The sequence below is a fragment of the Evansella halocellulosilytica genome (assembly GCF_002335745.1).
In the GTDB taxonomy this organism is placed as follows: Bacteria; Bacillota; Bacilli; order Bacillales; family Salisediminibacteriaceae; genus Bacillus_CA; species Bacillus_CA halocellulosilytica.
In genome coordinates, this window is the sequence record NZ_NIST01000001.1 from 327,170 (window position 1) to 384,840 (window position 57,671).

At 40.0% G+C, this 57,671-nt stretch carries 50 protein-coding genes and 1 pseudogene (2 of these 51 running past the window's edge); 7 read left to right on the top strand and 44 right to left on the bottom strand.

Annotated features, from left to right (window positions below; genetic code table 11):
- The 18 genes from atpB to prfA form a co-directional block, all read right to left on the bottom strand.
- Positions 1-374, bottom strand: the 5' portion of a protein-coding gene (gene atpB, locus CD001_RS01480) for a F0F1 ATP synthase subunit A (protein WP_096185875.1). 349 nt of this gene lie to the left of the window's left edge; 374 of the gene's 723 nt are visible here — the first part of the coding sequence; the start codon lies at positions 372-374; its stop codon lies off the left edge, out of view.
- Positions 375-443: 69 nt separating this feature from the next.
- Positions 444-812: an ATP synthase subunit I gene (locus CD001_RS01485; protein ID WP_096185876.1), complete on the bottom strand. Its 369-nt coding sequence runs from the start codon at positions 810-812 to the stop codon at positions 444-446.
- Positions 812-1,048, bottom strand: a complete 237-nt coding sequence (locus CD001_RS01490; protein ID WP_096185877.1) for an AtpZ/AtpI family protein — start codon at positions 1,046-1,048, stop codon at positions 812-814. The genes CD001_RS01485 and CD001_RS01490 overlap by 1 nt, the downstream gene beginning before the upstream one ends.
- A 309-nt stretch (positions 1,049-1,357) precedes the next feature.
- Positions 1,358-3,721: a S8 family serine peptidase gene (locus CD001_RS01495; RefSeq protein WP_306454053.1), complete on the bottom strand. Its 2,364-nt coding sequence runs from the start codon at positions 3,719-3,721 to the stop codon at positions 1,358-1,360.
- Between the two features lie 361 nt (positions 3,722-4,082).
- Positions 4,083-4,217, bottom strand: a complete 135-nt coding sequence (locus CD001_RS26760; protein WP_257009679.1) for a hypothetical protein — start codon at positions 4,215-4,217, stop codon at positions 4,083-4,085.
- A complete protein-coding gene (locus tag CD001_RS26205; protein ID WP_179298568.1) occupies positions 4,217-4,372 on the bottom strand; it encodes a hypothetical protein in 156 nt (51 codons plus the stop codon). Before CD001_RS26205 ends, CD001_RS26760 begins: the two co-directional genes overlap by 1 nt.
- Positions 4,373-4,515: 143 nt before the next feature.
- A complete protein-coding gene (gene upp, locus CD001_RS01500) occupies positions 4,516-5,145 on the bottom strand; it encodes a uracil phosphoribosyltransferase (protein ID WP_096185878.1) in 630 nt (209 codons plus the stop codon).
- 233 nt (positions 5,146-5,378) lie between these two features.
- Positions 5,379-6,578: a serine hydroxymethyltransferase gene (locus CD001_RS01505; RefSeq protein WP_407081132.1), complete on the bottom strand. Its 1,200-nt coding sequence runs from the start codon at positions 6,576-6,578 to the stop codon at positions 5,379-5,381.
- A 162-nt stretch (positions 6,579-6,740) separates the two neighbouring features.
- Complete coding sequence (locus CD001_RS01510; RefSeq protein ID WP_096185880.1) at positions 6,741-7,316, bottom strand: TIGR01440 family protein; 576 nt, start codon at positions 7,314-7,316, stop codon at positions 6,741-6,743.
- A gap of 555 nt (positions 7,317-7,871) precedes the next feature.
- Positions 7,872-8,309: a ribose 5-phosphate isomerase B gene (rpiB, locus tag CD001_RS01515; RefSeq protein ID WP_096185881.1), complete on the bottom strand. Its 438-nt coding sequence runs from the start codon at positions 8,307-8,309 to the stop codon at positions 7,872-7,874.
- A 460-nt stretch (positions 8,310-8,769) separates the two neighbouring features.
- Positions 8,770-10,062: a methyl-accepting chemotaxis protein gene (locus CD001_RS01520; protein ID WP_096185882.1), complete on the bottom strand. Its 1,293-nt coding sequence runs from the start codon at positions 10,060-10,062 to the stop codon at positions 8,770-8,772.
- A gap of 33 nt (positions 10,063-10,095) precedes the next feature.
- A complete protein-coding gene (locus CD001_RS01525) occupies positions 10,096-10,755 on the bottom strand; it encodes a low molecular weight protein arginine phosphatase (RefSeq protein ID WP_096185883.1) in 660 nt (219 codons plus the stop codon).
- A 188-nt stretch (positions 10,756-10,943) separates the two neighbouring features.
- Positions 10,944-11,477 carry a manganese efflux pump MntP gene (locus CD001_RS01530; RefSeq protein ID WP_096190451.1) on the bottom strand — a complete coding sequence of 178 codons (534 nt, stop codon included), beginning with the start codon at positions 11,475-11,477 and terminating at the stop codon, positions 10,944-10,946.
- A gap of 70 nt (positions 11,478-11,547) precedes the next feature.
- Entirely contained in the window at positions 11,548-12,609 is a 1,062-nt protein-coding gene (locus CD001_RS01535; RefSeq protein ID WP_096185884.1) for an L-threonylcarbamoyladenylate synthase, read from the bottom strand.
- Between the two features lie 244 nt (positions 12,610-12,853).
- The gene (locus CD001_RS01540) at positions 12,854-13,297 is read right to left on the bottom strand and encodes a GNAT family N-acetyltransferase (protein WP_096185885.1); all 444 of its coding nucleotides are present in this window, start codon (positions 13,295-13,297) and stop codon (positions 12,854-12,856) included.
- A gap of 178 nt (positions 13,298-13,475) precedes the next feature.
- A complete protein-coding gene (gene spoIIR, locus CD001_RS01545) occupies positions 13,476-14,105 on the bottom strand; it encodes a stage II sporulation protein R (RefSeq protein ID WP_096185886.1) in 630 nt (209 codons plus the stop codon).
- Positions 14,106-14,707: 602 nt separating this feature from the next.
- Complete coding sequence (gene prmC, locus CD001_RS01550) at positions 14,708-15,577, bottom strand: peptide chain release factor N(5)-glutamine methyltransferase (RefSeq protein ID WP_096185887.1); 870 nt, start codon at positions 15,575-15,577, stop codon at positions 14,708-14,710.
- Positions 15,577-16,647, bottom strand: coding sequence for a peptide chain release factor 1 (gene prfA / locus CD001_RS01555; RefSeq protein ID WP_096185888.1), 1,071 nt, complete (start codon positions 16,645-16,647; stop codon positions 15,577-15,579). Before prfA ends, prmC begins: the two co-directional genes overlap by 1 nt.
- A 320-nt stretch (positions 16,648-16,967) precedes the next feature.
- Between prfA and CD001_RS01565 the strand changes: the two genes are divergently transcribed.
- Positions 16,968-18,296: a CoA-disulfide reductase gene (locus CD001_RS01565; RefSeq protein ID WP_096185890.1), complete on the top strand. Its 1,329-nt coding sequence runs from the start codon at positions 16,968-16,970 to the stop codon at positions 18,294-18,296.
- A gap of 70 nt (positions 18,297-18,366) precedes the next feature.
- On the opposite strand, the gene CD001_RS01570 is transcribed toward CD001_RS01565, so the two are convergent.
- The 10 genes from CD001_RS01570 to CD001_RS01610 form a co-directional block, all read right to left on the bottom strand.
- A complete protein-coding gene (locus tag CD001_RS01570) occupies positions 18,367-18,843 on the bottom strand; it encodes a hypothetical protein (RefSeq protein ID WP_096185891.1) in 477 nt (158 codons plus the stop codon).
- Between the two features lie 229 nt (positions 18,844-19,072).
- Positions 19,073-19,372, bottom strand: a complete 300-nt coding sequence (locus tag CD001_RS25870) for a hypothetical protein (RefSeq protein WP_142303533.1) — start codon at positions 19,370-19,372, stop codon at positions 19,073-19,075.
- Between the two features lie 226 nt (positions 19,373-19,598).
- Positions 19,599-20,228, bottom strand: coding sequence for a thymidine kinase (locus CD001_RS01575; RefSeq protein ID WP_096185892.1), 630 nt, complete (start codon positions 20,226-20,228; stop codon positions 19,599-19,601).
- Between the two features lie 288 nt (positions 20,229-20,516).
- Positions 20,517-20,762 (bottom strand): type B 50S ribosomal protein L31, encoded by a 246-nt coding sequence (locus CD001_RS01580; protein ID WP_096185893.1) that lies wholly within the window; start codon positions 20,760-20,762, stop codon positions 20,517-20,519.
- A gap of 304 nt (positions 20,763-21,066) precedes the next feature.
- Positions 21,067-22,341 (bottom strand): transcription termination factor Rho, encoded by a 1,275-nt coding sequence (gene rho, locus CD001_RS01585; RefSeq protein ID WP_096185894.1) that lies wholly within the window; start codon positions 22,339-22,341, stop codon positions 21,067-21,069.
- 590 nt (positions 22,342-22,931) lie between these two features.
- Complete coding sequence (gene glpX, locus CD001_RS01590; RefSeq protein ID WP_096185895.1) at positions 22,932-23,897, bottom strand: class II fructose-bisphosphatase; 966 nt, start codon at positions 23,895-23,897, stop codon at positions 22,932-22,934.
- 66 nt (positions 23,898-23,963) lie between these two features.
- Positions 23,964-25,253, bottom strand: coding sequence for a UDP-N-acetylglucosamine 1-carboxyvinyltransferase (locus CD001_RS01595; protein WP_096185896.1), 1,290 nt, complete (start codon positions 25,251-25,253; stop codon positions 23,964-23,966).
- A gap of 372 nt (positions 25,254-25,625) precedes the next feature.
- Positions 25,626-26,273 (bottom strand): fructose-6-phosphate aldolase, encoded by a 648-nt coding sequence (gene fsa / locus CD001_RS01600; protein ID WP_096185897.1) that lies wholly within the window; start codon positions 26,271-26,273, stop codon positions 25,626-25,628.
- Between the two features lie 146 nt (positions 26,274-26,419).
- Positions 26,420-27,283, bottom strand: coding sequence for a class II fructose-1,6-bisphosphate aldolase (gene fba, locus CD001_RS01605; RefSeq protein WP_096185898.1), 864 nt, complete (start codon positions 27,281-27,283; stop codon positions 26,420-26,422).
- 503 nt (positions 27,284-27,786) lie between these two features.
- Complete coding sequence (locus CD001_RS01610) at positions 27,787-28,149, bottom strand: response regulator (protein WP_096185899.1); 363 nt, start codon at positions 28,147-28,149, stop codon at positions 27,787-27,789.
- A gap of 362 nt (positions 28,150-28,511) precedes the next feature.
- Here CD001_RS01610 and CD001_RS01615 point away from each other — a divergent pair, with 362 nt between their 5' ends.
- A complete protein-coding gene (locus tag CD001_RS01615) occupies positions 28,512-29,042 on the top strand; it encodes a DUF2529 family protein (RefSeq protein WP_096185900.1) in 531 nt (176 codons plus the stop codon).
- 86 nt (positions 29,043-29,128) lie between these two features.
- On the opposite strand, the gene CD001_RS01620 is transcribed toward CD001_RS01615, so the two are convergent.
- Complete coding sequence (locus CD001_RS01620) at positions 29,129-30,727, bottom strand: CTP synthase (RefSeq protein ID WP_096185901.1); 1,599 nt, start codon at positions 30,725-30,727, stop codon at positions 29,129-29,131.
- Between the two features lie 450 nt (positions 30,728-31,177).
- The gene (gene rpoE, locus CD001_RS01625) at positions 31,178-31,654 is read right to left on the bottom strand and encodes a DNA-directed RNA polymerase subunit delta (protein ID WP_096185902.1); all 477 of its coding nucleotides are present in this window, start codon (positions 31,652-31,654) and stop codon (positions 31,178-31,180) included.
- A gap of 668 nt (positions 31,655-32,322) precedes the next feature.
- Between rpoE and CD001_RS01630 the strand changes: the two are divergent.
- Positions 32,323-33,665: pseudogene (locus CD001_RS01630) on the top strand (IS1380 family transposase).
- Between the two features lie 519 nt (positions 33,666-34,184).
- Here CD001_RS01630 and icmF read toward each other — a convergent pair.
- From icmF to CD001_RS01670, 8 genes are all read right to left on the bottom strand, one after another.
- On the bottom strand, positions 34,185-37,436 hold the full coding sequence (gene icmF / locus CD001_RS01635; protein ID WP_096185903.1) for a fused isobutyryl-CoA mutase/GTPase IcmF: 3,252 nt from the start codon (positions 37,434-37,436) through the stop codon (positions 34,185-34,187).
- A complete protein-coding gene (locus CD001_RS01640) occupies positions 37,433-38,113 on the bottom strand; it encodes a TetR/AcrR family transcriptional regulator (protein ID WP_096185904.1) in 681 nt (226 codons plus the stop codon). Before CD001_RS01640 ends, icmF begins: the two co-directional genes overlap by 4 nt.
- The gene (gene meaB / locus CD001_RS01645) at positions 38,110-39,060 is read right to left on the bottom strand and encodes a methylmalonyl Co-A mutase-associated GTPase MeaB (protein ID WP_179298569.1); all 951 of its coding nucleotides are present in this window, start codon (positions 39,058-39,060) and stop codon (positions 38,110-38,112) included. The genes CD001_RS01640 and meaB overlap by 4 nt, the downstream gene beginning before the upstream one ends.
- 120 nt (positions 39,061-39,180) lie before the next feature.
- Positions 39,181-40,323: an acyl-CoA dehydrogenase gene (locus CD001_RS01650; protein WP_096185906.1), complete on the bottom strand. Its 1,143-nt coding sequence runs from the start codon at positions 40,321-40,323 to the stop codon at positions 39,181-39,183.
- A gap of 150 nt (positions 40,324-40,473) precedes the next feature.
- The gene (locus tag CD001_RS01655) at positions 40,474-41,613 is read right to left on the bottom strand and encodes an acyl-CoA dehydrogenase (RefSeq protein WP_096185907.1); all 1,140 of its coding nucleotides are present in this window, start codon (positions 41,611-41,613) and stop codon (positions 40,474-40,476) included.
- Between the two features lie 95 nt (positions 41,614-41,708).
- The gene (locus CD001_RS01660) at positions 41,709-42,560 is read right to left on the bottom strand and encodes a 3-hydroxybutyryl-CoA dehydrogenase (protein ID WP_096185908.1); all 852 of its coding nucleotides are present in this window, start codon (positions 42,558-42,560) and stop codon (positions 41,709-41,711) included.
- 202 nt (positions 42,561-42,762) lie between these two features.
- Positions 42,763-43,941 carry an acetyl-CoA C-acetyltransferase gene (locus CD001_RS01665; protein WP_096185909.1) on the bottom strand — a complete coding sequence of 393 codons (1,179 nt, stop codon included), beginning with the start codon at positions 43,939-43,941 and terminating at the stop codon, positions 42,763-42,765.
- A 237-nt stretch (positions 43,942-44,178) separates the two neighbouring features.
- On the bottom strand, positions 44,179-46,278 hold the full coding sequence (locus CD001_RS01670; protein WP_096185910.1) for a (Fe-S)-binding protein: 2,100 nt from the start codon (positions 46,276-46,278) through the stop codon (positions 44,179-44,181).
- 320 nt (positions 46,279-46,598) lie between these two features.
- On the opposite strand from CD001_RS01670, the gene cls reads away from it, so the two are divergent.
- Together cls and CD001_RS01680 are read left to right on the top strand one after the other, a co-directional pair.
- Positions 46,599-47,804, top strand: a complete 1,206-nt coding sequence (cls, locus tag CD001_RS01675) for a cardiolipin synthase (RefSeq protein ID WP_257009680.1) — start codon at positions 46,599-46,601, stop codon at positions 47,802-47,804.
- Positions 47,805-48,314: 510 nt separating this feature from the next.
- Positions 48,315-50,204, top strand: a complete 1,890-nt coding sequence (locus CD001_RS01680; protein ID WP_096185911.1) for a heavy metal translocating P-type ATPase — start codon at positions 48,315-48,317, stop codon at positions 50,202-50,204.
- 47 nt (positions 50,205-50,251) lie between these two features.
- On the opposite strand, the gene CD001_RS01685 is transcribed toward CD001_RS01680, so the two are convergent.
- A complete protein-coding gene (locus CD001_RS01685; protein ID WP_096185912.1) occupies positions 50,252-51,043 on the bottom strand; it encodes an alpha/beta fold hydrolase in 792 nt (263 codons plus the stop codon).
- A gap of 330 nt (positions 51,044-51,373) precedes the next feature.
- Here CD001_RS01685 and CD001_RS27205 point away from each other — a divergent pair, with 330 nt between their 5' ends.
- Positions 51,374-51,505, top strand: a complete 132-nt coding sequence (locus CD001_RS27205; protein ID WP_407081133.1) for a DUF3953 domain-containing protein — start codon at positions 51,374-51,376, stop codon at positions 51,503-51,505.
- A gap of 196 nt (positions 51,506-51,701) precedes the next feature.
- On the opposite strand, the gene CD001_RS01695 is transcribed toward CD001_RS27205, so the two are convergent.
- The 5 genes from CD001_RS01695 to speE form a co-directional block, all read right to left on the bottom strand.
- Positions 51,702-51,869 carry a XapX domain-containing protein gene (locus tag CD001_RS01695; RefSeq protein WP_096185914.1) on the bottom strand — a complete coding sequence of 56 codons (168 nt, stop codon included), beginning with the start codon at positions 51,867-51,869 and terminating at the stop codon, positions 51,702-51,704.
- A 350-nt stretch (positions 51,870-52,219) separates the two neighbouring features.
- Positions 52,220-53,890: an arginine--tRNA ligase gene (gene argS / locus CD001_RS01700; protein ID WP_096185915.1), complete on the bottom strand. Its 1,671-nt coding sequence runs from the start codon at positions 53,888-53,890 to the stop codon at positions 52,220-52,222.
- Positions 53,887-54,336 (bottom strand): DUF1934 domain-containing protein, encoded by a 450-nt coding sequence (locus CD001_RS01705; protein WP_096185916.1) that lies wholly within the window; start codon positions 54,334-54,336, stop codon positions 53,887-53,889. Before CD001_RS01705 ends, argS begins: the two co-directional genes overlap by 4 nt.
- Positions 54,337-55,017: 681 nt before the next feature.
- Positions 55,018-55,893, bottom strand: a complete 876-nt coding sequence (speB, locus tag CD001_RS01710) for an agmatinase (protein WP_096185917.1) — start codon at positions 55,891-55,893, stop codon at positions 55,018-55,020.
- A gap of 13 nt (positions 55,894-55,906) precedes the next feature.
- On the bottom strand, positions 55,907-56,734 hold the full coding sequence (gene speE / locus CD001_RS01715) for a spermidine synthase (protein ID WP_096185918.1): 828 nt from the start codon (positions 56,732-56,734) through the stop codon (positions 55,907-55,909).
- Positions 56,735-56,956: 222 nt separating this feature from the next.
- On the opposite strand from speE, the gene CD001_RS01720 reads away from it, so the two are divergent.
- Positions 56,957-57,671: the beginning of a transglycosylase domain-containing protein gene (locus CD001_RS01720; RefSeq protein WP_257009958.1), read on the top strand. Its footprint extends 1,364 nt past the window's final position; 715 of the gene's 2,079 nt are visible here — the first part of the coding sequence; it begins with the start codon at positions 56,957-56,959; its stop codon lies beyond the right edge, outside the window.

Genomic DNA, 57,671 nt, shown 5'->3' on the forward strand with positions numbered 1-57,671 from the left:
AAGGCTAACGATAACGTTAAAATCGGGTCAGATGTCGGTGATTTCCACCAGACTACATGATCTTTAGTTGCCAGCTCAAAAGGAATACCTGCCATATTCGCCACAAAGACGTAAAGAATAATTGTAATTCCTAACATAATGAAATGTTTCCCTTGTTTCCAGTCCATGTTACTTGAAATAATGTTTTTAATAAACTGGATAAGATACTCCAAAGCATTTTGTGCACCTGTCGGATACATTTTCACCTTTCTTGCCATAAAGAAGGAGACAAAGAAGATGATTGTACATGTTGCAGTAATCATCAAAATGTTAGACAGATTAACTGCAAATGCGGGATTATCAAACAGGTGGATGATCGGAAAATAGTGATCCATATGTTCTCACCTCTTTCTTGTAATGCTCTCTCGCTGTCCACTGCTCCCACACATAAATACAGCGGCTAGTTATTTAAATTGCTTCATCTGAATGATAGGTCCGAACATCACCAAAAGATAGGTGACGGCTAAACCTATGATCACACCGACTAAGTCAAAGGTGTCCGGGAATTCTAGGGCAATGATGAACGCTACAACGACTGTGAACAACCTTGTTACCGTTCCGAATGAGAACCTGTATTTCCTTTCAGTCATTACTTGTCCAAGTCGTTTCACTTGCAAATATGTACTTAGAAAATTCACAAGACTGAAGCTCGCCCCTAATGCGAGCCCAAGGAAAAATGACGTTTCGCTCATAAAAAAAGCGGCAACAAGGAAGACAGAAATAGCTGTCAATGTAAAGAATGTGTAACGTTTTGCGATAGTCGTATAATCCATTAAGATGACTCTTCCCTTAGAAATTGTCGGATGACGATAAAAATACCAGATACAGCTGCTCCGATGCCCAGCACTAATCCGATTATGAGGAACAACCCATTTCCATGTAACCTTTCATCTACCCATCTTCCGCCTAATAAACCAATGACGATCGATCCAATGACGTAAGAACTAAGGGTTGTCATAATCGTCAACGCTTTCATCGTCTGACGAATCTTGGAAGGTTGTTCTGGCATTTCCCTCACCTTTTTTGTGAGACGTCGATTCCCCTAAAAAATGGAGGAATATCCTTTGTAATCGTACACTAGCGGTGGGTATCTGTCAATGAATATCCTATTAAAAAAGCGCTTCCAATGGTATCCAATCAACAGATCATATCCATAAAAATTCATACCTCTTATTATACATAAATTAGTGGTGCGTGTCTTTGCAATTTTGGGAAAAATTAAAGTTTGAAAATTCTCATAACTATTGTTTGAAATCGAGTTTTAAAAGGGGAAATAACGAGGACTGGCTTCAGCAACATCGTTGCGAAGCCAGTATGTTTATTCTTTCCATTCACCAATGTACACGTCTCTTTCAATCGTATCTTCTTGACCGTCCTGTTCTGCAAAAATGAGCGCTTTGTACAAGCCAGGTGGAACCCCTTCAATTTTCAGCCTATGTTCATACATCCCTCTTTCCAAATCTTCCTGAACGTCAATATAATCAATAAAACGGAACGTATCTGGATCGTAAAGGGCGATACCGAACGTTTCTGCCCCTCCTGGGAAATAGACTTCATATTGATACATATTTTTTTCTGTCGTTTGCTCTAACATAAATGCCATTAATCTAGGATAATCAGGCTCCTCAACGAAAAACACATACGGAACCTGTATCGACTCATCCTCACTCTTCACTACAATGACATCGTGATAGATCCCTTCTTCAAATACAGAAGGCAAAACGTCCATTGTCACGGTCACCGTTCTTTTCTCACCTGGTATTAAATAAAGTGAGAAAGGCACCTTCCATTGTACACCGTCAGGCACTTCAAATGGCGGTTCGATCGTGTAACGCTTTCTTTCGTCAGATATATTTTCGATCGTAATGTCAACGGATTTTTCTAACCTTCTATCGTCTCTTGACCATTTCCCAAATGAAACAGCCCCTGGATATACAAGAGATTCTACTGTTAATGCACGGTCTATTTGAATCCTCCCTGTTCCTTGTACGTGTGGAGGATACAGGTTTTCATCTTGATCGACGATTGGTTTTGCTGTATTCATTAACGCTGCTTTTACTTGGTCCGGTGTCCAATCAGGGTATTTCTGTTTAAGTAACGCTGCAGCCCCTGCTACGTGAGGAGCTGACATACTCGTACCGTTCAAATCTAAATAACCTCTTGGAACCGTACTATCAATCGCTACACCCGGTGCAACTAAATCCGGTTTTATTGACCAAGTATGTGTTACGGGACCTCTAGAGCTAAAAGGTGCCATCAAATCTTCTTCTTCACGATAAATCGTTCTTATATAGACGTCTTCTTTTTCGAGCTTGCTTTTCAAGTGATTACCGACTTCTTTCGAGACACTGACTACAGGAATATCAACAGGCTCTTCAAGCATGCCGGAAAACTCGCCGTCTACGTGATTATATACAATTAACGCTTCTGCACCTGCTTGCTTTGCAAGCTTCGCTTTGTACGTAAAAGAGATTTGTCCGCGTTCTGCAATGACGATTTTCCCCCGAACATCGGCATTGTGATAGTCTTCTTCTTTCCCTAAACCGACATCGTAAGCAGGAAATTCCCTTTTTAACTCCCACGGCTCTGATTGCTGCATTGGTATAACTGGAATTTCAACGTCACTGTTACGTTCAGTCGTTAAATAAGGTATTTTCATCGGTGGTGTCGATGCGCCTACTGAAATTGCTTTTGATGAAGTCCCTGGTGATCCGACCGTCCACAAATTTGGTCCGCTGTTCCCATTAGATGTTACGGCTACTACCCCTTCTTCCACAGCTTTATCAAGAGCAATACTCGTCGGCCAATCTGGACCATTTACGGTGTTTCCTAACGAAAGATTAATGACATCAACGCCATCTTCAACTGCTTTTTCGATTGCTTCAATGACTTGTTCTGTCGTTCCCATACCGGTTGGTCCGAGCGCTCGGTAAGCATATATTTCAGCGTCAGGAGCCACCCCTTGTAACCGCCCGTTTGCTGCAATAATTCCAGCTACGTGCGTTCCGTGAAAGGTCGGCATTCCTTCCCCTTTTTGTGTTTCCATTGGATCTGTGTCTTCATCTATCACATCGTATCCACCGCGGAAGTTATTTTTTAGATCAGGGTGATGATAATCAATCCCGGTATCAATGACCGCTACTTTTACTCCTTTACCGGTTATTTCTTCACCATTACGAGCAAATTTATTTCGCAAATTCTCATTACGAATAAAAGGAATGCTTTCATCTAGTGTCGGTTCATAATAAGCAACCTCATCGACACGAGTTATTCCTTCTGTTTGCCTTAACTCGTCCGCAACTTTTCTAGACGTTTTAATTGAAAATCCGTTGTACAGCTTCGTAAACGTTTTTCTCTTTTCAATAGTAGGGAAGCTCTCCATTACTGCTTCTAACGTTTCATGTGGACATTGTTCAGCCTCGATAATAAAGATGGCTTGTTCATCTTCATTTGTAGGCGGCTTTGGTCTTTCAGGGAAAAATACAGTAGATGTCTCAGAATCCATTTGATCCTCACTATAAACGAGGTTCGGTCCAGCTGCCATCATCATGATCATAATGATGACGACGACTTTTATTGGTAAAGTGAAGGTTTTTTTGTGACAGCCTTTATGTATAAAGTTTTGAAAAAGCATATGAAATAAGGGTTTACTATGATCATTAAATAACGTTACATTTTTCATTTATTTCTCATCCCTTCTCCCTCGTCCAACTACGGTAGTAAGCTGATTTTCATATCATATTTACTATCAACCTGAAAAACGGGGAGCGAATGAAGTAACCTTTCTATCACCTGCTCATCCCGTCTTCCATCTACATTCTCTCGATTATTCGTTCCCTTATCATGCCAAAAAAATAAACATTTCATTCAACGAAAAAAGTTCGGGGACCTGGTCCCCGAACTTTTTTAAAATTGGCAGGATTTTAATTATTCTATGTTGAATGGAGACAGGTTGAGCGTTCATTCGACTATGAAAGAAAAACAAAACTCTTATGCTTTCGTCGTGCAAGTCTTAATGTTAATCGCGGCATCCTTAGTTGCACTTATACGATCGTCATTCGTTTTTTGAATTCTAATAGAACTAAGAAAAGCGCTGTTGCCTCTTCCTCTTCTAGCATCGCTCTGTTGTTATATCCGTCAACCCGGCAATACGCCACGTCCTGTGGCATGCCCGGCATTAGGACGTCCTGTCCGTCGAGACACCTCGTAGCCTGTTTGGACGCAACTTCTCTCCAGTTTGACGCAACTTCTCTCCAGTTTGACGCAACTTCTCTTCAGTTTGGCGCAACTTCTCTCCAGTTTGACGCAACTTCTCTTCAGTTTGGCGCAACAACTCTTTACTCGTGTAGTAAACGCTCGTGCCTGAAGCTAGACAGCAATCGAGAGATTGATAATTTATACTTACTTAACCTTTAAAAATAGATGCGAACCTATTTAGATTCGCACCTTTATGCATATACTCGCTATCAAATTTGATTACTTCGTACCAAATAGTCTATCCCCAGCATCGCCTAATCCAGGAACAATGTATCCTTTTTCATTTAACTTCTCATCCATAGCTGCAAGGTAAATATCGATATCCGGATGTTCCTTTTGAACAACCTCTACCCCTTCTGGTGCAGCAACGAGACACATTAATTTTATATTTTTTGCCCCTCTTTTTTTAATCGAGTTAATTGCTTCAACTGCAGATCCACCTGTTGCAAGCATCGGATCAATGACAATTAGTTCACGCTCTTCAATATCATTTGGAAGCTTTACGTAATATTCAACAGGCTTCAACGTTTCCGGATCACGGTACAAGCCAACATGACCTACCTTTGCCGCAGGAATCAATGTTAAAATGCCATCAACCATTCCTAATCCTGCTCTTAAAATCGGTATCAAGCCAAGCTTTTTACCAGCAATCAATTGACTTTTCGCTGGCCCAACCGGAGTTTCTATTTCCACGTCTTCAAGCGGCAAATGCCTCGTAATTTCAAAAGCCATTAAACTTGCCACTTCATCGACAAGCTCACGAAACTCTTTCGTTCCTGTGTTTTTATCTCTTATGTAAGTTAGCTTATGCTGAATTAATGGATGGTCTAAAACGTACACATTACTCATCGTACCACTCCTATTTTTTATATGGAATATTTGTTGTTGAAGCGCTTTGAAATAACGAAACGAGACTGCTACATAAGGTTTTATTCAAGCTAAAATCCCATCTCTTTCTTACACTCTTTGCAAATTTTACATAAAAAGCTCTGTCGATTCAAGCTGTTTTTTTACGGAGAATAGGATGATCTCCATACGAATGGGCAGGCTATATCGTTCAGCCCGCCCAAAATGATCGTTTCTTATAGGTTCTCATACAAAGGATACTGTGCTGTCAGCTTTTCTACTTCTTCCTTTGCTGCACGCAACACTTCTTCTTTATCGATTCCTTTTAAAACATCAGCCATGATTTTTCCGACGCTGATCATGTCTTCTTCTTTAAAACCTCTCGATGTTACCGCAGCTGTACCAAGGCGTAATCCACTAGTAACAAAAGGACTTTCAGGATCGAACGGAATCGTATTTTTATTCGTTGTAATACCTACTCGATCTAACGTTTCTTCTGCTACCTTACCTGTTATGTTTAAATTGCGTAAATCGAGAAGGACTAAATGATTATCAGTTCCGCCAGATACGAGATCGACTCCTTCATTTTTCAAAGAATCTGCCAACGCACTTGCATTATTCTTCACTTGCTCGGCATATGCTTTAAATTCAGCAGTCATTACTTCCCCTAATGCGACTGCTTTTGCCGCGATTACGTGCATTAATGGGCCTCCTTGAAGACCAGGGAAGATCGCTTTATCAATCTTCTTAGCAAATTCTTCTTTACATAAAATCATCCCGCCGCGTGGTCCGCGCAATGTTTTATGTGTCGTCGTTGTAACGAAATCTGCATACGGAACCGGGTTCGGATGAAGGTTCGCAGCAACAAGGCCGGCAATATGAGCCATATCTACCATTAAATAAGCACCGACTTCATCAGCAATTTCTCTGAACTTTTGAAAGTCAATCTCTCTCGAATAGGCACTTGCTCCCGCAACGATTAACTTAGGTTGATGTGTCACCGCTTTTTCACGAACATCTTCATACACAATTTGTCCTGTTTTTTCATCGACACCATAATCGACGAATTCGTATTGCTTACCACTAAAGTTCACAGGACTTCCATGTGTTAAGTGCCCGCCGTGTGACAAGTTCATCCCTAAAACGGTGTCACCTTGTTCAAGAATCGTAAAATAAACAGCCATGTTTGCTTGTGCACCTGAATGTGGTTGTACATTGGCATGGTCAGCACCAAAGATTTTCTTTGCTCGATCTCTTGCGATGTTTTCCGCTACATCGACATGCTCACATCCGCCATAGTAACGTTTACTCGGATACCCTTCTGCGTATTTGTTCGTTAGAACTGAGCCTTGTGCTTCCATAACTGCTTTTGACACAAAATTTTCCGATGCAATCAATTCAATATTAGACTGCTGCCTTTTTAATTCTGCATCCATTGCTGCAAATAGTTCTGCATCTTGTGTTCTTATTTCACTTAATGGTTCCACTTTCGTTGTTGTCATCCGTATTGCCTCCTTTATTTCGTTTACAGGGTATTTACTAAATGATCGATTTAAGCATCCTCTCAATATTATATGAATGATTTTGCTTGAGGGCTATCAATCACAAGTCTCATTATTTGTCGAAAAGTGATAAATTGCCCGCTCTCCGCCAATTAGCTTCGGACGTGTTCTTGCATAAGTGATATTCGCTTCTCCTATGCGTTTAACTGACGTCCTTACTGGAACAGCAACTCGTTTTAAGTGCATCCCGATAAATGTATCCCCAATGTCAATCCCGGCATCTGCTTGGATTTCTTCGAGTAACACTGGCTCTTCAAACTGCTTAAAAGCATAGGCAGCCATTGATCCTCCAGCTTTTGGAGCTGGGATCGCGTGAACAGTTTCACTTTTCATCTTAATAGCTAATTGCTTTTCAACGACGAGAGCACGATTTAAATGCTCACAACATTGAAAAGCAAGGTTTATGTCTGTTTCTTCTTGGAATGTTCGTAATGCCTTCCAAATCGCTGAAGCAACCTCCACTGTACCAGCTTTACCAATATGTTTTCCAGTTACTTCACTTGTACTCGTTCCAACGACAAATGTTTGATCAGCACTTAAACCGGATGCAAGCTGAAACTCTCGTAACCCTTTCAACAAGCTTTGTTCTACTTGTTCTCCATTGACATCCATGTTTCGTCCCCCTTTGAAAGAGTCATTAGAGGTTTACAAAGGCTCTTTTTCTACACTTTCATACTCATTTATGAATCCGACCGTATACTTTTCACGAATGTATTCTGAATCTTAAGTCCTTGCAGGAGCTACGAGTATGTATACTACAAGACGAGCATTCATCTTTTTAATTTTATTAAAAGTGTTTATGCTATTGAGTTGAATCATCCATACGATCGTTCCAATCTGTTACTAGCGGACGCTTTCACTCCAGAGCACAAATGCGACACCTACTCTTGCTACACTTCGTTTGTATCTGTAGTGTCTTCGTTGCAGCAACAGGTAGATAATTCGTGAAGAAAACGCTAATCGCTGGGGTAGCCGCCTTTCACTTCTTCGAATTTTCAATAAATCAACAGTCTATGCGAAAGAGACTGAAAAAAGTATCATTTTTTTACAAATAAGCTGCCTCAATAGTAAAGTGCAAGGCATTCCAACTTTCACTACTTAAAAATCGTTCCTTTTTCAACGATATTCTTCAGCGGCTGGATAGCCAAGCACAATTGAGACAGCCCGTTAGTTTTCGTATTGCGTAATCTTATTTACCCGTGTTTCGTGTCTGCCACCTTCAAATTCTGTACTTAACCAAACTCTAGCAATTTCAGTAGCAAGGCCAGGTCCTATGACACGTTCCCCCATCGCTAAAACATTTGTATCGTTATGCTCTCTCGTCACTTTTGCAGTAAATAAATCATGGACGAGTGCACAGCGAACACCCTTTACTTTGTTTGCTGCGATAGACATGCCAATCCCTGTACCACAAATGACAATTCCTCGGTCTACTTCTCCAGCTGCGACCTTTTCAGCAACAGGAATACCATAATCAGGATAGTCGACCGAATCCGAACAATCACAACCGATATCCACATAGTCAATATTCATATCGTTTAATAACGATTTTATTTCTTCTTTTAAATTGTACCCGCCATGATCTGAACCAATTGCAACTTTCATAATATCCTCCTTTTATGTTGAAGGCGATGATGACCTTTGTTGTTTTCTTTCATATTTTATAGTAAAACAGTGTGAAAGTACACGTCCACCAAAATCAAAAATGTCACGATCACCAAAATTGAATATATAGCTATATTCAACTTTTTGTTAAAACGTTTTTAGCAAACGAATTTCATGCTTAGTCAGTCGTAGTGGCGAATTCCTTCGTTTACGTTATATGATCGTCCATAGCTTTGATATATGCGATTGTCCCCACTGTTTTTAGCTACACCAAGATTGAAAAACAAAGTCTTACACTCATTTATAGAGGATGTTCAAAAAGTCCGGGAAAAATAGATTTCGTATCTCTGCGTTAACTCGTTTTTCCGTTACTCTCGTATTAACACCATACGCTCCGTGACTCAAAATTTCGTCGCATTGATCTACTTGGCTCTTTTTGTCCTCCTTTTTGAACACTCATTTATACTGTAAATTTATTAATTGTAAGCTTTAATTTCTCCGCTTGATCACCTAACAATTCAGCTGATGCTGCAATTTCTTCCATCACTGCTGTTTGCTCCTGTGTTGAGGATGTAACATCTGCAGCCCCTGCAGATGTTTGTTCGGCAACTGCCGCAACATCTTGTGACTCTCGAGCTGTTCCTTCAATCGAAGTCATTTGCCTATCTACTAGTTGTAAAATCTCATGAATGGACTCGGCAACTTCGTTTACAGAATCCGTCATTTCGACAATCGCTTCATTCGTCTTTGTCCCTTTTTCTGCTTCACTATTTGCAGCAGTCACTTGCTCTGTAATTTGCTCTACAACGTTTTTTACCTCTTGCTGAATGTTTTGAATGAGATCAGAAATTCCTTGTACGGCAGTTCCACTCTCATCTGCAAGCTTTCTTACTTCATCTGCAACGACAGCAAACCCTCTCCCATGTTCTCCAGCTCGTGCTGCTTCAATCGAAGCGTTCAATGCAAGCAAATTCGTTTGTTCAGCAATGTCTCCTACAAGAGAGATAATTTCTCCAACTTTTTTTGCATGCATTTCTAATCTGTGTACAGCTGTTAACGATGATTGATTATCATGGGCTAATTGTTGAATGCCTTTTATGAGAGATTGAATAACTGCTTTGCTCTCACTTAATGTATTTACCATATCATTCGAAAGTTTATTCGAATTCTTGGCATGATCTTGCACATTCGCTGCAATATCTGTGACTTCATCAATTGATGTGACTGTATTTTGCATAGCATGTGCCGACGTATCTGCTCCAGAAGCAATTTCCTCCACTGTTCTTGAAATATTTTCAGCCTGTTCAGCAGCAGCGGTTGAAGCATCCTTAATTTCAAGAACTTTATCGTTCGTTTGTTGAAAATTTTCATCAATGTCACGAACCATTCCTCTTAAATTGTGAACCATATGATTATAAGCTAACGCGAGTGCCCGAAGCTCATCGTCGGATTTCGGCACTTCTACATCTTCAGTGATGTTCCCTTCTGCAACCTTTCGGGCTGATTTTTCTAATTGATTAAGTGGTCGGACGATTAGCGTTGCCCCAATAAACCCTAATATCCCACACCATAAAACGCCTAAAAATAATGTCAGTAATGTAAAGACAGTCCCAGTAACACCTAAAAGATCCCCTAAATATTCGTTTAAGTAAAAAAGGAAAATTCCACTCGTTACATACGTAATTGCAGCAACAGTACAAATTCCAATAACCATTTTTTTCCTTAAGCTAAATTGATACTTCGTTCCCTCCATCGCTGTGTTTCCTCCCTCAAACTCCCCTGCTGACTAGTCTCTGTTGTTCTCTAGTTTTTTAAATAGTTTTTTGATTGCTTCTTCTATTTCATACATTGTTTGCTCATATGTTTGAATGTCCGCTCCATAAGGATCTGCAATATCAAAGGAAGGTAGTTTTGCTGCTATCTGTTCGATCGCATCATGGTGCGGTTTTAAAACATCAAGTAATTGCTGTTCAATATCTTCTTGATGATCTATTTCTTTCGCTTCGTTATATTCTGCTATTTTATCTTGGTTTTCCGTAATAAATTTCGCCCGTTTCAGCTCTAGCTGTGCTTGATGATTTTTTAGCTCATCGATTAGCTGCCGTGTTTCTTCGTCATCATGGATAAATTCTTTTAATGAAAAAATGAGGTCTACTTTGTCCGGAAACTGTTCAATTAAGCTTCGTTTATGATTTTCCGTCATCGTCAAAATGACATCTGCCCAAGTTAAAAGCGATGCATCGACGACTTTAGCCGTATGATCGGAATCAATTCCTCTATTTTTAAGAGCTTTCTTCGAGTTTTCCGAGATTGGCATTCCTTCCATTGCATAAATTCCTGCAGACTTTGCTTGAAATTCACTACTCGTTTTTTTATCTTCGAAGATGGCCTCTGCTAAAGGACTTCGGCACGTATTCCCTGTACAAATAAATAACACTTTTTTCATTTATACATCCCCTTTCTGTTCATCACCCTAAAGTCCTATTGGATGATTCCTTCTCAAGGTGCCTGTAAATAGGATTTAACACTATCTTCTCCATGTCGACATAATCTTACAATTCCTACTTTTATTTTATCACAAATAGGTGAAAAATCCTCCTTAATTGGAAAATCTTTCACCCATGTTTTTGTCACTTATTGAATCGATAAAATAATTTTAATACCAAATGAGATGAGAATACAACCGCCTAACCATTCGCTATATCCCCCCATCCAATGGCTTGCTTTTTTACCAATCAACAAGCCAAAACATGTCAGAATCCCGCTCATTATTCCAAAACTGATGAGCGTCACCAACGTTTTTGCCCCAATCATACCGAGACTCAACCCGGCAGAAAAACTGTCAAGACTTACACTAATTGCAAAAAGCAACACTCCCCAGCCGTTAGGAGTTAAAACTGTATTTTTTTCATGTTGAAAAGTCGAAAAAATCATTTGGGCACCGAGGATGACGAGTAAGCTCCCGCCAACGACAAATGCAAAAATTCCAATATATTGGGACAATATTTTGCCAAGAACGAGTCCGATGAGGGGCATCCAAACGTGGAAGATTCCAACAACGGATCCGATTATAACGATATTACGGTATCTCAAACCGAGTAATCCCATTCCAATTGAAAGGGAAAAGGCATCCATGCTAAGTGCAAAAGCCATAATCCCGATTGTCATTAACTCTCCGACCACGTAATCACCCCTTGGACTAGCTATTCTAATCTATGCACGTCCAAAGGGTTTTATTTTAAAAATTATTCATTTCATCTGTTTCTTTAATAATGACACCACCAGAAGCTTTCCTAAGTCTGTTCATAATGGCTGAACCAATTTCATTCTCTGAATAAATTTCAGCAAAAATAATATCGAGCTCACAATCATCAAATGCCCTTAGAGAGCGGTATAATGAATGTGCAACTGACGATAGATCTTTTCTAGACCCCGTAATCACTTCATAATCTGCTTGAGAGAGCCCTTGCGATTCTTCGGTAATCATCGCGCCTACTTTTTTCCCTTCTCTTTTTGCATCATTGACCTTTTTTGTAAAAAATGTTTGTGATCCTTCCACTAAAACGAGAGGTGACGAAGGTGCATAATGAGTATATTTCATCCCAGGCGAACGAGGGGCAGTCTCTTGATCAAACAAAGCAGGGTCGACTTTCACAGGACCAATGACTTCTTCAATCTGCTCTTTTGTCACTCCTCCAGGTCTTAAAATAACGACTTCATCGTTCGAGCAGTCAACAACTGTTGATTCTAGACCAACTCCTGTTTCCCCACCATCAACGATGCCAGAAATTTTGCCATTTAAATCTTTTTCTACATGATTTGCCGAGGTAGGGCTTGGCTTCCCAGATGTATTTGCGCTTGGTGCAGCTAGTGGGAGTCCGGCTGCTTCAATTAAGGCTAGCGCAACAGGGTGATCAGGCATGCGAATCCCGACAGTCGGTAAATTAGCTGTAACCTTTGTGGATAACTTTTTTGAATGTTGTAATACAACCGTTATCGGTCCTGGCCAGAATGCTTCTATTAACTTTTCAGCACGTTCTGGTACTTTATCCACATACTCGATCAGTTGTTCACGATTAGAAATGTGAACGATTAGCGGATTATCTGACGGTCTACCTTTTGCTTGAAAAATATGGTCTATCGCTATATCTGACAAGGCATTCCCCCCAAGTCCATAAACTGTTTCAGTAGGAAATGCGACCACTTCATTACGTTTTAATGCTTGTGCAGCTTGTTGAATTTGTCTGCTTTCGCTTAAGTTTTCCACATTTTTATCCACAGTCCAAATATTTGTGTTCATTATACCACTCTATTTCATTCATATTTTTAATCGTCTACGATAAGAACAGTCATCACCAATTCAATTTACAAACTTTATTAATGTTATATATTTTGCTTTGATCTTAGAAGAAAGTCAATGCCCTCATCAAAGTGCCGGTCAAAGTGCCAGGCACTTGTCGAATCTTCTTTGAAAAAAACAAGGTTATCCACAATAAAATGTGAATAACCCTGCTTTAGCTGTGAGTAAGTTGTGAATATGTCCTTTAATGAAAGTGATGAACGTACATTGGACGATCATTTTCGATATGTTCAATCATATCGTCATGTAATTCGAGTTCATTTGGTAGTTCTTTCCCATGGCACCTCGTAAATCCTAGCTGCTCGAGAAAACTAGCTTGTTTGGCAGCTAATAAGTAAACCGATTTCAGCTCTTTCTCTTTTGCGTACTGTAATGCAGCTTCCACAAACTCGACTATAAAGAACGTTGTCACTTTATTCGTATCAACGATTAATTTTCTTAGCAGACCGTTTCTTTCCCCAACTTCTTCAACTGCCACGATGGCTACACAATCTTCCTCTTCATTTTCTGCCATTAAAAACGAACCCCATTCAATTGGTTCTGTCAGCTTGTCCACACTTGCCTTCGCAATAAAATGTTGGATCGTGAGTGCATCTTCCTCACTCGCCTGTCTTACGTAAAAACTCATCCCTTTCACCCTTTCCCTCGCATTCTAGTAAATTGTATGCAAAGAGCAAAAGAGATATGTTGATAAATTCATAGATTTCTTTGTGAGATGATTAAACATTCTTCACAACTATGGATACTGCTTTTCATAGGCATTTCCAAGTTTATATCATGATGATTCTTCATATATATGAATGCAATTATGACCAAATTTTATCCCATAAATTAGAGATAACTTCAACAACAAAGAATGAGACTTCTACATCTTCCTCTTCCTCATGTTCAGCATGCTCGTCATGTTCGGCAGCTTCTTCTGCTTCATGGGCTGTAGCATCACCATTTGAAAAGTCAAGAAAACATAATGGAGGGAATAATACACACCACCAGTTATCACCAAGACCATCTCCGAGCGTTATTAAAACAGCTTCATATTCTCCAGCTGGATAGAGCCGGTCGCCGTAAAGCTTTGTTGGAAATGACGTTTCTTCCAATCCTACTTCGAATGGAACGTGATGACCTAGTTTTTCTAATTCATGTTCGATCGTATCTTCCAGTTGGTCAATATTTCGATCAATATAATGTCGCGCTTCGTTGAAATCTTCCATATGCTCAACCCATTCCGTTACTTGAGCATTCACAGCATTTCTAATATTTCTTTTCAATGTTTGATCTACAGGTGAATTACTATTACTTAAGATTCGTAGTCTAATAGATTCGTCAGGTATGACCTCACTATCAGCTGCTTGTGCAGGCACAAGATAGTTTCCTTCCCAAGATAAAATTAATACTGATAAACAAATGAATAAGTATAAATAAGTTCGTTTCATCATTTTGTCTTCCACCGTCCTCTCAGTCACCATTATTGGCAGGCGGCGGAAAAATAAACTTAAAACAGTACGACAAGTTGTGACAATGACATATTATACACAACCATTGTGGATAAATATGTATACCTTCTCTTTGCTCGAAACGTGATTGCAGCAGTGTTTCGACTGTATGAACCTGTTTCTATTAGAAAAATATAGCTATTTTTATTAACACCTGTGCATAACTATTGTTGATAACTTGTTAGTAGGAGTTATGTTTAAAACTTAGGTTCTCGGTATCCGTTTTTGTTGTGCTGGAGGCATACGATGATTACGTTTTAGTGGTCGGTTTCTTTAGATATGTTTCTGGATCGTTCACAGAATTATCTACAGTTGTGGATAAATTCTGTTAATAAGTTGTTAATACATACATGTTTCTCATATTTGCACGATTCTATGTGCTTTCTTTTTGCTTATTTTCATCTCCAGGGAATTGGGAAAGAAATCTCACCAGTATCAACTACTGGTAAATAGGTAAAAGGACGAGGTCAGACATAACCAGAGCTGACGTCGTCCTTTTAATTCGATGACACTTACTTCACTCAAAAATACTGCATATCTATTCTTCAACCTCTCACTTCAGCAAACACAATCCGCTCTTTTCCGTTTATGTCATTGTGAATAGAGACGTTTGCTTGTGGATATGTGGATAAAATCAAATTTTTCACTGCTTCACCTTGGTTATGACCAATCTCAAATCCGATTAAACCTGGGATAGATAGCACTTTTGGAATTTGTGCAATTAGTTGCTTATAAATCGCTAAACCATTGTCATCGGCAAATAACGCTAGACTTGGTTCATGGTCGGTGACATTTCCCTTCATAAATACCCGGTCTGATTCTGGAATATAAGGTGGATTTGAAACGACAACATCGACTTTCTCTCCAGCGGAAATGAGCGGTTGCAGTAAATCACCTTCGAAAAACGTAACAGAGCCGTTAAGTTCATCATTGTTGCGGTTCGCAACGTTAAGTGCCTTTTGAGAAATATCGACAGCAAAAACTTCTGCATCCGCTAATTCTAAACTTAACGTAATGCTGATAATTCCGCTTCCTGCACCGACATCAACGATGCGAACAGGGCTAGTTGAATGGAAGCTGGATTTAATTTTCTCAAGCATAAGATAAACGAGTTCTTCTGTTTCTGGTCGGGGAATGAGCACGTTTGAATTGACTTCAAACGTTCTGCCGTAAAATTCTTCATTCCCAGTAATATGTTGGACTGGTGTACCATTGGCTGCTTTTTTTACATCGTTGAGAAAAGCTTCGTGTACCTTTGCTGGTAAGGGCGCTTGGAGCTTTGTTAACAGCTCCGCCCGCGACCAGCCGGTATGGTGGATCATGAGCCTTTCTGCGATCGTAGATTCGTAACTTGATTTTTCTAAAAAAGAAGAAGCCCAGCGGAGGACTTCATAAACTTTTTGTGTCGTTTCCATTATTTATCGGCTTCTTCCATCATACGGGATTGTTCTTCGACGATGAGTGTATCGATAATTTCGTCGAGCTTTCCTTCAAGGATTTGTTCTAGTTTTTGAATTGTCAGGCCGATGCGGTGGTCGGTGACGCGACTTTGTGGAAAGTTGTATGTGCGAATTCGCTCGGAGCGGTCGCCGGTACCGACGGCTGATTTTCGGTTTTCTGCATATTCGGCTTCTGCTTCTTTTTGGAACTTGTCATAAACGCGGGCGCGAAGAACTTTCATCGCTTTTTCTTTGTTTTTTATTTGTGATTTTTCGTCTTGGCAGGATACGACGACTCCTGTTGGCATATGTGTCAATCGGACAGCTGACATCGTTGTATTTACGCTTTGTCCGCCTGGTCCGCTTGATGCGAATGTATCAACACGAATGTCTTTTTCGTTAATGTCTACTTCGACTTCTTCTGCTTCTGGCAATACGGCTACTGTTGCGGTTGATGTATGGATGCGTCCACCTGATTCTGTTGCTGGTACACGTTGGACGCGATGAGCTCCATTTTCATATTTAAGCTTGGAGAAGGCTCCGTTTCCGTTCACCATAAAAATAATTTCTTTAAATCCGCCTACTCCTGTTTGGCTCGATTCAATGACTTCTGTTTTCCAGCCTTGTGTCTCAGCGTAACGAGAGTACATACGGTACAAGTCTCCTGCAAAAAGTGCTGCCTCGTCTCCGCCTGCAGCTCCACGAATTTCGACGATAACGTTCTTGTCGTCATTCGGGTCTTTCGGGAGTAAAAGTACTTTGAGTTTCTCTTCTAATGGTGGGATTTGCTTTTCTAGCTCATCCATCTCCATTTTAACCATTTCATACATTTCATCATCAAGGTTATCTTGCAGCATCTCTTTTGCGTCATCATATTGTCCCTTGATTTCTTTGTATTGACGGTATGTTTGCACCGTTTCTTCTATAGCCGATTGTTCTTTCGAATACTCACGTAATTTTTTTGTATCGCTAATGACATCTGGATCCATTAATAGTTCATTCAGTCTTTCGTAACGGTCTTCTACCGCTTCTAAACGATCAAACACGTTATTCACCTCATTTATTAACGCTTAACAGTCTTATTATAGTATAGGAGGATGCAAATGTAAAAACAAGGTTTTGTTGTGCCAGGCACCTGGAATGCAGTTTCCAGGTGCCTGGCACGTGGAAGAACCTGGGATATATTATTGTTAGGCTTTCCCGATTTAGTTTGTTTGGTGGATTTGGTGTGCTCGATGGCTTTTGCAACAATCGATGGCCATTGTTTGTTTCAGTTGTTTTTATTTTGCTGTATTGTGGAATATTTTATATGTGATGGTATGAAATTATGTGTAAGTGTTGTGATGAATATTAAGGAGGAATTGTGATGAAAGTCGTTATTATTGGTGGAGATGCCGCCGGTATGAGTGCAGCGATGCAAATTGTTCGGAACGATGAAGAAGCTGAGATTACGGTTTTGGAAAGAGGCAGCTATTATTCGTACGCCCAATGTGGATTACCTTACTACATCGGTGGTCTTGTCGGGGAAAGCGAAAAGCTCATTGCAAGAAGCAGGGAAACCTTTCGTGATAAACACGGCATTGATGCAAGAATTTATCATGAAGTTCAGAAACTTGATGCGGAGAAGAAAACCGTAGCTGGAGTCAATTTGAAAACAAGTGAAGCGTTCGAACTTCCTTTTGACAAATGTTTAATTGCGACAGGTGCCTCCCCTATTTTTCCATCGTTTGATGGGGCAGACCTCGAAGGGATTCATGTGTTAAAAACAATTCCAGATGCTGATCAAATTATTGAAGATATGAGTAAAGATGTATTAGAAGTAACAGTCATTGGTGGAGGCTACATCGGACTTGAAGTTGCCGAAAACTTTGTTAGAAAAGGAAAGAAGGTCCGAATCATTGATTTAGCTGACCGTTTAGGCACGGTTTATGATCGAGAAATTAGTAAAGTAATTGAACAGGCAGCAAAGGATCATCATATTGAGCTCTGTCTCGGTGAATCGGTAGAAAAGTTTAGTGGAGATACAAGGGTAGAAGAAGTACATACGAACAAGGGCAGCTACCGAACGAATATGGTTATTGTCGCTATTGGAGTTAAGCCGAATACCGATTTTGCCAAGGATACTCGTTTGCACTTGCACCAATCAGGGGCGATATCAGTGAATTCCTTTATGGAAACGAATATTCAAGATATTTATGCTGCTGGAGATTGCGCAACACAATACCACCGAATTAAGGAAAAAGATGATTTCATGCCACTCGGTACACACGCCAATAAGCAAGGAAGGGTTGCTGGCAGTAATTTAGCAGGTGTTACGAAATCCTTTCAAGGAATTGTCGGAACCTCAATCATGAAATTTTTCGATTTAACTGTTGGAAAAACTGGACTAAGCGAGCAAGAAGCAAATGAACAAAACATACCATATGATTCGATAACCTTTGAAGGTCATACACATGCAGGCTACTATCCGGGCAGTGAAAAAATCGTTATTAAAATGTTGAGACATAAAACAACCGATCAGTTGTTAGGTGTTCAGGCGATCGGGAAAGACGATGTCGACAAACGAATCGATGTCGCAGCTACAGCCCTCTATCACAAAATGACGATATCAGACCTCGAAAATTTAGATATAAGCTATGCTCCACCTTATAACGGCGTATGGGATCCACTTCAACAAGCAGCGCGAAGAATGTAATCAATAGCCCTTTATCTACGTTAAACGATCCCTTAACCCAAAATTTGGAAAGTGCCAGGCACTTTCCAAATTATTGAAATGTGTTTTCGACTATTTTATAGTGGTATCGGGGGTTGGCATCATATAAACGGTCTTCAATCGTATTGATGATCTCATCTTTTTCTTGTTGTTCCATACCGCGTTCAAAAGCAACATTAACCCATGCTTCACCACCAGTTATAATCACCATTCCAGGTACTACTCCGTCAATCTCGTAAATGATCGTTTCCATCATATCCTGATCATCTCCGACAGTTTGACGATTTGCATCTAAAGAACGGAAGCTCTTCCCTGTTGTATTCATTTCATTTACATTCGGATGTCTTTCAGGACGATCGCTGACCCTTCCATAATTAACTGGCCCTGGTCCAAACAAGCTTGCGCCCCAATCTTTTCTCGCTTCTTGATTGGCTCCTAACCCTTGAACTTCAGGTGTATCCATATCTGTACAAGCGGTGCTAAGCAACAGGAATATGACAGCTAACCCGCTTAAGGCATATTTCAACATAAACACCTCCTGCGAATAGCTTATCCTTTTTTACACCATCAAATACTTTATTCCGTTCACAATTATTGGTATGACGCCCATTGAAAAGTCACATCCGCACCATGCACCCAAAAAGAGCAGCAACAATATAGAAGAAAACGAATTACTTCTGGCCGAACATATTTTACTTACAGAAGGTATCCTTTTTGTGTATACGATTAAAACGAGACGTTTTTTTCCTTGTTGATTGTCAAAAATCACGAGATATCTGCGAGAAAATCAACAAATGTATTATTGCGACGAGTAACCGCAGGAGCAACGAGCGATTCTTCGCTGATTTCTCTACGAGCTGCTTCGACGCATTCTCTTCTTCGATTGATCTTGCAGAGGAAGAAGCATGGAGTCTGCGACGAGTAACCGCAGGAGCATTGTTTTGTGCGACGAGTAACCGCAGGAGCAACGAGCGTTTCTTCGCTGATTTCTCTACGAGCTGCTTCGACGCATTCTCTTCTTCGATTAATCTTGCAGAGGAAATCTCCTTGGTGCACAAAGTAGTACAGCAAGGAAGCTAAAGCCTAGCTCTTGGCAAAGAAGACACTACGAATGTAAACTAGTGGCAGCACGAGTAAATGTCCACTTGTGCTCTTAAGTGCAAGCCAATGTATTTTGAACAATCAACACAACATAAACCATAAAATAAAAGTAAAGAGTGGTCCTCACCAAAACGGTGATGGCCACTCTTAATTACTGGGTTTTGTCCCAGCCTCTTTCACGTTTTATGTCAATGATGTGTATGAACGCTTTGCTTTTACTTCCTCTTTACCTGAAGGTTTGCCTGGTACTTCATGACAATGACGGCATCTCGGTTCGTAAGATTCAGAAGCTCCGACTAAAATAATTGGATCATCGTACGAAGCAGGTCTTCCGTCGATAAGGCGTTGAGTCCTGCTTGCTGGAGAACCGCAAGATAAACATATCGCTTGGAGTTTCGTCACTGATTCAGCTAATGACATAAGCTGGGGTACATGTCCGAATGGTTCACCGCGAAAATCTTGATCTAACCCTGCAACGATAACACGGATCCCGTTGTCTGCAAGGTCTTGAACAACGTTGATGACATCACTATTAAAAAATTGAACTTCATCTATAGCAACGACTTGCGTATCATTTTCTAACAGATCCCAAATATGAGAGGCTTCTTCAATTGGAAGTGCATAAACCTTCGTTCCATTATGAGATACTACTTCTTTTTCCGCATAACGGTTGTCAAGTTTCGGTTTAAATACTTGTACTTTTTGGCGTCCAAAGCTGGCTCTGCGAACTCTGCGTATGAGCTCTTCGGACTTTCCAGAAAACATACTTCCGCAAACAACTTCTAACCAGCCTTCTCTCCTTGTCAAATGCATGTAACGTCTCTCCCTCTAAACATAATGTTAATCATTTATATTAGCGTTATGTAAATAATCAATGGTTCATATAACTTATTTTTCATTTCTATTTTTATCTATCTTTTTATTATAGTTTGATTTAATTATTAAAAACAACGCTTTTTGATCTTTTTAATCAAATGGCCCAATATAATTATATATATGTCACATTTTGTAAAGTTCTGCGATGTTTGCTCTGATTTTATGCGATGATGGGCAAAAAAAACAGGCAAGAGCTTCCCTTGCCTGTTTTGATTATCCGGCTTCTTACTTGATGTTGTATTTCTTTCTGAAGCGATCCACACGACCACCAGCATCGGCAAACTTTTGACGACCTGTATAGAATGGGTGTGAGTCAGAACTTACCTCTACAGTGATTAATGGGTATGTGTTTCCGTCTTCCCACTCAACTGTTTCGTTAGAAGTTCTTGTAGAACCGCTTAAGAACATGAAACCTGTACTTGAATCCTTAAATACTACTTTCTTGTAGTCAGGATGAATTCCTTGTTTCATTCTTTTCATCTCCTTCCGCCCTGAATCTTTCGAAACAGAGTTCAATGTCGATGCGTAAACATCAATTCACACATGACGAAATTATATCAACTGTCGCTATAATTTGCAACATCCTCTTTCACTTTGAAGCGATTTGTTAAATATTGCTTTTTTGTAAAGCGATGTTAAAAAATCATCGTTGATAACTGGACACATTCGCTTTTCGACGAGGTGTGTAAGTACGTTATCTACTCGTGTGTCACTTCGGTTGCTCATTACAACATTTTTTCAACAGAAGCTTTACGAATTATCGTATTCTGATCTTTTAGTTTCTGACACGAAGCTTGCCACTTTTTTCTTTTTCAAACGAATCGAAAAACTCCTCGTTCGTTTTCGTATCTTTGACTTTTTTAAGGAATCGCTCTAAAAATTCAGGCTGATCATTCATCGTCTTACGCATCGCCCATAGGTTTTCAATTTGAACTTTAGGTAACAGCAGTTCCTCACGGCGTGTGCTCGAACGGCGTAAATCAATCGCTGGATAAATACGGCGTTCAGCAAGTTTACGGTCAAGATGGAGTTCCATATTCCCTGTTCCTTTAAATTCTTCATAAATGACATCGTCCATCCGTGACCCTGTATCCACTAAGGCTGTTGCTAAAATCGTTAAACTGCCGCCTTCTTCAATATTACGCGCTGCACCGAAAAATCGTTTCGGACGATGGAAACTTGCAGGGTCAATACCACCTGACAACGTTCGTCCACTTGGCGGGATGACTAAGTTGTAAGCTCGTGCAAGGCGAGTAATACTATCCATTAAAATTACGACGTCTTTTTTTGCTTCGACTAAACGCATCGCCCGATCTAAAACAAGCTCTGCTACTTTTATATGATTTTCAGGAACCTCATCAAAGGTAGAGCTGACGACTTCCCCTTTTACTGAACGTTCCATATCGGTCACTTCCTCTGGACGTTCGTCGATTAGTAAGACCATTAACTCTAAATCCGGATGATTTTCTGCAATACTGTTCGCAACCTCTTTTAGCAATAACGTTTTACCTGCTTTTGGCGGTGCTACTATGAGACCACGCTGGCCAAAACCGACCGGTGAGATCATATCAATGACTCTAGAAGCGATCATGTTTGGTTTATGTTCTAACGTCATTTTCTTCTCTGGATATAGTGGTGTCAGCTGAGGGAAATGAGGACGTTCTCTCGCTAAATCTGGGTCTTCTCCATTTACTGCTGCTACTTGAAGCAGTCCGTAATAACGTTCATTTTCTTTCGGTCGTCTTACTTTACCAGAAACACGATCACCATTACGCAACTCAAATTTTCGAATCTGTGAAGCAGAAATGTAAATATCTTGTGAACTTGGCTTATACGTATTCGAACGTAAGAAACCAAATCCTTCAGAAGGAACAATTTCTAAAATTCCTTCCATAAACATTAAGTCTTCTTTTTCAGCCTGCTTTTGCAGGATAGCAAATATTAATTCTTTTTTCGTGAGTTGACTGTAGTAAGAGACTCTGTACTCACGCGCTAATTCATACAATTCCTTTAATTTCATATGCTCCATTTCATTTAATGTCGCACTCATTGTGTGTTCACACCTTTACTTGATATTTTTTATTTATTTTTGGGCTTCAAAGCTCCTTGATGTTTTATACCTCCACACAAGCATAAAGACCCTCTTACAGCAAGGGAACGTAAGCTTGTACATAGAAATGCGATCATATGTATTGTAGTAACCTATAATGTTCATTAAGTTTTTACATACAATATGTGATTAAATCAATTGATTGTCAAAGAAGATTTTTTGAAGCCAATTAGAAGTATCTGGAGGTAAATTCAGATTGCATATAGGCAATTAACATTTTGTTGTTACTTATATACTATAACATTTCAAGTTACTATAATAAAAGCATAATTTCAATCATTAATCAAGCTGTTCTAGCAATTTTATAGCCGCTGCAGAAAATCATTTAAACAAAACTAAGCTCATCCTATAAAAAGTTTCCCATTAAGTGAATTTTACTTATTCTGTGCAAGTCCCATAATGACGAAAGTCTTCGTTGACTTTATACGATCTTCCATAACTTTTATAAAGAAAGGGAGAGGAGGAAGCCTCCTCACTCTTTTCTTCAATCGGCACAGCTTATAATGATTCCATTTGTTAAGAATGCTGTTTTAGCGTATTACTAAATCAGGTTTTTTGTTCAGAAGATGCTTTCCATCGATGAAGCGGACTGTACCAGATTTCGCTCTCATTACGACTGATTGTGTCGTTCCAGCAGTCCCTTTGTAACGTACACCTTTTAATAACTCTCCATCTGTTACTCCAGTAGCAGCAAAGATGGCATCGTCACCGCTGACGAGGTCATCCATTTTTAAAACACTGTTAATGTCTCCGATCCCCATTTTTTCACAACGGGCAGCTTCTTCTTCATTTTGTGGGAGTAACTTTCCTTGGATTTCACCACCGAGACATTTTAATGCAACTGCTGCAAGTACTCCTTCAGGAGCGCCACCTGAGCCTAATAGAATGTCAACTCCAGTGTCATCGAAAGCTGTATTGATTGCTGCAGCAACGTCACCATCTTGAATTAATTTAATTCTTGCACCTGTTTCACGAATTTCTTCAATGACTTTTTCATGTCTTTTCCGTTTTAAAATTGCAACAACGAGGTCATCAATATCTTTATTTTTCGCCTTTGCGACGGCGTGCAAATTATCAGCTACCGGTGCATTAATATCAACCTTCCCAACAGAATCAGGACCGACTGCGATTTTCTCCATATACATGTCTGGTGCATGGAGCAAGTTTCCATGGTCGGCAATCGCAATAACTGCAAGTGCATTCCAATCACCATTAGCAACGATGTTCGTTCCTTCTAATGGATCAACAGCAACGTCAACACGTGGTCCATAGCCGTTTCCAAGCTTTTCACCTATGTAAAGCATCGGTGCTTCGTCCATTTCACCTTCACCAATGACAACAGTCCCTTTCATTGGTACGGTATCAAATACATCTCTCATCGCTTCAGTCGCTGCTTGATCTGCAGACTCTTTATTCCCTCTTCCCATCCATCTAGCCGAAGCAAGTGCTGCGGCTTCCGTCACTCTGACTAATTCCATAGATAAACTTCGTTCCATTTTGTTTCCCCTCGCCTTACTTTATTTAACGTTCTCTTCTTTCACATGACAAAATTAACGGTTTTACTATGAGTTTTCTACTTCTTCTTCAGCCTCTTGCTCTGTCATTTTTTCTCGCCATACCTTCGCACCTAGTCCAATTAATTTTTCTTCAAGGTGGGCATATCCACGGTCGATATGGTCAACTCCGGTAATTTCAGTAATCCCCTTCGCCATTAATCCAGCAACAACAAGAGCTGCACCCGCACGAAGATCACTTGCACGCACTTTCGCTCCTTGCAAGCGGCTTCCGCCATTAATTAATGCTGACCTTCCTTCAACTTTTATGTCAGCACCCATTCTCCGCAATTCATCAATGTGTTTAAATCGTGCATTATAGATTGTGTCTGTTACCATACTACTTCCATATGCACTCGTTAGTAATGAAGTAAAGGGCTGTTGTAAATCAGTTGGAAAACCAGGATGTACTAATGTTTTCACATCGACTGGATTTAATTTTTCGTGCGTTCTAATGAAAATCTGGTCATCTCCAACTTCAACCATAACTCCCATCTCACGGAGCTTCGCAATAAGTGATTCCACATGATCTGGAATGACGTTATCAATTAAAACAGACTGTCCCATTGCAGAAGCGATAATCATATACGTACCTGCTTCAATACGATCTGGGATAATCGAATGACGACAGCCGTGTAATTCGTCAACACCATCGATTCGAATAACGTTCGTTCCAGCCCCTTTAATTTTTGCCCCCATACTCGACAGAAGTGTTGCAACATCAATGATTTCCGGCTCTTTCGCAGCATTTTCAATAATCGTTCTGCCTTTTGCTCTAACTGCCGCAAGCATAATATTGATCGTTGCACCGACACTAACAACATCAAGATAAATGCGAGCACCAATGAGCTCATCCGCCTGCAAGTAAATGGCGCCTTGCTCGTTCGTCACCTTTGCGCCAAGTGCCTCAAACCCTTTTATATGCTGATCAATAGGCCGTGGTCCAAGATTACATCCTCCTGGAAGACCAATGACAGCTTTTTTAAATTTCCCTAGCATTGCCCCCATCATATAATAGGATGCACGCAGCTTCTTCACTCGCCCATTTGGAAGAGGCATTGCAAACATTTCTTCCGGCTGAATGGTTAACGTATCATTTTCTAGTTCTGTTCTGCCACCTATCTCTTCTAATAGCTCTGCTAATGTTTCTACGTCTGAGATGGTTGGAAGATTATCAATTGTAACGGTAGAGTCGGCCAAAATAGCAGCTGGAATTAATGCAACAGCACTATTTTTTGCCCCGCTAATTTGGACCGTTCCTTCTAAATAATGGCCACCTTCAATCAATAGTTTATCCATAACCAGCTTCCCTTCTATGAAACTTTACCAAGCATACAGATGCCTGAATCCGTAATATTAGTTGTTGATATGCCATTCATCTGATCGCTTTCCGCGGTAACGGATTCGAGTGATAACCTCATCTTATCAAATCTCTTAGAAACAGCCTTAACTTTCATTTATCACAGATTCAGGAAATGATTATATTTCCATTGTATGGATGATAGAGACTATTAATACCATCATGTCCGTTCCTTTTACATTTTAGACGAAAACGAACGCAGACCTTTGATAAAAGAAAGTATCATTCAGTGATGTGCAAAAGGCACCTTAAAGGAAGGTGCCTACTATTATGATAGCAAAGTAAATCATCGGACGTCTGTGCCGATTCATCTACTGTTGTGTCTTTTCCCAATCCGCTAAAAACTTCTCGATTCCTTGGTCTGTTAGCGGGTGTTTCACGAGCTGATGTATGACCTTAAGAGGTAAAGTAGCAATATGAGCTCCTCTCATCGCGGACTCTGTTACATGCTGTGGGTGTCGGACTGAGGCAGCGATGATTTCCGTACTGATACCATGTAAGTCAAAGGTTTCTGCAATCTTTGAAATTAACTCAAGTCCGTCATGCCCAATATCATCTAAACGGCCTAAAAACGGAGATACATAGGTCGCACCTGCACGAGCTGCAAGCAATGCTTGATTGACAGTGAAAACTAATGTCACATTCGTTTTAATGTTTAAATCGCTGAACGTCCGAACAGCTTTTAATCCTTCTAATGTCATCGGAACTTTCACTGTGATATTAGGTGCAATCGCTGCTAGCTCTTTTCCTTCCTCGATCATTCCTTCAGCATCTGTTGCTATGACTTCTGCACTAACAGATCCTGTTGTAACGACTGATGTTATTTCTTTTAACCGTTCGTGAAAATCGATTCCTTCTTTTACTACTAATGATGGATTAGTCGTAACTCCAGACAATATACCTAATTCATGAGCTTCTTTAATTTCATCTATATTCGCCGTATCAATGAAAAATTTCATGATAACACCTCTTTTAAGTATTATTGATAACGTTTTCGGTTTTCGAAAGATTTAGACGATATGAGCGAAAAATGAAAGCTGGACAACACTCATCATGAGAGGTCTCCAACTTTCATTCATTTGTCATTTCACTTTTGTACCATTAGTTACGCTTTGTTTGAAGATCCAAATTCACGCATTTTGCCAATGACAGTTTCTTTAATCGCATCACGTGCTGGTCCTAAGTATTTACGCGGATCATACATTTCTGTGTTGTCCGCAAGTACTTCACGAACACGTTTAGCAGATGAAATTTGATTTTCAGTGTTTACATTGATTTTAGCAGTTCCTAAAGAAATCGCTTTTTGGATATCTTTCGTCGGAATTCCAGTTCCGCCGTGAAGAACTAAAGGTACACCTGTTAATTTTGCTACTTCTTCCATACGGTCAAAACCAAGGTTTGGTTCACCTTTATATGGACCATGTACAGAACCTAACGCTGGTGCAAAGCAGTCTACGTTTGTTTCACGAACTAACTCATCACACTCAGATGGAATTGCGTATGCAGCTTCTGCATCGTCAACAACTAGATCGTCTTCTTGTCCACCGATACGACCTAATTCTGCTTCAACAGAAATGCCTAATGTATGTGCTACATCAACTACTTTTTTCGTAAGAGCGATGTTCTCTTCTAACGGATGATGAGAACCGTCAATCATAACTGACGTAAAGCCTGCGTACATTGCTTCGACACACTTTTCAAAGCTAGAACCGTGGTCTAAATGAATCGCTACAGGTACTGTTGTTTCATATTCAGCCATTAGAGCTTCAACAATGCTGACGACTGTGTGGAAACCACCCATGTAACGAGCAGCCCCTTCAGAAACTCCTAGGATGACTGGAGACTGTTCTTCTTCAGCAGCTTGCAGGATTGCTTGTGTAAACTCTAAGTTGTTTAAGTTAAATTGTCCTACAGCGTACCCTTCTGCTTTTGCTTTTTCAAGCATTTCTTTCATTGATACTAAAGGCATTCTAAATATCCTCCTTTAAATTCACGAACATTATGCATCAACTTCTTTAAACATTGTTCAAAAAGTCCGGGAAAAAGACTGTCGAGTATTGTCTCAGTTTAGCTACCTGTTGATCACGTGAAAAGACCATTTGCCAGCACTCCAAGTTGCTTCTTACTAAATGGTCGGGACAGCGCGCAAAACTATTGCTTCATACTGCGCCCATCATTACACTAACCTTCGCCACTTCGATCTTCGCGGCCTTTTTTGTCCTTCTCTTCAAACATGCTTTTTTATGGTTTCAATACATACAAACGATAATGATAATATTTGCAGCTATTTGCAGGAATATCCTTACCATTTGTATGAATCGGACGTTTACGCGAAAAAAGCCATGAACCGATTTTTGGTCACAGCAAAATGAAACCATTCCGCAAGTTGACTCACAAATGTATTATAGCATACGAAAATGGTTTTTCACGTAAATATGAAAAGAATTATTAAACCATTCAACTGTAAGCGCTTTATACTTTTAGATAGTTTTTCACTTTCTCTTTCACTTCATCAATATCGAACGGTTTTGCAAAATGTGTGAGTGCTCCTAGGTCCATTGCTTCATTGATCATCTCAAGTTCTCCATAAGCGGTCATCATGATGACATCTGATTTTGCACCCATTTTCTTTATTTCCCTTAAAATTTCTAGTCCGTCCATCCCCGGAATTTTCATATCTAACAAGATCAGGTCTGGTTCGTTTTCTTCTACGATTTTTAATGCCTGTTTTCCGTTAGAGGCTTGTAAAGTATCATAGCCATCCTTTTCAAAAACTTCGGTTAATAATACACGAATACCAAATTGATCATCAACGATTAATAGTTTTTTATGCATGATCTTTTTCCTCCTATAGTTAATCCGAAATTTTCCGGAGACACCACACTCATTGTATATATTCGCTATAACGACCTCAATTCCTGCCGTCAAAATTTATAAGACTAGCAAAAATTTCTTGTTTTTTTAGCTAAGTTTGTCACGGACATATGCTCGGTGTCATATCGGCCCTTTCTTCTATTCTTCTATATAAAACTCGTGATAGCGAATTTACGCGCAATTGTAATGTCCAATACGCCATCTACACGGTTCAGGATTTTTTCCTAAAAACACTTGATTGCACAGTTTTGCATATTGCTTTTCGTTTTGTCAAACTTATTGATACACTTTAGTCTAAATAGTAGCTGAAGGGAGAGAAACATATGAAAATTTTCCGAACCCAATTGCAAGGGCTCATTACGAACATAGATGAATTTGAAGAACAGTTTGAAGAAGCTTCTCGGGTGATTGCACAAAGCATTATAAGTGACGGAGAGCTGTGGATATACGGAGAAAAAGAAATGCAAGGAATTGTCGCACAAGCAACAGAAGGAGACGATCCTTTTCCAACTGTTAGAATAGCTTCAGAGCGCACTGCATTTTCAGAATTAGATACCCTTATCGTCTGTTCAACCGATCCATACAGTGAGCAAACAAAAAAGATCGTTGAAAAAGCAAGAGAATCCGGCTGTCAAATCATCGGAATAAGCTCACATGATACGACGTTGAAGGAGCAAAATCGAAGCAGTTGGACCGATGCATGTCAATTTTACTTTTCAACCGGCGTTAAACAAGGACTCGTTCCAACTGAAGAAGGCAATCGAATAGGTACTCCCCACCTGCTCATCGCGCTTCATATTTATTACGCACTATACTTCACCCTCCAAGAATACTTAGAAGAGTTCGAGATGTGATTGATGAACTGATTGTTGATGGATAAGACAAGCTTAAGAAACCCAGAAAACCCCAGGTGCCAGGCACCTGGGGTTTTCTGGGTTTTTTATTTTCCTAAGCTCGCATGAATGAATTCACGGAACAACGGCTGTGGACGCGTCGGTCTTGAGACGAACTCTGGATGGAATTGTGAAGCAACAAAATAAGGGTGATCTTCAATTTCAACAATTTCAACTAAACGTCCATCCGGACTCGTACCAGAGAAAATAAAACCTGCTTCCTCCATTTGTTCACGGTATTCATTGTTAAACTCATAACGGTGACGGTGGCGCTCATAAACGATCTGTTCATCGTATGCATCGTATGCAGCAGTTCCTTCTTTTAATTTACAAGGGTATAGCCCAAGGCGAAGCGTTCCACCAAAATCTTCAATATCTTTCTGTTCAGGCAGTAAATCGATAACCGGATATTTAGTAAGCGGGTTTAATTCAGATGAGTTTGCACCTTCCAACCCTAATGCATTTCTTGCAAATTCTACGGATGCTAACTGCATGCCTAAGCAAATACCTAAGAAAGGAACCTTATTCGTACGAGCGTATTCAATCGCTAAAATTTTCCCTTCGATACCGCGATCACCGAAGCCTCCAGGAACAAGAATTCCATCTACACCAGAAAGCTTTTCATCAATGTTTTCTTCTGAAACCTCTTCTGAGTTTATCCACTTAATCTCAATATCTGAATCATACTCGTAACCTGCATGCTTCAGTGCTTCTGCCACAGATAAGTATGCATCTTGAAGAGCAACATATTTTCCTACTAATGCAATTTTCGTTGTCTTAGATAAGTTTTTCACTTTATCAATTAGTCCGAGCCATTCAGTCATATCGGCTTCTTTGCAGTCAAGATTCAAGAAATTACAAACGTATTGGTCAAGCTTTTGTTTTTGAAGCTCAATTGGTACTTCATATAACGTTTCAGCATCACGTGCTTCAATGACAGCATCCTTTTCGATGTCACAGAAAAGGGCAATTTTATCTTTCATATCTTCCGGTACAGGACGTTCTGTGCGAACGACAATAACATTTGGCTGAATACCTAAACTGCGAAGCTCTTTTACACTGTGCTGCGTCGGCTTCGATTTCATCTCACCAGCTGCTCCTAGGTATGGAATGAGTGTACAGTGAATGTACATGACATTATCTGCACCGACATCACTTTTAATTTGGCGGATCGCCTCTAAAAATGGCAGACTCTCGATATCACCAACGGTTCCCCCGATTTCTGTGATGACAACATCTGGATGCCCTTCTTTTGAAGCACGATAAACACGATCTTTCAGTTCATTCGTAATATGAGGAATGACTTGAACAGTTCCTCCTAAATAGTCACCGCGACGCTCTTTTTTCAAAACGGTCGAATATACTTTTCCTGTCGTCACGTTACTGTATTTTCCTAAATTAATATCGATAAAACGCTCATAGTGACCTAAATCAAGATCTGTTTCTGCTCCATCATCTGTAACAAATACTTCACCGTGCTGGTACGGACTCATCGTACCAGGATCGACGTTAATGTATGGATCAAACTTCTGAATCGTTACCTTGAGACCTCTATTTTTTAACAAACGACCTAAGGAAGCTGCTGTGATCCCTTTACCTAATGATGAAACAACACCGCCTGTAACAAAAATATACTTTGTAGTCATGGAATTAGTCCCTCGCTTTTTCGTAATATTATGGGGTGAACAAAACTTAGCTAATCGGCCAAGCCTTAATGGTGAAAGCCTTCATCGACGTTATACTACCGTCAATAGGTTTTATAAATGCTAATAGTTTTAAAAAAAATCAGGGTAATAAAAGCATTTATCTTCTTTTGTATACTGATGCTGATTTCAGCATTTCATGTATTTTTTATAAATAGAATTTTTCCCCGAAATGGCCATTCAAAAAATAAAAAAACAAAAGTACCCACCTCTGCTAATGGAGGGGGCACTTTTGTTATATATATCGTATCGATCTTCTTTCGCATTTACTATAAGTAAAGCCCAAAAAGAATTTTAGCGAGAAGTGACAAAAAAGTCAAGATGCGAAACGATAATATGTTCTCTTAATATCAATGAATGTTGAGAACTTGCTTTTAAGACACTCAGAAGAGCTTATAAGTCGTCTTCATCATCTTTTGAATCTAGATCCTCATCGAAATCATCGCCTTCAACCTCATCATCAAAATCTGAATCTTCTTCGTTTGCTAACTCATCGAGTTCATCTTCTAAGTCCTCAAACTCATCAAAATCTTCTTCGTCGTCAAAAGCTTCTTCTTCCTCATCACGCTTCTTCTTACGCGCTCTGTTCGTTTGAGAAAGTTCTTCTTCGGTTTGGTCAAAAGGATACCATGCGCGAAGAGCCCAGTTATTGTCGCCAACATTAACGAAGCGACCGTCCATCGACATCTCAGTATAGAGGTGTGCAATACGCTCTTTCACATGTTCCTCACTTAGTCCCTTTACATCTGCTACTTGTTTAAGTAGAGTGTGATAATTATAAGGGGTCTTATGCTCCTTTAACAGGTCATAAGCAATTTCAATCATGGCTATTTCTTTCAGCTGAGCCTCCGTGTACTGTTTGATGCTCACATCCGGCACTTCCTTTCAATGAATATTATATCGTATTTCATTTAGTAAAACGTCAGTTATGTTGTGGATCTATGCTGCATTCTTTACTCAATTCGTTAAGCTTCAAGCTTAACAGTGTTACGAATTCATACCTTTCATTATAAACACATCTAATATTATTATGCCAGTCTAATCCAATCATTTGAAGAAGTTTTTTCATTATCGGGATTTTCACGCTTCGTTTGAAGAAGAATAAGCTGAGTTTTCCAAGAGTGATCGTCTTTCACTCGAGAGATCGCTCATCAAGAAAACCCGTCAGCATTGAGAGATCATAGACTAACCCTTTTAACTATCTTTCACCACTGTTTAACTTGTTTTACTATGTATTACCTGAATCCGTGATGAATTAATTTATTCTTTGTATGAATCCTAAAAATCTTTCGATTTAACTTGGTGGAGTAAATACTCGAATCCGTAACTGGCGGACGCTTTCCGCGGGCACGGCCTCAGCCTCCTCAACGCAAAGACCAGCGTCTGCGGGGTCTTCAGCTCGTGCTGTTCCCGCTGGAGTCGCCGCCATTCACTTCTTCGAGTGAACAGAAGGTTCTTCATAAATAAGTCTTCAAACCTTGCTATAATAAGAATAGGAACTGTTTTTGGTTCAAATTCTTATTCACCAGGAAGGTGTTATGATGAAATTTATTTTAGAAGCCTCTGATGAAACTGTATCCACTCATTCTGGATTAGGTCTAAATTGGTTTACTTTTATCAAAAACGGAACTCTCCACTCGTTTAACTAGCTTAAATGTTCCTGAGATAAAATCTGCTCCAGCCATTAGAAATGGTGATGTCATCACATCTTATATCGGGATTCTATGTCAGAGTAAGAACGATTTTGACCATATCGAACCATTCCGAAAAGATCCCTTCTTCTATCGTGCATTAGGTATAAAAAAGTGTTCCATCGAGTGCTACATTACGACAAAGAATGAATCAAATATCTAAAGTAGATGATTGGAAAGAGGTCCTCTTAGAAGAGTCGACTCATCTCATTAGGCAATTCGATTGCCCTGTCACACCAACGATACTTATGGATGGAGAAACAAAGTTCATTCCACTGGATTTAGACGTGTCTCCTTTTGATAACTCAAATACCAAGAAAGAAGGAGTGAGCAGGACTTATAAAGGATGTGACGGTTATGCACCGAATTTTAGCTACATTGGTCAAGAAGGCTATGTTGTTAATGTAGAACTGCGTGAAGGGAAAACCCATGTACAAAAAGATACAGATGTTTTCTTAAAAGAATCGATTCGTTACGCCAAAGAATTAACCAACTTGCCTTTACTCGTCCGCGCGGACGGGGAAATGATCGTATCGATAATCTTAAAGTCTGTGTTGATGAAAAAGTAGATTTTATCATCAAAAGAAATCCCCGACGAGAGAAGCCAGAAACTTGGTTAATGATTGCAGAACAGAAAGGGAACCAAGCTCCATCAAGAGATGGTAAACGTATCTATATTTGGCTCTGTTTCAGTAACACCAAAAGGTATGAAGAATCCTTTACGTCAAGTGTATAAAGTAGTTGAAAGAACAATAGATAAACATGGTCAAAATCTCATCATTCCAGAAGTTGAATTTGAAAGCTACTGGACTACATTAGACATTGAACCTGAAGAAGTAATAGAACTTTACCATGAACACGGCACTTGCGAACAATTCCATCGTGAATTGAAAACGGACTTAGACTTAGAACGATTTCCTTCGGGAAAGTTTTGTACCAATGACCTCATTTTACATTTAGGGTGCTTTACTTATCATTTACTACGTATCATTGGACAAGAGAGCCTGAAAGAAGAAGATGCCTCACTGAAGAAAAAAGTGTTCCGTCGAAGAGTGAAAACTGTGATCCATAATTTAATAACTCTAGCATCAAAGATGGTATCACACGCTCGCAAGCTCTATTTGAAATTTGGTAATCATAGTCCGTGGTTTCTAACATTTAAGCGAATATATTCCACTTTTTCAATGTAACTTTTTGTGATGATATCATTTTTGCAGCTCACAAAAAGCATTTTTTTGTGAGGTTTATGTAGTAAACTTAAAAACAGTCATACATAAGAGTACCGTTGATATGTCAGGAATCTACGAGACTGTCTCTTCCTCTACTAGTATGGCTCTGTCGTATATCCGTCGAGACAAATCGATGTATTTTCGAAGAAGCAATCCTCTTTCCTGCGGGAAAAGCGAGCCTGGCGAGACCCCGCAGAACGAAACGAAGTGGAGTTTGAGGAGGCTCGCGGATCGCCCGCGGAAAGCGAGTAGATGTATGGCATATCAACACGGTTATCACGGATTCAGGTATTACTATGTTTCACTATTTTTTACTATGTTTTCCATGCGCCAGGAACATGGGTAAATTTGGTAATTTAGGAATTTAGAAACTTGGGAATTTGGAAACTTGGAAATTCGGAAGGTGGTCATGGAAGGGAATTATTTTTTTCTCTTAATGAATGAAGAGGACCTGCGATTGGTCCTCTTCGAATAAGACTTTTATAGGTTTCTTCGGTATTTGCCACCGACTTCATAAAGTGCTGCGGTAATTTGGCCGAGACTTGCTACTTTGACTGTTTCCATTAATTCTTCAAACAAATTCCCGCCGCTTAAAGCGACTTGCTTAAGATTTGCTAATGCATCTGATGCTTCCGTCATTCTGGATTCCTGGAATTCGCGTAAATATTCGATTTGACCCTCTTTTTCCTCTTTCGTTGCACGAGCTAATTCCATATCGAAATCATCTTCGTCCGGGGCGTTCGGATTTAAATACGTATTAACCCCGATGATCGGAAGGTCGCCGTTATGTTTTTTCGTTTCATACAAAAGAGATTCTTCTTGAATTTTTCCACGCTGGTACTGGGTTTCCATCGCTCCAAGGACGCCGCCGCGATCATTCATCCGCTCAAGCTCAATTAAAACCGCTTCTTCAACGAGATCTGTTAATTCTTCTACGATAAAGGAACCTTGTTGCGGATTTTCATTTTTAGCTAGCCCCATCTCTTTTGAAATGATCAATTGAATCGCCATCGCACGTCGGACACTTTCTTCTGTTGGCGTCGTCACTGCTTCATCGTAAGCATTCGTATGAAGCGAGTTACAATTATCATAGATTGCTAGAAGCGCCTGCAGTGTCGTACGAATATCATTAAAATCAACTTCTTGAGCGTGCAATGAACGGCCAGACGTTTGAATATGATATTTTAATTTTTGACTTCGTTCATTACCACCATATTTATTTTTCATCGCAATTGCCCAAATACGGCGAGCAACGCGGCCGATAACGGTATACTCCGGGTCAAGACCATTACTGAAGAAGAACGATAAATTCGGTGCAAAATCATCGATATCCATACCACGGCTTAAGTAATACTCGACGTACGTAAACCCGTTTGCCAAAGTAAAAGCTAACTGACTGATCGGATTCGCTCCCGCTTCGGCAATGTGATAACCAGAAATCGATACAGAATAGTAGTTTCGTACTTTATGATCGATGAAATATTGCTGAATATCCCCCATCATTCTTAGAGCGAACTCTGTACTGAAAATGCACGTGTTTTGACCTTGGTCCTCTTTCAATATATCTGCTTGGACGGTTCCACGAACAGTAGACAAAGTGCGTGCTTTAATTTCTTCTCTCTCTGCTGGTGAAGGTTCACGTCCATTTTGCACAGTATACGCTTCAATCTGCTGATCGATTGCTGTGTTCATGAACATCGCCAAAATGATCGGTGCAGGACCGTTGATCGTCATCGAAACAGATGTTGACGGAGCGCATAAGTCAAATCCGTCGTACAGCTTCTTCATATCATTCAATGTACAAATGCTGACCCCGCTTTCCCCGACCTTTCCATAAATGTCAGGACGATGCCCTGGATCTTCCCCATACAATGTGACCGAATCAAATGCTGTACTTAACCGCTTCGCATCATCATCTTTTGACAAATAGTGAAAACGACGGTTCGTTCGTTCAGGGCTTCCTTCCCCGGCAAACTGCCGCTTCGGATCTTCCCCTTTTCGTTTGAACGGGAATACCCCTGCCGTATATGGGAATTCACCTGGTACATTTTCTCTACGAACCCAGCGGACAATGTCTCCGTAATCTTTATATTTAGGTAAAGCTACTTTCGGAATATCCAAACCTGAAAGACTTCTCGTTTTTAACTCTGTTACGATTTCTTTGTCACGAATTTTAATAACGTATTGATCTTGTTTATATTTTTCTTTCTTGTCTTCCCACGTATAGATAACTTCCTTCGTATCAGGCTTCATTTCCGAAGTATATTCTTCTTTAAGCTCAATTAATCCGTGGTGGTCACCATTTTTCCCTTTTTCGGCCAGCGCCTCAAGTGTACCTTCAATTTGAAAAAGCCGACGCGCTTTATTCGCCTCTTCTTCTGTTTCTTTATGATAATTGCGGACCGTATCGGATATTTCCCGTAAATAATGAATTTGCTCCGAAGGAATGATCACCCTTTTTGTAGAAAGTTCATCGCCTTTCCCAAGGACTGTATCAAATCCATGGTCATATTTACGATTCAAGATCGACATCAGTTCATAAAACAGTCTGTTTGTTCCGGGATCATTAAATTGACTTGCAATCGTACCATAAACAGGCATATCCTCCGGTTGTTCATCAAACAGTGTCCGGCTTCGCTGATACTGCTTTCTTACCTCACGAAGAGCATCCTCTGATCCTTTACGATCAAACTTATTAATCGCGACAATATCAGCAAAATCGATCATATCAATTTTTTCAAGCTGCGAAGGTGCCCCGAATTCACTCGTCATCACGTACATCGATACGTCAGCGACATCGGTGATTGCTGCATCACCTTGCCCGATTCCACTCGTTTCAACAATAATTAAATCGTACCCGGCTGCTTTTACAACTCGAATCGCCTCTTCAATTGCCTTCGAAAGCTCCTGGCTGCTGTCACGTGTTGCGAGTGAACGCATGTATACGCGCGGGGAGTGGATCGCATTCATCCGGATTCGGTCTCCGAGTAATGCTCCACCCGTTTTTTTCTTAGTCGGGTCAACCGAGAGGATCGCTAACGTTTTATCTTCGAATGCTCTAAGAAAGCGAAGAACGAGTTCGTCTGTAAGTGAGCTTTTTCCGGCTCCGCCTGTACCTGTAATTCCAAGTATCGGAGTATTCGATTCTTGAACGTCAAAGATTGTATCTTCAAAAAAAGCTTGAATATCCTCTGGCACACCTTCATCAAATGCACGTTTTTCAGCGATACTAATTAACCTTGCAACCGATCCCATTTCCCGACTGTGAATCTGCTCCTTACTAACCTTTGCTACATCATCTAAGGCAAAATCACACGCTTCCATCATCTGATTAATCATCCCTTGAAGACCGTTTTTACGCCCGTCTTCAGGTGAAAAAATTTGTCTGATCCCATATTCGTGGAGTTCTTTTATTTCTGCGGGAATGATAACACCACCACCGCCACCGAAAATTTGAATATGGTCAGCACCCTTTTCTTGCAGCAAATCATAAAGATATTTAAAATATTCGACATGCCCTCCTTGATACGAGGAAATCGCAATTCCTTGAACATCCTCCTGAATTGCCGCTTGAACAACCTCATCTACCGACCGGTTATGACCTAGATGAATGACTTCTGCTCCTGAAGCTTGAAGCATTCTTCGCATAATGTTTATCGAGGCATCGTGTCCATCAAATAAACTTGATGCGGTGACAAAACGAATTGGGTTTTTCGGTTCGTATTTTTTCATCGTTCTCCCTCCGTGTTTGCTATCGTCTCTAATGCAGGTGTCTCTCTACACGATTCTTTTAACCGGAAACCGTGAAAAAGCTGATTCATTTGCCATTTACAATATTGTTCAAACGTATAATCTTTTTGAATAGCCCAGCGGCGGAACGTCCACATGTGACCGGAAACGAGGATGTTATGGCAAGCTAATGAAATTTCTTGTTCCTCTAGATGGATGATTCCATTATCCATACAAGACTTTAACTCTTTTGCAAACATTTCTTTCATATTTAATTCTTTTTGTAAAACGTAATTCAATGCTTCTTTTGTAAGCGATTTCGATTCTTGATATAAAACGAGAACTTCATCTTGCAAATCATCGACGACATTAAAATAAGCTTCAATAACTTGTCGCAACCGTTCAAGTCCTTGTAAATTCCTATCCATTAAATATTCCCATTTTTCCATCACTTGGTCATAGACAGCATCACAAACTAAATAAAGAATATCTTCTTTTGATCCAATATATTCATATAGCGTACCAATACTAAATCCCGATGCTTGAGCCACTTCTCTCGTTGTCGTTCCATGGTAGCCTTTTTCATTGAAAAGCTTTACGGCCGCTTTTACAATTTGTTCTCTACGCTTTTTAATGAGACGTTGGTCTTTTACCATTGATGGGACCTGTTTCTTTTTCACTTTAACCCTCTCCTCTCCTCGACTTCACCCTTTTTCCACCTTTGAAATATTTGCTCTGCGATGTCATAGGGGTCTGCGTCAATTCCTTCACGCTGGGTGAAATGGTGTTCTATTAGAGGGGAAATCTCAAACATAAATTGTTCTTTTAACCGTCGGGACACTTCGAGTTTTCTCTGACTGAGCCTTCGTTCAGTCCACTGATCGGACGATCGTAAAAAATGGAAGTGATCTGTTAAACTAGTGACTACTTCTTTCATTCCTTTTCCTTCTATTGAAATCGTTTCTACAATTGGCGGTAACCACTTTCCTGCTCTTTCCGATATATGAAGTAAATCTTGCAGTTCCCCTTTAAGCTGTTCCACACCCGGAAGATCAGCTTTATTAATAATAAAGAGGTCAGCAATCTCCATAATCCCGGCTTTAAATGCTTGAATCACATCTCCACCAGAAGGATAAAGAACGAGTGCGACAGTATCAGCCGTTTTCATAATGTCGAGTTCTGACTGTCCGACACCTACCGTTTCGACGATGACAAGGTCAAATCCAGATGCACTCATCAGTCGAACGACATCCTGACAAGATTCAGAAAGTCCGCCTAAACTGCCTCTTGTCCCCATACTGCGGACAAATACTCCATCATCTTCTTCGTGATCACGCATTCTTACCCGGTCGCCGAGCAAGGCACCACCTGAGAACGGGCTAGTAGGATCTACCGCTGCTATTGCCACTGTTTTTCCAGCTTTTCTCCATTCTTTTACTAATTCATTAACGAGCGAACTTTTCCCCGCTCCTGGAGATCCTGTAATGCCAATTATTTGCCCTTTATCTTCGTTCTCATAAAGGCGGGACAATAAAGATCTGTAGCCTGGTTTCCGGTCTTCAACAAGTGAAATTGCCTTCGCTAGTGCTCGATGGTTTCCTTCACGTATTCGTTCTGCTAAATCCACTTGCCCCGCCTCCTTTCTTAACAGTCATGTTCCAATGTCCGGATATTTCATTCTTCATTTGCCAATTCAGTTTGATTCATTTTAATTTTAAAAAGAATGACCATATTCAATTAATTGTCATTACCCTTTTAACAGCATTTTCGCGATGACTAGACGCTGAATTTCATTCGTTCCTTCATAAATTTGGGTGATTTTAGCGTCTCTCATGTAACGTTCAACTGGATATTCTTTCGTATAGCCATAGCCACCGAACACTTGCACAGCTTCTGTTGTGACTTCCATCGCTGTATCGCCGGCAAACAATTTCGACATCGCCGATTCCTTACCGTATGGAAGAGCTTCACTTTCCTTCCATGCAGCTTGATAAGTAAGCAGGCGTGATGCTTCAATTTTTGTCGCCATATCAGCGATCTTAAAGCCAATCCCTTGTTGATCACCAATCGCTTTACCAAATTGCTTTCTTTCTTTCGCATAATTGACAGAAGCATCCAATGCTCCTTGGGCAATCCCGACAGCTTGAGCTGCAATCCCGTTACGGCCACCATCTAATGTCATCATCGCAATTTTAAAACCGTCTCCTTCTTCACCAAGAAGGTTTTCTTTCGGTACACGACAATTATCAAAGATAATTTCTAATGTTGGGGACGAACGTATCCCAAGCTTGCTTTCTTTTTTCCCCATAGAGAATCCAGGTGTACCCTTTTCTACAATAAAAGCAGAACAGCCTTTATGCTTTTTCTCTGGATCAGTCAATGCAAAAACAACATAGATGTCTGCCTCGCCTGCGTTTGTAATGAAGATTTTTGAACCATCGAGGATGTAATCATCTCCATCACGCTTCGCTGTCGTTTTCATATTCGCAGCATCACTACCTGACCCTGATTCAGTTAAACCGTAAGCACCCATTTTCTTCCCTTCTGCCATTGGTCGGAGAAATTTTTGCTTTTGCTCTTCATTCCCGAACGTATAAATCGGCCACCCAGCTAAAGAAATGTGAGCTGACAAAGTCACACCGGTAGAAGCACATACACGCGATAACTCTTCAACTGCAATGACATAGCTTAAATAATCAGCACCAATCCCGCCGTATTCTTCTGGCCAAGGTATCCCTGTTAGACCAAGTTCAGCCATTTGATCGAAAATTGCCCGGTCAAAATATTCCTCTTCATCTCGTTCTGCCGCTGTAGGTGCAACTTCGTTTTCTGCGAAATCGCGTACCATTTTACGGATCATTTGCTGTTCATCTGTAAGTTGGAAATTCATCTTCGTTTTCCCCGCTTTCGTTTCTTTACTTTAAGCTCTTTTCGTATACTTTGTCGCTTCATGAAATTGGATATAGATGCTTCCAGTAATAGGGATTCATTTTTGTAAGAGGATATTCTCCATGTAAGCAACATCCTTCTAGAACCCGACCTACCTTAATAGCTCTTTACTAATGACGATTTTCTGTATTTCAGTCGTACCTTCATAAATTTGTGTCACTTTCGCATCACGGAAAAAGCGTTCGACAGAATACTCTTTCGTATAGCCATAGCCGCCAAATACTTGAATCGCTTCAGTTGCCACTTCCATTGCGGTATTCGCTGCAAACAGTTTTGCCATTGAAGCTTCTTTGCTGCACGCAATTCCGGCTTCTTTCATCGACGCTGCCTCGTAAACGAGTAGTCTCGACGCTTCAACCTTTGTCGCCATATCTGCTAATTTAAAGCCGATACCTTGCTGACTTCCGATTGACCTTCCGAATTGTTTTCTTTCATTTGCATAATCGGTTGCTGCTTTGAGTGCACCTTCTGCGATACCTAACGCTTGTGCTGCAATGCCAATTCTTCCTGCGTTTAAATTATAAAGAGCGATTTTTAAGCCTTCTCCTTCTTTACCAAGCAAGTTATCGATTGGAACGAGTGCGTCGTCAAACGAAAGCTCAGTCGTATTCGAACCGAACAGTCCCATTTTTTTCTCTTTTGCTCCAACAGTAAAACCAGTGGTGTCTTTATCGATAATAAACGCACTTATTCCTTTGCTGCCTGCCTCTGGATCTGTCCTAGCAAATGCAACATATACATCTGCTGCTCCACCATTTGTAATAAATACTTTCGAGCCATTTAATACGTAATGATCGCCTTTTTTCTTAGCTGTCATTTTTAATCCAGCTGCGTCACTTCCTGAACTTGGCTCTGTTAAGGCAAAGGCACCTAAATATTCACCTGAAGCAAGTTTTGGAATATAGTGTTGTTTCTGTTCTTCTGACCCAAAATAAAGGATCGGATTCGTTGCAACAGATGTATGAACAGATAAAATAACACCTACTGTTGCACTCACTCTGGAAAGCTCGTTAATCGCCAAAATATAGGATGTAAAATCCATGCCAGCTCCGCCATATTTTTCTGGGATCGGGATTCCCATCATTCCGAGCTCTCCCATTGCTTTTACAACCTCAAAAGGGAATTGATCCGTCTCTTCCATATGAGGGACTGCTTCTGCTACTTTTTCTTCAGCAAACTGACGGACCATTTTCCGCATCATCTCTTGTTCTTCTGTAAATCTTAAATTCATAGATGTCACCTCACCCTAGATGAATTTCAAATCACTTTATGTTTTTCTGTTAGCCATAAAAGGATTAACATGAATGTGACAAGCTTAGTTACATGCTATTCATATTTGTAAAAGCCCTGTCCTGCCTTCTTCCCTAACCAGCCTGCATTTACATATTTTCTTAATAATGGACACGGACGGTATTTGTCATCCCCAAAACCGTCATGCAACGTTTCCATAATATATAAGCACGTATCAAGACCGATAAAGTCAGCTAATGTGAGCGGTCCCATTGGATGGTTCATTCCTAACTTCATGACCTCATCGACGTCTTTCGGAGAAGCAACACCTTCATATACTGTATAAATCGCCTCATTGATCATAGGCATAAGAATTCGATTTGAAACAAATCCTGGGAAATCATTTACTTCAACAGCAGTCTTTTTTAAGTTTTCCGCCATTTCTTTCACAGTTTCAAAGACTTCATCACTCGTTGCAAGTCCTCGAATGACTTCGACAAGTTTCATGACTGGAACGGGATTCATAAAGTGCATTCCGATCACCTTTTCAGGTCGATTCGTTGCCGCTGCAATTTCAGTAATCGGTAAAGATGATGTATTTGTCGCTAAAATTGCATGTTCAGGTGCAAGATGATCAAGCTCTGAAAACAGTTTTTTCTTTACTTCCATATTTTCAATTGCAGCCTCAATGACAATATCAACACTTTTTGCGTTCGACAGTTGTACAGATGAGCGGATTTTCTGTAAAAAGCGGTCCATATCTGCTTCGGAAATTCGTTCTTTATCAACTTGTCGCTGTAATTGCTTTCGGATGCCGCTTAACCCTCGTTCTACATGAGCTTCCTCTAAGTCGTGAAGAATGACTTCGTAACCGTTCATTGCGCAAACTTGAGCAATTCCTGATCCCATCTGGCCTGCGCCAACGACCATCACCCTATTTATTTGCATGTTTATCCCCCTTGTTTCTTTAGCTTTGTTTAAAGTGGCTTTATCATTTTCAGTTCGTTAGGTGGTTACGTTTAATGTATTTCGTAATCGCTTCCTTACTACGGAGCTTTAGGCTTTTCACCTCTAGCTCCTATTTTTGTTGGCCGGAATCGCACATTCAATACGAACCGCTATAAAGTGAACGTTCAATCGGTCATTCTAGTTACACTTGAATCATGACCGCATCGCCTTGACCACCACCACTGCAAATCGAGGCAATTCCGATCCCGCCACCACGGCGCTTCAATTCATAAGCAAGTGTTAGGATAATTCTCGTTCCACTTGCCCCAATTGGGTGTCCTAATGCGACAGCTCCGCCATTTATATTAATTTTTGCAGGGTCTAAATCTGCAATTTGCCCACTCGCTAATGAGACTGCTGCAAAAGCTTCATTCACTTCAAACAAGTCGACGTCTGCTAATTTCACACCTGTTTTATCTAAAAGTTTATTAATAACTAAACCAGGAGTTTTCGGGAAGTTTTCGGGTTCCACCGCAAGCTGTGTGTGGCCGATAATCGTTGCTAATGGCTCAACACCACGTGCTTTTGCCTTTTCCTCACTCATTAATACGAAAGCTGCTGCTCCATCATTTACCCCTGGGGCGTTTCCGGCTGTGATCGTACCGTCTGCACCAAAAACAGGCTTTAATTTCCCAAGTTTTTCAGCTGTCGTATCTGAACGCGGTGACTCATCATCTGTTACAACAACAGAATCACCTTTCCGTTGCGGCACTTCGACAGATACGATCTCTTCTGCAAATTTCCCTTCACTTATTGCAGAAACGGCTTTTTGATGACTGTTGTAAGACCATTCGTCTTGTGCTTCTCGTGTTAACCCATGTTCTTTTGCAACGTTATTTCCGTAGTTCCCCATGTGCACACCAGTGAACGTACACGTTAAACCGTCATGAATCATCATGTCATGGAATTTTTGCTCTCCCATTTTCAGACCAAAACGAGCACCCTTTACAAAGAACGGTGCTTGACTCATTGATTCCATTCCACCTGCAACAACGGTTTCTTGTTCTCCTGCGCGGATTAAAATGTCCCCAAGTGTTACACTTCGCATTCCTGAAGCACAAACTTTATTAATCGTTTCTGTCTCCGTTTCCCAAGGAATACCTGCTTCATGCATTGCTTGACGAGATGGTAGCTGTCCTTGCCCGCCTTGCAGGACAGAGCCCATAATGACATGATTGACTTCTTTTCCATCGATGTTTGCACGGTTTAAGGCTTCCTTAATTGCTTTTCCCCCTAATTGTGCTGCTGTAAATCCTGACAATTTCCCGCCTAGACGACCTATTGGTGTTCTTGCTCCACTAACAATGACTGTTTTACTCATGAAACTTCCTCCTTCAATGTTTTTATGTCTTTTGAAAAGAAATCCTTTTAAAACAAAGCATTAACTTGTTTTTCAAGTCGTTTGATGAAAAATCGATTGAACGCTCGCTCAGTGACATGAAACACTTTATTGGTAACGCTTTCAGAAATAAACATAATGTACCTTCTACTAACATTTTATTCGGGTGACCAAAATGATCACCCGAAAATTTAGAATTTTTCCTAATAAATTATTTCGTCACGCAGATTCGGATTCCTCTTTTATATCTAAAGATTTTTCTAAAATTTCTACAATATCTAACGTTTTTACGTTATCTTCTACTTCTTTCGCCTTTGTTCCATCACTTAACATCGTTAAGCAGTACGGACACCCAGAGCCGATAATGGATGGTGTTGTAGCTAATGCTTGTTCAGTTCTTGCTTCGTTCACACGAGTTCCTGTATCCTCTTCCATCCACATCATTCCACCGCCGGCACCACAGCACATACCATTTTCTCGATTTCGTTCCATTTCGACGACATTCACACCTGGAATCGCCTTTAATATTTCACGCGGTGGATCGTAAACATCGTTGTAACGGCCTAAGTAACAGGAGTCGTGGTACGTAATTGTCTCATTTACTTCTTTTGTTGGCTTAATTCGGCCTTCTCGCAGCCATTCAAACAGAAGCTCTGTATGATGGTATACTTCTGCGTCTAAACCAAATTCTGGATACTCCTTTTTGAACGTATTATACGTATGGGGATCAATCGTGACGATTTTTTTAATATCATGCTTCTCAAACTCTTGGATGTTTGCTGCAGCAAGCTCTTGGAATAAGAACTCATTACCAATTCTTCTTGGTGTATCCCCTGAATTCTTTTCTTTGTTTCCGAGAATGGCAAATTTAATGCCAGCTGCATTCATAATTTTCGCAAATGACTGCGCAATCTTCTGACTGCGATTATCATAAGAGCCCATTGAACCAACGAAGAACAAGTATTCAAATTCTTCACCTTTCTTCTTCATCTCTTTCACTGTTGGAACATCAATATCTTCACGACCGTCACGCCAGTTTTCTCGTTCTTTTCGGTTAATCCCCCATGGATTTCCTTGACGTTCTATATTTGTAATTGTACGTTGTGCTTCTGAATCCATTTTCCCTTCAGTAAGAACGAGATAACGTCTCATATCAATAATTTTATCTACGTGTTCATTCATGACCGGACATTGATCTTCACAGTTCCGACAAGTTGTACAACCCCAAAGCTCTTCTTCGGTAATAACATCCCCAATCAAGTTTACATCGTAACCTTCCGCTGTTGCCGCTGCTTCATCACTAGCAGCTCCTGCTAGCTGATTTCCTTTTGTATGGTTAAAAGCATACGCAGGCATCCACGGCTTTTTTGATGTAACCGCTGCCCCTTTTTCTGTTAAGTGGTCACGCATTTTCACAATTAAGTCCATAGGTGAAAGCATCTTCCCAGTCGCTGTAGCCGGACACATATTTGTGCATCGTCCGCATTCAACACATGCATATAAGTCTAGTAGCTGCTTTTGATCAAAATCTTCAATTTGATTTTTACCGAATTTTTCAGCTTCCTCATCTTCAAAATTAATTGAATGTAACTGACCCTTATTATGAGTTGGTCCTACCCAGACGTTGGCAGGTCCTGCAATTAAGTGAGCATGCTTGGACTGTGGAATGTAAACGAGAAAGACGAGCAAGAACATAAGATGCAACCACCAGAAAACAAAGAACATAGCGGCAGCTGGAGTTGTTCCGATTGTACTGAAAACGGTTGCAATTCCAGACGCAATTGGCTCAGCAATCGTTGGTTCTTTCCTTAACCAAATGATTTCCATCCCTTTAGCAAACAACTTCGAGATCATCAATCCACCAATAAAGATGAGAACGAGCCCCGCTTTGAAATTTCGTTTTAGACGAACAAGCTTTTCAACATAGCGTCGGTGGAATGCCCAAACGACCGCAATTAAGATCATAACAACGACAATTTCTTGGAAAAACGTGAAATATGGATACAGCGGTCCTAGTGGCAGATGCCCTCCAGGAGATAGCCCTTTCCATATAACATCAATCGCACTAAATTGAACGAGGACAAAACCGTAAAAAAACATGACGTGAATAATACCACTTTTCTTATCCTTCAATAATTTTTTTTGTCCAATGACCATCGTTTTAAAATCATCCCAGCGTTCCTTTGTTGACTTAATAAACGCTGGTTTTTGGCCAAGCTTAATGTATTCAATTCTTGTTTTTACGAGCATTGCAAATAAGTATAGAGCGTAACCAGTAACTAGAAGAAAGGCTATCCAGTTAATCGTTATTAATTCCATTTAAAACAGCTCCTTTCATCGTTGTCTTAATTTTACAAATGTTGTCGTTTCACTTTCCTCCTCTTTCACGTCATTCATGCTCCTGTATTTTCCGTACTCATAAATATTACAATAATGTTTTTTAGACGAAAAATACACCCTTTTCAGAAAATAATTTAAATTTAGTTTTTATTATAACATAAAATATAAATGAATGAACATTCATTCATGAATTTCTTTTTAATGATTGAAATGAACGGTTTAAGGGAATAACATTATTATCTTTTCAATGCACCTTAAAGGAAAATAAAGTGTACGTTCTGTTAGGAGAGACTTAACCTGTGACGATTTTTCTCACCATCATCATTATTTTAATCCTATTTATTATATGGGTATCGCTCGATATTTGGTTCGGCCGGAGAATCCATAAATCGAAAGTCATCCCATTTAAAGAATCACCTGTCAGAAAAAGCGATGCTCACTTTTTTTCACACGGCGATAAGCTTTTCGATGATATGTTTGAAGCTGTAGAAAATGCAAAGGATCATATTCATATACAATTTTATATTTTTCGTGACGATAGTATCGGCATTAAAATGTTATCGCATTTAATGAATAGAGCTCGTAAAGGTGTTACCGTGAGAATTATGGTTGATTGGGTCGGATCGAGTATTTCAAAGGAAACGGTTAAAAAGTTAAAAGATACGGGAATATCGTTTGTTAAAACGAATCGTCCCCACTTTCCCCTGCTCTTTTACAGTTTAAATGAACGGAATCACAGGAAAATAACGGTTATTGACGGAACGATTGCTTATATCGGCGGTTTTAATTTTGGAGATGAATACTTAGGAAGAGACCCTGAACTTGGACGTTGGCGTGATTACCATTTACGTATTACTGGAGAGTCGGTTGCAGATTTACAAAATCAATTTTTGATTGACTGGGAAAGGGCAAGTAAAGAAGCGATTGAAAGGTCGAAACGTTATTTTCCTCCATTACAACCCGGCTCGTTAAATATGCAAATCATGCCGACAGATGGAGCACACGTACAAGAAGCGATTTTGACAATCATCGATCAAGCTGAAAAGTCTGTGTTTATCGGAACCCCTTACTTTATTCCTGATAAACCAATACTTCATGAACTTGTCCGGCTGTCAAAAAACGGTATTCATGTTCAAGTGTTGATTCCGAAATACCCAGATCACCCACTTGTAAAAGATGCCGCTTATCCGAATATTAGAATATTATTAAAGGCTGGAGTAGATGTTCGGCAATTTTATGAAGGGTTTTATCACTCAAAAGCGATTATTGTTGATGACAAAATCATTGACATTGGTACATCAAATTTTGATCAGCGGAGCTTTTATTTAAACAATGAAGTAAACTGCATCATTCATGACAAAGAATGGATTAAGCATGTGAAAGAAAAGATTGATGGCGACTTTTACAAAAGCAGTGAACGTATTACCTTCGAGCTCCTCAAACAACGTTCCTTGTTTGACCGTTCAAAAGAGGCTGTCGCAAAAGTCCTTTCCCCTCTTATGTAGGGATAAATAAATTACGCACAAATGAGAATGTTTATAAGCATTTATGAATTGGAAACTTCCTCAAAGCAGGAAGTTTCCTTTTTTTACGATTATCATTTATAATAATAATTATTAAATAATAATTATATTATTTAAAATCATTATCATTAGTTTGGCAATAATTTTGTTTACGTGAATACACATATAAAGACTTTACCCGGGTGCGAAAAATCTTTATTCAAGACTATCATAGCTTGGTTTGCTGTTACCTTAAGGGGTGACAGCATTTGCGTTTTTAAAAGGTAATGATGATGATTCTTTTTCTCAATTAGAGTTTGAGATAGGTCAAATACAATTGTTTTCATTTAAGAAATAAGAAAAGCGCTAGAGTCCCGACAGGAAAAAGTCCGAACTAAGACTTCAAGTGCCGGGGCGAAGCGACCTCGAGACGGTGGTGCCAGAAGTCTAGACAGCAATCGAGAGATTGAAATTTTATACTTTCTTACTTATCAAAAAAGGAGTGATCATTGTATGGCTAAAACATTAAAAGAAATGAAGCTGTGGAAGCATCGGCAAATCATTTTAGCTTTTATTGGCGGATGTTTCTTATTTACAGGCTTTTTATTTGAACAAGGAAATATGAACAATACAGCTGTCATTTTTTACATTTTTTCTTTTCTATTCGGTGGTTTTTATAAAGCGAAAGAAGGGATTGAAGATTTACTCGAAGACCGGTCATTAAATGTAGAAATATTAATGATCTTAGCCGCGATAGGTGCTGCATCCATCGGTTATTGGAGTGAAGGAGCAATCTTAATCTTTATTTTTTCACTTGCAGGCGCACTTGAAACGTATACATTACAAAAAAGTGAACGTGATTTATCAGCACTTATGAACCTTGCTCCAGAAGAAGCGAATCTCATTGATCATCGTGAAGATATCAAAACAGTATCCGTAGATGAACTGCAAATTGGCAGCCGGATTTTAATCCGCCCAGGTGAACGCGTTCCTGCCGATGGAATAGTCCTCTCAGGAGAAACATCAGTTGATGAGTCTACATTAACTGGAGAGCCCGTCCCTGTCAGCAAAGCAGAAGGGGATGAAGTATTTAATGGAACCATGAATGGAAAAGGCTCAATGACTGTAAAAGTAACGAAACGAAATGCTGATTCTTTATTCCAAAAGATGATTCGGCTCGTCCAAGAAGCAAAAGCTGAGCGGCCACCTGCCCAGCAATTTATCGAAAAAGTTGAAGGTCCGTATGTCATCGTCGTCTTACTTACTGTTGCACTCATGCTCATCATTCCGATTATCTTTTTAGGCTGGAATTTCGAAGATACATTTTATCGTGCGATGGTGTTGCTCGTCGTTGCATCACCATGTGCTGTCGTTGCGTCGATTATGCCGGCGCTTCTCTCGGCGATTTCTACCGGAGCAAGGAACGGTGTCCTCATGAAGGGAGGAGTTTATCTTGAACAGCTATCGAAAGCAAATGCAATCGCTTTTGATAAAACTGGAACGATTACGACTGGCAACCCATCCGTAACAGATGTCCATTTTGAAGATGAAGAAAGTGACGTATGTGCAGCTGTTGCTGCCATCGAACAACAGTCGAATCACCCGTTAGCGAAAGCTCTGTTTCAATTTACTTCCGCTAAAACAAAAACATCACTTCCTTCCTTATCAACAATTCATGACTTGACTGGATATGGAGTTGAAAGTGAGATCGATGGGGCTAAATGGACACTGGGTAATTCATCTTTAATGAATCGTACTCTTGCAAATCCTTTTCATAACGAATTTGAGAGGAAAGAAGCAGAGTGGAAAAAAGCAGGAAAGACGATTGTATACGTAGCAAAAAACGATGAATTTATGGCAGCTTTTGCAGTCAAAGATGAGATCCGCGAAAATGTCAAAAATACGTTAAGAGAACTTGATAAATTAGGAATTAGTACGATTATGATTACTGGCGATCAAGAAGAAACTGCTGCATCCATTGCCAATGAAGCAGGTATGGATGAATGGATCTCTGAATGTCTCCCCGAAAAAAAAGTAAGCGAAGTTGATTCGCTAAAAGAACGATACGGATCGGTAATTATGGTCGGGGACGGGGTCAATGATGCACCAGCACTTGCTAAAGCGAATATAGGAATTGCTATGGGTTCAGGCACTGATGTTGCAATCGATACAGCTGACATCGTCTTAATGAAAAGTGAACTTGATAAAATAAGGCTTTCTTTACAACTATCAAAACGATTAAATCGTATCATTAAGCAAAACCTGACCTTTTCAATTGCTGTCATTTTACTATTAATTACAGCTAATTTCGCTCAACAGCTTACATTGCCACTTGGAGTTATCGGACACGAGGGCAGTACATTGCTCGTCATTTTAAACGGGCTAAGACTATTGAAATCCTGACCTAGTGAATGAATACGTTAAAAGCCACACGGACACCATTTAAGGTGTCATGTGGCTTTTTCTGATGTTTTCTTTATAAATTGTTTTAAAATATGATTTAAAGCGTGTCCTTTTTTCGTCGGAACTTGATGGCCTGTCTCCCCTACTAAAATGATGGAAACCTCTGTTTGGCAATGAGTTCGAAAGAGGTGACGATAATGGTGGACATAATCGTCTCTTTCACCATAAATTAAAAGGATCGGGCACTGGATCTCCTTTAACCTAGCTGTTGCTTGATACTTTAACCCGATGCGGTAATATTGCTCTAAAACCGCTGGTGAAGTTCTTTTTAAGTAATCTCTCAGCTCTGAACGCTTTTCTTTATCTTTTTCGTGAGCAATTGCAATGACATTTGATATGAGTCGCATTTGCTTTAATTTCGCAGCAATGATGCCTGAACGAAATTCGTTTCGAAGTAAAAAGCTGTTTACTTCAGGAAATGAACCGATTCCGATAACTCCTTGAATCCGATTTGGATGGCGAATCGCCGCTTCGATGACAATCGATCCTCCATTTGAATATCCGCAAATAAAGGCACGGTCGATTCCTTCATGATCAAGTACAGCAATGATATCATCAGCAACGAGTTCCATACTAATGGGCCGCTCATCGATCCCGCTACGACCATTCCCCCGTAAATCAATGCCAATAACGGTATAATCATGCTTTAATTCGTGCTTTTGCCTGCGAAAAGTAACATGCCCCATCCCAGGTGGATGAATAAACACGATCACGTTAGGTCCCGAACCTATTTTTTCATAATAAATTTGTGCCTCATTTACTGCTTCTGTCCACGGCATCTGATTCACTCCCTCGTGTCACACGTACAACTTCTTCAATGTAGTGTGTGCGAAATCACGAAAAAAATGCCATTCATTCTATTCTGAAATAATCAAAAAAAATAGTTTTGTTAGTAAATTAAAAGTAATTACACTTTTTCTTTGATTAAATAAATTTCCAAGAATAATATTAAGTCTTGGACATGTTATGTTAAAATGTGAAAGCAATCTAAAAGTAAGGAGGATTGTATGACACTTAAAATATTTAAATTTTCTGAAAAAATTATGGCTTCTCTAGTCTTAATTCTTTACCTCTTATCTTTTAGAATAGACTTCAACATGTTGCCATATATGCTGTTTTTACTTGGAGTTGCGCTTATTTTTACTGGACTAATAAAAATTCAGGAAAATCAAAGGTTTTCAGGGATACTTATATCAATAGTCTCTGTTATTGTATTCCTCTCTTCCTTTAATTATTTTTAGCTAAAGCTAGAAATAAAAAGTAGTGGGAGTCTTGTAAGTAACAACTTCACACCACTTTTTATTATTCGCCGTTCCTATGAACAATCGGTATTTTTCTGAACAGTCCGTGTAGATCATTCCCGCTATCATTAGTTTGCTATTAAGGTAGTAGACCTACCGATGTTACAGATTCACTTGAACCATTTCACATACTCGACTAACCGATCATTGTACTTACCCATTGGTATAACTTATATCCGAGAAATATGCCGATGATCCCGATAATCCCAGGCAATGCTGGTGGTGCTGGAATTGGCAATTTAATTAGAGCAAAGACAAATCCAACGATTAATCCTGCTAACAACGCTAAAATAATTTCCTGCATTTCATTCACCCTTTAAATACGCTTCTTTCATAAGCGTAGACTTTCTATCAGTTTAAAACAATTTGTCTTATTCTATCCTATCAGAAAGACGTTCGTGCAATTATTTGAGGTCGCATCTGTTGACGTCGAATCGATGCTTCGCCGTACGTTGTGGCTCGACGCAACTTTTATGTGGTTTGACGCAACTTCTCCTTGCTTTAACGCAACTTTTATGTGGTTTGACGCAACTTCTCCTTGCTTTAACGCAACTTTTATGCGGTTTGACGCAACTTCTCTCTTGTTAAATGTCGTACTTTATCTGAGTAGAGAAAAAATACCTTATCAGAGCTCCCAATAAGGTATCATCGCTATTACATTTTTTCAGGTGCATGAACGCCCACGAGTTTAAGTGCATTGGCAATTGTTAGCCGTACCGCTTCCATTAGCCCTAATCTCGCCTTCGTTTGTTCAACATCGTTTTCATTAATGACTTTTTCTGCATTATAAAAACTGTGCATCGTTTGGGCGAGTTCATGAATGTAATTCGTCATTCTATGAGGTGTACGCTTATTCGCTGCATCTGCAACCGCTTCTGGATATTCTCCGACTTTTTTAATCAGTTCTAATTCTTTATCTCCTGTTAGCCTGTCAAAGTCCGCTTCTGTACCTACAGTAAATCCAAGTTCTTTTGCTTGACGAAGCATGCTGCAAATTCTCGCATGGGCATATTGAACATAATAAACCGGGTTTTCATTCGATTGAGATTTGGCTAGTCCCATATCAAAATCTAGATGCGTATCCGCTGCACGCATCGCGAAGAAATATCTCGTCGCATCCGTACCTACTTCCTCCATTAAATCACGCATCGTGACAGCTTTTCCTGTTCGTTTGCTCATTTTTACTCGTTCGCCGTTTTCAAATAAATTGACCATCTGAATAATTTGGACATCCAATTGATTCTTATCGAACCCTAATGCCTGAATGGCAGCTTTCATTCTTGGAATATAGCCGTGATGGTCAGCTCCCCAAATGTTAATAAGCTCTTCAAATCCTCGGGCAAACTTATCTTGATGATAAGAAATATCAGGCGTTAAATACGTGTATGACCCGTCCCCTTTAATAAGAACACGATCTTTGTCATCACCATATTCAGTTGACTTGAACCATAGTGCACCGTCTTGCTCATATGTTTTCCCACTGTTCTTTAACACTTCAAGAGCCTCTTCTACTTTCCCAGATGAGTAAAGGGACACTTCAGAATACCAATTATCAAACGAAACACGGAAACTTGCTAAGTCTTCTTTCAGTTTATCAAGCTCTCTTTTCAGCCCGTATTCACGGAAAAATGACAGTCGCTCTTCCCGGTCATTGTCTTTAAAGCGATCTCCATACGTCTCAACGATTTCTTTGGCAAACTCGATGATATCTTGACCGTGATATCCATCCTCAGGCATGTCCATTTCTTCACCTAGCTCTTGATAGTAGCGAGCTTCGAGGGAGAGGGCTAAGTTTTCTATTTGGTTTCCGGCATCATTAATATAATATTCTCTAGCAACTTCAAATCCTGCTTTTTCTAAGATGTTACATAACGAGTCTCCTACAGCAGCACCTCTAGCATGTCCAAGGTGCAATGTACCAGTTGGGTTGGCGGATACGAACTCGACCTGAATTCGTTTACCTTGTCCTACGTTCACATTTCCGTAGTCTTCACCTTGATTCAGTACCGCTGAGACGACATCAGATAAATAATCTTGTTTCATAAAGAAGTTTATAAATCCTGGTCCGGCAATATCAAGCTTTTCTACATTTGCTTTTTCTTTATCAAAATGATTGGCAATGTCTTCAGCAATCATGCGGGGTGCTTTCTTTGCAACCCTTGCTAGCTGCATCGCCATATTCGTTGCATAATCTCCGTGTTCTTTTTCTTTCGGTGATTCAATGACAACATTCGGAATCTCTTCTTCTGCTGCTAGTCCAGCTTTTAAAACTGCTGCAGTAATTTCCTGCTTTAATTGTTCTTTTAATTTTTCCACTTGGTTCATTGTCGTTCAGCTGCCTCCTTTATTTTCACTCTCAAATCGTATGTGCCTGTCGGTTCCCCTTGCATTTCTAATGAATAAGTGAGGCGAATCGCACCTTGCCTTTCTTCTTCATTCCATTGAAAACTGACATGATCTGTCGTCGTACGCATTGTCATCGCGCCGAGCGGGCTATGATATATCCCTTCTGTAGTCACACCTGGAATAAAGCGTTGGTTCATTGACACCCCGCCGCTTCTCATAACTCTCATTTCGTTCGCTTGTATTTTAACCGTTTGTGTCGTTACATCTATTTCTTCATCTTCTGTTGGTTCAGTAAATTTTAAATAAGTAGAGGAACCTTTTTGTATGAATCGCCCTTCTGTATGAATTTCGTTTGTATCTTGCGCATTTCCGTCACGAATCGTTGTGTTCATCGTAATTGTAACGGGACGTCCTATCGAAGACATCAGTATTCCTCCATTCTTACCAATTAACTTGCTCAATTATCTATTTAGACAGTGAAAAACGTTCATAAAAGCTTTTTTCTCTTAGATTGTTGTAAGAAGTGAATGACAGCGGCTTTCAAAAGGAAAAGCATTATACGAAAATCTCCGCTAGGTGGACACAGTGTAGCACCTAGGAAGTTAAGGAACTGCCCTTAGAATCGTCCGCCAGTAGCGGATTCGCAAAAGTAACACTCTTTTATAAAACAACCTTATAAAAAATGAGTCTTTCACTCAAAATGTTCATATCATAACTTAAGTATTATATCTAACATTCATAGGCAAATTCAATGACTAATACGAAATAACCTGATTTTCCTAATTGCCGCATATAATAGTGAGACAAGCTGAATCTTTGTAACAAATCATAACATAACGAGTCGTGCTATTAAATCAACAACGTTCGGTGCTATATATGACTATAAAGACTGCTGAATTTTTTAGAAAAATAAAAGTGATAGCAAGTATATGATATACCGCCATCACTTTTTGATCAGTTATTTGAACCCATCCCTTCGTTATCTTTCTCAAAATAAGTATGAAACTGGATCAAATTCCAGTTAAAAAGGGTGGACCTTACCGTGGTAAATCCTGTCGTTTACAGAGAATATAATGACATCGCTTTTTCTCATTCTGTAGTTGATGTTACTTTTTCGTCCAGCCTAGCAGCATTTCTCTAACAAACTTGCTTGCTGCAATCGACGTTTGTTCTGAATGATCGTAAGGTGGAGCCACTTCTACTAAATCACAGCCAACGACACGAATATTCGAAGAAGCAATCACTTGAATCGCCTCTAGCAATTCTTTTGATGAAATTCCACCAGCTTCAGCTGTTCCCGTCCCAGGGGCGTAAGCAGGATCAAGAACATCGATGTCAATTGTGACATAGACAGCCTTTCCTGCTAATGTAGGAAGAATCTCTTTTAACGGCTCTGCTACAACATATTTCGTCATATGCATCCCAGACTCTTTTGCATAAGCGAATTCTTCTCGCATACCTGAACGAATCCCAAAAGAATAAACATTTTCAGGCCCAATTAACTCACATGCTTTGCGGATTGGTGTTGAATGTGAAAGAGACTCTCCTTCATACTCTTCACGAAGGTCTGCGTGTGCATCAATGTGGATGACAGCGAGATCCTCATACTTTTTAAACATCGAACGGATAATCGGCCATGACACTAAATGCTCTCCACCTAAACCAATAGGAAACTTCCCATCTTCTAACAACTTGTCCATGTACTGTTCGATCATGTCGATGCTTTTTGCTGCATTTCCAAATGGGAGCATCATATCTCCTGCATCATGAAAGCGAACTTCCTCTAGGTGACGATCCATATAAGGACTGTATTCTTCTAGCCCAATGGATGCTTCACGGATACGATTTGGACCAAATCGAGAACCAGGACGAAAGCTTACAGTAAAATCCATTGGCATCCCGAAAATGACGACGTCACTTTTTTCATAGGAACCATTCCCCATAATGAACACTTTTCCTGAATAACCATCATCAAAAAACATGGTGTCCACTCCTCTATTCCGTTAAGTCTTTAACAAATTTCGGTAATGCAAACGCAGCCCGGTGGATCTCTATAGTGTAATATTTTGTATCTAATTCACGAAATCGTCCCTCTTCCACTTGAAGCGGATCATGCTTTTTAGATCCAATTGTAAATGTCCATAGTCCACTTGGGTATGTCGGAATGTTTGCCGTATATAAACGCGTAATTGGAAACGTCTCTTTCACATCTCTAAACGCATTTTTAATGATATCTTGGTGAAACCACGGGTTATCTGTTTGTGCAACAAAGACACCATCTTCTTTCAATGCTTTTGAGATTCCTTCGTAAAAGCCTTTCGTAAACAAGTTTACAGCTGGTCCGACTGGTTCAGTTGAATCAACCATAATGACGTCATAAGCATTTTCACTTTTTGCTATATGCATAAACCCATCATCAACCTTCACCTCAACACGTGGATCATCTAGTTTTCCAGCAATGGTCGGCAAATACTTTTTCGAGTATTCAATGACCTTCCCATCAATTTCGACTAATGTAGCCTTTTCAACTTCAGGGTGCTTTAAAATTTCTCGAATTACCCCGCCGTCTCCACCACCAACAACAAGTACGTGCTTTGGATTGGGATGGGTGAAAAGTGGTACGTGAGCAACCATTTCATGATAAACAAATTCATCTTTTTCTGTCGTCATGACCATACCATCTAGCAAGAGCATGTTCCCAAATTCAGCCGTTTCTACCATGTCCAGCTGTTGAAAATCTGTCTTTTCACTATGGTATATTCGTTTCACTCTTGCTGTAATTCCAAAGTCTTTCGTCTGCTTTTCTGTAAACCAAAATTCCATGTAAAAGATCACCTCGTTATCATCATTCCTCAATTGAGGATGTTTCATTGTTTTCATAAGACTAGCGTGACGTCAGCTGAACTCCTTAAAAGAGTATAAAGCATCACCTACAAAATAGGAATAGTTTTCTTCTCACAAGTATATTGCCCTCACACATGTGGAAAACTGATTAATCGTAGATAAGAAATTTTTTCCACATTGTGAGGTGGATGTTAATTGGAAGTGTTAACTCGTAAAGCGTACCATAAACGAAAACGGAGAATTGGACGCTTTCTTAAAATATCAACATTATTATTAACGATCAGTTTAGGTGCTGCTGCAGCGATGATTGCCTACGCTTACCAGCTAGATCCTCCCTCTTTATCTGTGCCTGAAACGACGGTCATGTATTCAAGTGATGGAGAAGTCATTGGTGAAGTTCATCAAGGACAAAACCGCCATTGGATTTCGCTCGATCAAATGGGAAATGAAGTGATTGAAGCGACATTAGCCATCGAGGATCGGCGTTTCCATGATCATTTCGGCTTCGATTTCTTTCGGATTGGCGGTGCTGTACTGGCAAATTTAAGATCTGGGATGAAAGCTCAAGGGGCAAGTACAATTACCCAGCAATATGCACGAAATTTATTTTTACATCACGATAAAACGTGGACACGAAAGTTTCATGAGGCGATGTACGCCCTTCGTCTGGAACTTCACTATACAAAGGATGAGATACTCGAAGGGTATTTAAATACGATCTATTACGGACATGGTGCATATGGAATTGAGGCTGCAGCAAACTTGTATTTTAATAAACATGCCGATGATTTAAACGTAGCGGAAGCTGCCATGTTAGCCGGAATACCGAAAGGCCCTGGTGTTTATTCACCTTATTTAAACGAAGATAACGCAATCAGCCGCCAGCAAACTGTCTTAATGACGATGGAAGATGCCT

Coding starts and splice junctions, on each gene's coding strand:
- CD001_RS01580 (WP_096185893.1), bottom strand. CDS start 20,762: ATGAAACAAGGAATTCATCCTGACTACAAGAAAGTAGTATTTAAGGAT.
- CD001_RS01510 (WP_096185880.1), bottom strand. CDS start 7,316: ATGGATGTCAATGGAGAACAAGTAGAACAAAGCTTGTTGAAAGGGTTA.
- CD001_RS01530 (WP_096190451.1), bottom strand. CDS start 11,477: ATGACAATCGGGATTATGGCTTTTGCACTTAGCATGGATGCCTTTTCC.
- argS (WP_096185915.1), bottom strand. CDS start 53,890: ATGAACCAAGTGGAAAAATTAAAAGAACAATTAAAGCAGGAAATTACT.
- CD001_RS01490 (WP_096185877.1), bottom strand. CDS start 1,048: ATGCCAGAACAACCTTCCAAGATTCGTCAGACGATGAAAGCGTTGACG.
- CD001_RS01505 (WP_407081132.1), bottom strand. CDS start 6,578: ATGGATGCAGAATTAAAAAGGCAGCAGTCTAATATTGAATTGATTGCA.
- CD001_RS01525 (WP_096185883.1), bottom strand. CDS start 10,755: ATGAAAAAAGTGTTATTTATTTGTACAGGGAATACGTGCCGAAGTCCT.
- glpX (WP_096185895.1), bottom strand. CDS start 23,897: ATGGAACGAAGTTTATCTATGGAATTAGTCAGAGTGACGGAAGCCGCA.
- fsa (WP_096185897.1), bottom strand. CDS start 26,273: ATGAAATTTTTCATTGATACGGCGAATATAGATGAAATTAAAGAAGCT.
- CD001_RS01620 (WP_096185901.1), bottom strand. CDS start 30,727: ATGACTACAAAGTATATTTTTGTTACAGGCGGTGTTGTTTCATCATTA.
- CD001_RS26760 (WP_257009679.1), bottom strand. CDS start 4,217: ATGCCGGGCATGCCACAGGACGTGGCGTATTGCCGGGTTGACGGATAT.
- icmF (WP_096185903.1), bottom strand. CDS start 37,436: ATGAAAAAATACGAACCGAAAAACCCAATTCGTTTTGTCACCGCATCA.
- CD001_RS01665 (WP_096185909.1), bottom strand. CDS start 43,941: ATGAGTAAAACAGTCATTGTTAGTGGAGCAAGAACACCAATAGGTCGT.
- fba (WP_096185898.1), bottom strand. CDS start 27,283: ATGCCTTTAGTATCAATGAAAGAAATGCTTGAAAAAGCAAAAGCAGAA.
- CD001_RS01575 (WP_096185892.1), bottom strand. CDS start 20,228: ATGCATTTGACAAGGAGAGAAGGCTGGTTAGAAGTTGTTTGCGGAAGT.
- upp (WP_096185878.1), bottom strand. CDS start 5,145: ATGAGTAATGTGTACGTTTTAGACCATCCATTAATTCAGCATAAGCTA.
- CD001_RS01660 (WP_096185908.1), bottom strand. CDS start 42,560: ATGCAAATAAATAGGGTGATGGTCGTTGGCGCAGGCCAGATGGGATCA.
- CD001_RS01610 (WP_096185899.1), bottom strand. CDS start 28,149: ATGCATAAAAAACTATTAATCGTTGATGATCAATTTGGTATTCGTGTA.
- speE (WP_096185918.1), bottom strand. CDS start 56,734: ATGGAATTTTGGTTTACAGAAAAGCAGACGAAAGACTTTGGAATTACA.
- CD001_RS01570 (WP_096185891.1), bottom strand. CDS start 18,843: ATGTTGAAATATGCCTTAAGCGGGTTAGCTGTCATATTCCTGTTGCTT.
- CD001_RS01655 (WP_096185907.1), bottom strand. CDS start 41,613: ATGAATTTAAGATTTACAGAAGAACAAGAGATGATGCGGAAAATGGTC.
- CD001_RS01535 (WP_096185884.1), bottom strand. CDS start 12,609: ATGAACACAAATATTTGGACTGTGGATAAAAATGTGGAAAACTTAAGC.
- CD001_RS01650 (WP_096185906.1), bottom strand. CDS start 40,323: ATGAATTTCCAACTTACAGATGAACAGCAAATGATCCGTAAAATGGTA.
- CD001_RS01595 (WP_096185896.1), bottom strand. CDS start 25,253: ATGGATAAACTATTGATTGAAGGTGGCCATTATTTAGAAGGAACGGTC.
- CD001_RS01540 (WP_096185885.1), bottom strand. CDS start 13,297: ATGAGTTTTTACGTAAGACAGGCGAGTGAGGAAGATGCACTCACGATC.
- CD001_RS01685 (WP_096185912.1), bottom strand. CDS start 51,043: ATGCCGTGGACAGAAGCAGTAAATGAGGCACAAATTTATTATGAAAAA.
- CD001_RS01680 (WP_096185911.1), top strand. CDS start 48,315: ATGGCTAAAACATTAAAAGAAATGAAGCTGTGGAAGCATCGGCAAATC.
- rho (WP_096185894.1), bottom strand. CDS start 22,341: ATGAGTGCGACATTAAATGAAATGGAGCATATGAAATTAAAGGAATTG.
- spoIIR (WP_096185886.1), bottom strand. CDS start 14,105: ATGATGAAACGAACTTATTTATACTTATTCATTTGTTTATCAGTATTA.
- CD001_RS01485 (WP_096185876.1), bottom strand. CDS start 812: ATGGATTATACGACTATCGCAAAACGTTACACATTCTTTACATTGACA.
- CD001_RS01520 (WP_096185882.1), bottom strand. CDS start 10,062: ATGGAGGGAACGAAGTATCAATTTAGCTTAAGGAAAAAAATGGTTATT.
- CD001_RS01695 (WP_096185914.1), bottom strand. CDS start 51,869: ATGCAGGAAATTATTTTAGCGTTGTTAGCAGGATTAATCGTTGGATTT.
- prmC (WP_096185887.1), bottom strand. CDS start 15,577: ATGGAAACGACACAAAAAGTTTATGAAGTCCTCCGCTGGGCTTCTTCT.
- CD001_RS01495 (WP_306454053.1), bottom strand. CDS start 3,721: ATGAAAAATGTAACGTTATTTAATGATCATAGTAAACCCTTATTTCAT.
- rpiB (WP_096185881.1), bottom strand. CDS start 8,309: ATGAAAGTTGCAATTGGTTCAGATCATGGCGGGTACAATTTAAAAGAA.
- CD001_RS27205 (WP_407081133.1), top strand. CDS start 51,374: ATGCTGTTTTTACTTGGAGTTGCGCTTATTTTTACTGGACTAATAAAA.
- CD001_RS01670 (WP_096185910.1), bottom strand. CDS start 46,278: ATGGAATTAATAACGATTAACTGGATAGCCTTTCTTCTAGTTACTGGT.
- CD001_RS01705 (WP_096185916.1), bottom strand. CDS start 54,336: ATGTCTTCGATAGGACGTCCCGTTACAATTACGATGAACACAACGATT.
- speB (WP_096185917.1), bottom strand. CDS start 55,893: ATGTTTTTTGATGATGGTTATTCAGGAAAAGTGTTCATTATGGGGAAT.
- CD001_RS01565 (WP_096185890.1), top strand. CDS start 16,968: ATGAAAGTCGTTATTATTGGTGGAGATGCCGCCGGTATGAGTGCAGCG.
- CD001_RS01615 (WP_096185900.1), top strand. CDS start 28,512: ATGAAAATTTTCCGAACCCAATTGCAAGGGCTCATTACGAACATAGAT.